Source organism: Amycolatopsis sp. WAC 01416, assembly GCF_003947485.1.
Taxonomy (GTDB): Bacteria; Actinomycetota; Actinomycetes; order Mycobacteriales; family Pseudonocardiaceae; genus Amycolatopsis.
Genome location: NZ_QHHX01000001.1, coordinates 56,646 through 113,976 on the forward strand (window position 1 = coordinate 56,646; position 57,331 = coordinate 113,976).

52 protein-coding genes and 1 tRNA gene (2 of these 53 only partly in view) are annotated in these 57,331 nt (G+C 69.3%); 14 read left to right on the forward strand and 39 right to left on the reverse strand.

Annotated elements, in window-relative coordinates:
• The 7 genes from DL990_RS00265 to dacB form a co-directional block, all read right to left on the reverse strand.
• Positions 1–204 carry the beginning of an ESX secretion-associated protein EspG gene (locus DL990_RS00265; protein WP_125786173.1) on the reverse strand. 591 nt of this gene lie to the left of the window's left edge, so the window shows 204 of its 795 coding nt (coding positions 1–204); the start codon lies at positions 202–204; its stop codon lies off the left edge, out of view.
• A 65-nt stretch (positions 205–269) separates the two neighbouring features.
• Positions 270–1,643 (reverse strand): WXG100 family type VII secretion target, encoded by a 1,374-nt coding sequence (locus tag DL990_RS00270; protein ID WP_125797575.1) that lies wholly within the window; start codon positions 1,641–1,643, stop codon positions 270–272.
• Between the two features lie 17 nt (positions 1,644–1,660).
• Positions 1,661–2,026, reverse strand: a complete 366-nt coding sequence (locus DL990_RS00275; protein WP_125786175.1) for a hypothetical protein — start codon at positions 2,024–2,026, stop codon at positions 1,661–1,663.
• Between the two features lie 145 nt (positions 2,027–2,171).
• The gene (hpt, locus tag DL990_RS00280) at positions 2,172–2,735 is read right to left on the reverse strand and encodes a hypoxanthine phosphoribosyltransferase (RefSeq protein ID WP_125786176.1); all 564 of its coding nucleotides are present in this window, start codon (positions 2,733–2,735) and stop codon (positions 2,172–2,174) included.
• Positions 2,736–2,748: 13 nt separating this feature from the next.
• Positions 2,749–3,723, reverse strand: coding sequence for a tRNA lysidine(34) synthetase TilS (tilS, locus tag DL990_RS00285; RefSeq protein ID WP_125797576.1), 975 nt, complete (start codon positions 3,721–3,723; stop codon positions 2,749–2,751).
• Positions 3,720–4,748 (reverse strand): zinc-dependent metalloprotease, encoded by a 1,029-nt coding sequence (locus tag DL990_RS00290; protein ID WP_125786256.1) that lies wholly within the window; start codon positions 4,746–4,748, stop codon positions 3,720–3,722. The genes tilS and DL990_RS00290 overlap by 4 nt, the downstream gene beginning before the upstream one ends.
• Before the next feature lie 100 nt (positions 4,749–4,848).
• Positions 4,849–6,936, reverse strand: coding sequence for a D-alanyl-D-alanine carboxypeptidase/D-alanyl-D-alanine-endopeptidase (dacB, locus tag DL990_RS00295; protein ID WP_199746166.1), 2,088 nt, complete (start codon positions 6,934–6,936; stop codon positions 4,849–4,851).
• Between the two features lie 167 nt (positions 6,937–7,103).
• On the opposite strand from dacB, the gene DL990_RS00300 reads away from it, so the two are divergent.
• On the forward strand, positions 7,104–7,622 hold the full coding sequence (locus tag DL990_RS00300) for an inorganic diphosphatase (protein WP_125786179.1): 519 nt from the start codon (positions 7,104–7,106) through the stop codon (positions 7,620–7,622).
• Between the two features lie 138 nt (positions 7,623–7,760).
• On the opposite strand, the gene glyA is transcribed toward DL990_RS00300, so the two are convergent.
• From glyA to DL990_RS00330, 6 genes are all read right to left on the reverse strand, one after another.
• Entirely contained in the window at positions 7,761–9,029 is a 1,269-nt protein-coding gene (glyA, locus tag DL990_RS00305) for a serine hydroxymethyltransferase (RefSeq protein ID WP_125786180.1), read from the reverse strand.
• Between the two features lie 111 nt (positions 9,030–9,140).
• Positions 9,141–9,554 (reverse strand): hypothetical protein, encoded by a 414-nt coding sequence (locus DL990_RS00310; RefSeq protein WP_125786181.1) that lies wholly within the window; start codon positions 9,552–9,554, stop codon positions 9,141–9,143.
• Positions 9,551–9,982 carry an uL11 family ribosomal protein gene (locus DL990_RS00315; RefSeq protein WP_125797578.1) on the reverse strand — a complete coding sequence of 144 codons (432 nt, stop codon included), beginning with the start codon at positions 9,980–9,982 and terminating at the stop codon, positions 9,551–9,553. Before DL990_RS00315 ends, DL990_RS00310 begins: the two co-directional genes overlap by 4 nt.
• A 34-nt stretch (positions 9,983–10,016) precedes the next feature.
• Positions 10,017–10,538: a gamma carbonic anhydrase family protein gene (locus DL990_RS00320; protein ID WP_125797579.1), complete on the reverse strand. Its 522-nt coding sequence runs from the start codon at positions 10,536–10,538 to the stop codon at positions 10,017–10,019.
• Between the two features lie 85 nt (positions 10,539–10,623).
• Entirely contained in the window at positions 10,624–11,850 is a 1,227-nt protein-coding gene (locus DL990_RS00325) for a M14 family metallopeptidase (RefSeq protein WP_125786257.1), read from the reverse strand.
• A 116-nt stretch (positions 11,851–11,966) separates the two neighbouring features.
• Positions 11,967–12,554, reverse strand: coding sequence for a TetR/AcrR family transcriptional regulator (locus tag DL990_RS00330; protein WP_125786184.1), 588 nt, complete (start codon positions 12,552–12,554; stop codon positions 11,967–11,969).
• 123 nt (positions 12,555–12,677) lie between these two features.
• Here DL990_RS00330 and DL990_RS00335 point away from each other — a divergent pair, with 123 nt between their 5' ends.
• Complete coding sequence (locus tag DL990_RS00335) at positions 12,678–13,142, forward strand: GreA/GreB family elongation factor (RefSeq protein ID WP_125786185.1); 465 nt, start codon at positions 12,678–12,680, stop codon at positions 13,140–13,142.
• 88 nt (positions 13,143–13,230) lie between these two features.
• On the opposite strand, the gene DL990_RS00340 is transcribed toward DL990_RS00335, so the two are convergent.
• From DL990_RS00340 to DL990_RS00365, 6 genes are all read right to left on the reverse strand, one after another.
• Positions 13,231–14,763, reverse strand: a complete 1,533-nt coding sequence (locus tag DL990_RS00340; RefSeq protein ID WP_125786186.1) for a PstS family phosphate ABC transporter substrate-binding protein — start codon at positions 14,761–14,763, stop codon at positions 13,231–13,233.
• Positions 14,764–14,835: 72 nt separating this feature from the next.
• Positions 14,836–16,323, reverse strand: a complete 1,488-nt coding sequence (locus DL990_RS00345; RefSeq protein ID WP_125797580.1) for an NAD(P)/FAD-dependent oxidoreductase — start codon at positions 16,321–16,323, stop codon at positions 14,836–14,838.
• Positions 16,320–16,805 carry an FAD-dependent oxidoreductase gene (locus DL990_RS00350; protein ID WP_125786188.1) on the reverse strand — a complete coding sequence of 162 codons (486 nt, stop codon included), beginning with the start codon at positions 16,803–16,805 and terminating at the stop codon, positions 16,320–16,322. The genes DL990_RS00345 and DL990_RS00350 overlap by 4 nt, the downstream gene beginning before the upstream one ends.
• A complete protein-coding gene (locus DL990_RS00355; protein WP_125786189.1) occupies positions 16,802–17,731 on the reverse strand; it encodes a ferritin-like domain-containing protein in 930 nt (309 codons plus the stop codon). Before DL990_RS00355 ends, DL990_RS00350 begins: the two co-directional genes overlap by 4 nt.
• Positions 17,731–18,543 (reverse strand): SDR family oxidoreductase, encoded by an 813-nt coding sequence (locus DL990_RS00360; protein ID WP_199746167.1) that lies wholly within the window; start codon positions 18,541–18,543, stop codon positions 17,731–17,733. The genes DL990_RS00355 and DL990_RS00360 overlap by 1 nt, the downstream gene beginning before the upstream one ends.
• Positions 18,543–19,469, reverse strand: coding sequence for an alpha/beta hydrolase (locus DL990_RS00365; RefSeq protein WP_199746168.1), 927 nt, complete (start codon positions 19,467–19,469; stop codon positions 18,543–18,545). The genes DL990_RS00360 and DL990_RS00365 overlap by 1 nt, the downstream gene beginning before the upstream one ends.
• Positions 19,470–19,513: 44 nt before the next feature.
• Here DL990_RS00365 and DL990_RS00370 point away from each other — a divergent pair, with 44 nt between their 5' ends.
• Positions 19,514–20,140, forward strand: coding sequence for a TetR/AcrR family transcriptional regulator (locus DL990_RS00370; protein ID WP_125786191.1), 627 nt, complete (start codon positions 19,514–19,516; stop codon positions 20,138–20,140).
• Between the two features lie 95 nt (positions 20,141–20,235).
• On the opposite strand, the gene DL990_RS00375 is transcribed toward DL990_RS00370, so the two are convergent.
• A tRNA-Thr gene (locus DL990_RS00375) sits at positions 20,236–20,309 on the reverse strand.
• 140 nt (positions 20,310–20,449) lie between these two features.
• Between DL990_RS00375 and DL990_RS00380 the strand changes: the two genes are divergently transcribed.
• Positions 20,450–22,180, forward strand: coding sequence for a hypothetical protein (locus DL990_RS00380; protein WP_125797582.1), 1,731 nt, complete (start codon positions 20,450–20,452; stop codon positions 22,178–22,180).
• A gap of 703 nt (positions 22,181–22,883) precedes the next feature.
• Here the strand turns inward: DL990_RS00380 and DL990_RS00385 are convergent.
• From DL990_RS00385 to DL990_RS00410, 6 genes are all read right to left on the reverse strand, one after another.
• Positions 22,884–24,092, reverse strand: a complete 1,209-nt coding sequence (locus DL990_RS00385) for a DNA polymerase III subunit delta' (protein WP_125786193.1) — start codon at positions 24,090–24,092, stop codon at positions 22,884–22,886.
• Entirely contained in the window at positions 24,089–26,143 is a 2,055-nt protein-coding gene (locus tag DL990_RS00390; RefSeq protein WP_125786194.1) for a dTMP kinase, read from the reverse strand. The genes DL990_RS00385 and DL990_RS00390 overlap by 4 nt, the downstream gene beginning before the upstream one ends.
• A 145-nt stretch (positions 26,144–26,288) precedes the next feature.
• Positions 26,289–26,903, reverse strand: a complete 615-nt coding sequence (locus DL990_RS00395; protein ID WP_125786195.1) for a hypothetical protein — start codon at positions 26,901–26,903, stop codon at positions 26,289–26,291.
• Positions 26,904–26,916: 13 nt separating this feature from the next.
• The gene (locus DL990_RS00400; RefSeq protein WP_125797583.1) at positions 26,917–28,137 is read right to left on the reverse strand and encodes a hypothetical protein; all 1,221 of its coding nucleotides are present in this window, start codon (positions 28,135–28,137) and stop codon (positions 26,917–26,919) included.
• A gap of 21 nt (positions 28,138–28,158) precedes the next feature.
• Entirely contained in the window at positions 28,159–28,932 is a 774-nt protein-coding gene (locus DL990_RS00405; protein WP_125786197.1) for an ESX secretion-associated protein EspG, read from the reverse strand.
• Complete coding sequence (locus tag DL990_RS00410) at positions 28,925–29,716, reverse strand: ESX secretion-associated protein EspG (protein WP_125786198.1); 792 nt, start codon at positions 29,714–29,716, stop codon at positions 28,925–28,927. Before DL990_RS00410 ends, DL990_RS00405 begins: the two co-directional genes overlap by 8 nt.
• Positions 29,717–29,828: 112 nt before the next feature.
• Here DL990_RS00410 and DL990_RS00415 point away from each other — a divergent pair, with 112 nt between their 5' ends.
• The 3 genes from DL990_RS00415 to DL990_RS00425 are packed head-to-tail and all read left to right on the forward strand — an operon-like array spanning position 29,829 to position 32,582.
• Positions 29,829–30,419 (forward strand): TetR/AcrR family transcriptional regulator, encoded by a 591-nt coding sequence (locus DL990_RS00415; RefSeq protein ID WP_233598932.1) that lies wholly within the window; start codon positions 29,829–29,831, stop codon positions 30,417–30,419.
• A gap of 4 nt (positions 30,420–30,423) precedes the next feature.
• Positions 30,424–31,050, forward strand: coding sequence for a VC0807 family protein (locus DL990_RS00420; RefSeq protein WP_125797584.1), 627 nt, complete (start codon positions 30,424–30,426; stop codon positions 31,048–31,050).
• Between the two features lie 11 nt (positions 31,051–31,061).
• Complete coding sequence (locus tag DL990_RS00425; protein ID WP_125797585.1) at positions 31,062–32,582, forward strand: carboxylesterase/lipase family protein; 1,521 nt, start codon at positions 31,062–31,064, stop codon at positions 32,580–32,582.
• Between the two features lie 83 nt (positions 32,583–32,665).
• Here DL990_RS00425 and topA read toward each other — a convergent pair whose 3' ends face one another.
• Entirely contained in the window at positions 32,666–35,563 is a 2,898-nt protein-coding gene (gene topA / locus DL990_RS00430; protein WP_199746170.1) for a type I DNA topoisomerase, read from the reverse strand.
• A 268-nt stretch (positions 35,564–35,831) separates the two neighbouring features.
• Between topA and DL990_RS00435 the strand changes: the two genes are divergently transcribed.
• Positions 35,832–36,644 (forward strand): serine protease, encoded by an 813-nt coding sequence (locus DL990_RS00435; RefSeq protein ID WP_125786201.1) that lies wholly within the window; start codon positions 35,832–35,834, stop codon positions 36,642–36,644.
• A gap of 125 nt (positions 36,645–36,769) precedes the next feature.
• Here DL990_RS00435 and DL990_RS00440 read toward each other — a convergent pair whose 3' ends face one another.
• From DL990_RS00440 to DL990_RS00455, 4 genes are all read right to left on the reverse strand, one after another.
• The gene (locus tag DL990_RS00440; RefSeq protein WP_125786202.1) at positions 36,770–37,381 is read right to left on the reverse strand and encodes a hypothetical protein; all 612 of its coding nucleotides are present in this window, start codon (positions 37,379–37,381) and stop codon (positions 36,770–36,772) included.
• 34 nt (positions 37,382–37,415) lie between these two features.
• Positions 37,416–38,000, reverse strand: a complete 585-nt coding sequence (locus tag DL990_RS00445; protein ID WP_125786203.1) for a hypothetical protein — start codon at positions 37,998–38,000, stop codon at positions 37,416–37,418.
• A 91-nt stretch (positions 38,001–38,091) separates the two neighbouring features.
• A complete protein-coding gene (locus DL990_RS00450) occupies positions 38,092–38,643 on the reverse strand; it encodes a hypothetical protein (RefSeq protein WP_233620354.1) in 552 nt (183 codons plus the stop codon).
• 115 nt (positions 38,644–38,758) lie between these two features.
• On the reverse strand, positions 38,759–41,020 hold the full coding sequence (locus tag DL990_RS00455) for a sodium-translocating pyrophosphatase (RefSeq protein WP_125786204.1): 2,262 nt from the start codon (positions 41,018–41,020) through the stop codon (positions 38,759–38,761).
• Between the two features lie 319 nt (positions 41,021–41,339).
• On the opposite strand from DL990_RS00455, the gene DL990_RS00460 reads away from it, so the two are divergent.
• A complete protein-coding gene (locus DL990_RS00460) occupies positions 41,340–43,805 on the forward strand; it encodes a DEAD/DEAH box helicase (RefSeq protein WP_125797586.1) in 2,466 nt (821 codons plus the stop codon).
• A gap of 13 nt (positions 43,806–43,818) precedes the next feature.
• Here the strand turns inward: DL990_RS00460 and DL990_RS00465 are convergent, their stop codons facing one another.
• The 8 genes from DL990_RS00465 to ssd all read right to left on the reverse strand — a co-directional run bounded on the left by DL990_RS00465 (position 43,819) and on the right by ssd (position 49,384).
• A complete protein-coding gene (locus DL990_RS00465; RefSeq protein WP_125786206.1) occupies positions 43,819–44,445 on the reverse strand; it encodes a bifunctional DNA primase/polymerase in 627 nt (208 codons plus the stop codon).
• A gap of 419 nt (positions 44,446–44,864) precedes the next feature.
• Positions 44,865–45,221 carry an Rv3654c family TadE-like protein gene (locus DL990_RS00470; protein ID WP_125797587.1) on the reverse strand — a complete coding sequence of 119 codons (357 nt, stop codon included), beginning with the start codon at positions 45,219–45,221 and terminating at the stop codon, positions 44,865–44,867.
• Positions 45,218–45,556 carry a TadE family type IV pilus minor pilin gene (locus DL990_RS00475; protein ID WP_125797588.1) on the reverse strand — a complete coding sequence of 113 codons (339 nt, stop codon included), beginning with the start codon at positions 45,554–45,556 and terminating at the stop codon, positions 45,218–45,220. Before DL990_RS00475 ends, DL990_RS00470 begins: the two co-directional genes overlap by 4 nt.
• On the reverse strand, positions 45,556–45,729 hold the full coding sequence (locus tag DL990_RS00480) for a DUF4244 domain-containing protein (protein WP_125797589.1): 174 nt from the start codon (positions 45,727–45,729) through the stop codon (positions 45,556–45,558). Before DL990_RS00480 ends, DL990_RS00475 begins: the two co-directional genes overlap by 1 nt.
• Before the next feature lie 133 nt (positions 45,730–45,862).
• Positions 45,863–46,441 carry a type II secretion system F family protein gene (locus DL990_RS00485; RefSeq protein ID WP_125797590.1) on the reverse strand — a complete coding sequence of 193 codons (579 nt, stop codon included), beginning with the start codon at positions 46,439–46,441 and terminating at the stop codon, positions 45,863–45,865.
• The gene (locus tag DL990_RS00490) at positions 46,435–47,175 is read right to left on the reverse strand and encodes a type II secretion system F family protein (RefSeq protein ID WP_125797591.1); all 741 of its coding nucleotides are present in this window, start codon (positions 47,173–47,175) and stop codon (positions 46,435–46,437) included. The genes DL990_RS00485 and DL990_RS00490 overlap by 7 nt, the downstream gene beginning before the upstream one ends.
• Positions 47,172–48,314: a TadA family conjugal transfer-associated ATPase gene (locus DL990_RS00495; protein ID WP_125786212.1), complete on the reverse strand. Its 1,143-nt coding sequence runs from the start codon at positions 48,312–48,314 to the stop codon at positions 47,172–47,174. The genes DL990_RS00490 and DL990_RS00495 overlap by 4 nt, the downstream gene beginning before the upstream one ends.
• On the reverse strand, positions 48,311–49,384 hold the full coding sequence (ssd, locus tag DL990_RS00500) for a septum site-determining protein Ssd (RefSeq protein ID WP_125786213.1): 1,074 nt from the start codon (positions 49,382–49,384) through the stop codon (positions 48,311–48,313). Before ssd ends, DL990_RS00495 begins: the two co-directional genes overlap by 4 nt.
• A gap of 582 nt (positions 49,385–49,966) precedes the next feature.
• Here ssd and DL990_RS00505 point away from each other — a divergent pair.
• The 5 genes from DL990_RS00505 to DL990_RS00525 form a co-directional block, all read left to right on the forward strand.
• Entirely contained in the window at positions 49,967–50,764 is a 798-nt protein-coding gene (locus DL990_RS00505; RefSeq protein WP_125797592.1) for an HAD family phosphatase, read from the forward strand.
• 576 nt (positions 50,765–51,340) lie between these two features.
• Positions 51,341–53,146: a glycoside hydrolase family 3 protein gene (locus tag DL990_RS00510; RefSeq protein WP_125786215.1), complete on the forward strand. Its 1,806-nt coding sequence runs from the start codon at positions 51,341–51,343 to the stop codon at positions 53,144–53,146.
• A complete protein-coding gene (locus DL990_RS00515) occupies positions 53,143–54,411 on the forward strand; it encodes an exo-beta-N-acetylmuramidase NamZ domain-containing protein (RefSeq protein ID WP_125797593.1) in 1,269 nt (422 codons plus the stop codon). Before DL990_RS00510 ends, DL990_RS00515 begins: the two co-directional genes overlap by 4 nt.
• Before the next feature lie 186 nt (positions 54,412–54,597).
• A complete protein-coding gene (locus DL990_RS00520) occupies positions 54,598–56,373 on the forward strand; it encodes a serine hydrolase (protein ID WP_125797594.1) in 1,776 nt (591 codons plus the stop codon).
• 210 nt (positions 56,374–56,583) lie between these two features.
• Positions 56,584–57,331, forward strand: the 5' portion of a protein-coding gene (locus DL990_RS00525; RefSeq protein ID WP_370307155.1) for a MurR/RpiR family transcriptional regulator. 251 nt of this gene lie beyond the right edge of the window; 748 of the gene's 999 nt are visible here — the first part of the coding sequence; its start codon is at positions 56,584–56,586; the stop codon falls past the right edge of the window.

Sequence of the window (57,331 nt, forward strand, 5' to 3'; positions counted from 1 at the left end):
CTCGATATGCGGCTCGGGGCGGCCGCGTTCGTCGGCGAGACGACGCTGGTTCAGCGACTGGAGCGTCTGCGTCCGCAGCGCGCCGCGTTCGTCCATGGTCGCCCCGTGCGAGCGGAGTCGCAGCGGGTACGGCAGCTCACCGGCGTTCGCGCTCTCCCACAGGAAGTCCAGCTCGACCGGGGTGAGCAGGTCACCGTTCGCCATCTTCCGCCCCCAAACAAGTCAGCGGGCGCGCGGCCGGATCGGCCGCGCGCCCGGTGAAAACCGCTCTAGCGTTCGTCGTCTTCGGTCCAGGCGCCGATGACCGGCGGCGGGGTCGCCTCGTTGGCGCCGAAGGCGTCGTCCGGGTCCGGCTCGATGAGGAACGACGCGTGCGTGTGCTCCTCTTCCTGCTCGGCCTGCGCGCCGGGGGCGCCCATGCCCATGCCGCCGCCCATGCCCTGCATCGGCGGCGGGGTGGCGCCGATGGTGCCGCTGGAGGACACGATGCCCTGCTGCGGCACGGCCTGGGACGCGGCGCTCTGCGCGGGGGCCTTCTCGGTGGCCGACGCGTCGGTGCTGTCGGTGTCCTTGGCGCCGGACTTGTTGCCCTGTCCGAGCGCCTTGGCGCCGGCGAAGCCGAGGCCGCCGCCGAGCGCGGCCGCGGTGAGGGCCTGGCCGAGTCCGTTGCCACCGCTCGCCGGGGCGTGCGGGGTCGCCATCGGGGCACCCGCGCCGGAGGCGACGCCGGCACCCGGCGCGACACCGGAAACCGGCAGGTTCCCCGCGGCGGGGGTGTAGCCGGCCTGCGAGAACGAACCCGCGTCCGGACCGGCCTGGAGCGGGGCCCCGACGGCGCCGTGCGCGCCGCCGTAGCCGTGCGTGCCGGCGAGGACCGGCGTACCGGAGACCGCACCCGAGTTGAGGCCCGCGCCGCCGACATTGCCGACACCGCTGAACGAAGCGCTGTTGTGCGTGGCGGTCGGCTTCATGCCGAGGGATTCGGGGCCGAAGCTCGGGGTCGAGCTGTCGACCTCGCTCATCTCCTTGGTGTAGGCCTCGAGGAACCTGGCCTGCTCCGCCCGCACTTCCTTGTCCTGGTCGGCGAGGGGCTTCTGGTCGGTGATCATGCCGACCGGGCCGGCCGCGAGGGCCTGCGCCATCGCCTTCTCCGGGCTGTAGTCGGTCGGCTTCGGCATGAGCTTGACCTTGGTGGCCGCGTCTGCCTGCTTCTGCAGCCTGTCCGACATCGTGTGCGCGGCCTCGGAGGCCTGCGAACCCGAGTTCGCGATGGCGACCAGCGAACCCTGCGCGGCGGCCGCGCCCTGTCCGATCCAGGCGGCGCCGAGTTCGGAGATCGCGTTGTAGAGGTCGTTCGAGGCCTGGCTCAGCTTGCTGCCGTGCGAACCCCAGGACTGGCTGATGCCGGTCGCGGTGCTCGGGTCGTTGCCGAGGTTGGCCTGGTTCCACAGGTCCTGGCTGCTCGCGGCGCTTTCCCAGTTCGGCGGGTTGGTGATGGCGCGGTCGGCGCCGATGTCGAACCCGTCGGAACGGCCGCGGGCGGACGACACGATGCCCTCGGCGTGCGAGTTGTCGCCGAGCTGGACCGGCGTGGTGCTGCTGCTGCTCTCGCCGTAAGAGTCGGCGCTGTGCTTCGGTGGCATGGCTTTCTGACTCCCCCTCAGACGTTACGGAACGGCTCGGCGGCGGCCTGGTCGATCTCGTGGTACCGGGCCATCGCGGTCACGATGCCGGACTCCGCGGCCTCGTACTGCTGGTACAGGTTCTGGAGTGCCGCGGAGTAGGAGTCGCCGCCGCCGTCGGCGCGGTTCGCCACCTTCGCGGCGATCGCGTTGCCGACCGGGTTGTTGCCCAGCTTCGGCGCCTGCCCGAGGTCGCCCGCGCGCTGCAGCAGGGCCTCGACGGCGTCCTTGCCGGTGCGGATCTTGTTCAGGGCGGTCTGGGCCGCGTCCGGGTCGATCCCGACCTGGCCCTGGGCCGCGGCGTTCTTGAACGCGTTCGCGTCCGCCAAGCTGCTGTTCCCCATCTGAGCTCTCTCCGTTTCCCCCGGGCCAGGCCACGACGGCTTCGTCGGCATTGGTCTTCGCATAGGTTAACGCACTTGATCGCAGCCTATGACGCGTTCTCGGTGCTCAGGGTTCCGCATTTCCCCGGACGCGGGCAAGCGGTTCTCAAGACGTGTAAACGTGCGGATCCAGGGTGCCGATGTAGGGCAGGTCCCGGTAACGCTCCGCGTAGTCCAGGCCGTATCCGACTACGAATTCGTTGGGAATGTCGAACCCGATGTACTTGACCGGTACGTCGACCTTGACCGCCTCGGGCTTGCGCAGGAGCGAGACGACCTCGAGCGAGGCCGGGTTGCGGCTGGCGAGGTTCTTCAACAGCCAGGACAGCGTGAGCCCGGAGTCGACGATGTCCTCGACGATGAGCACGTCGCGGCCGGCGATGTCGCGGTCGAGGTCCTTGAGGATCCGCACCACGCCGGACGACGACGTCGCCGAGCCGTAGGAGGAGACCGCCATGAACTCGAGCTGCGAAGGAAGAGGGAGTGCCCTGGCGAAGTCGGTCATGAACATCACCGCGCCCTTGAGCACGCCGACGAGCAGGAGGTCTCCCCGCCCCGCGCCGGGGCCGTCGGCCGGATAGTCCGCGGCGACCTGCGCGGCCAGTTCGGCGATCTTGTCGTTGATCTGCTGCTCGGTGACGAGCACGGAGGCGATCTCGCCTTCGTACACGGGACGATCCCCTCTAGGTGGTGGAATGGGGTGCTTCGAGCAAGAGCCTGCCATGCGCCCGCTTGGCCACCAACTCGCCGGGTAGCCAGACCCCGCCTTGACCCCGCCAGTTCCCCACCAGCGCGTCGACGGAACGCAGGTGGGCGTCGGTGAGTTCGCGGACCCCGGAGTCCAGCAGCCACCTGCGGAGGACGCGCCGCCGCAGCGCGGGCGGTTCGGTGGCGAGCACCGCGGCGTCGAGCCCTTCCCCGGTGAAGGCACGCAGGTGGACCCCGTCCGCGAGTGTGTCCAACGCCTCGGTGTCCTCGCGCAGCTGCGCCGCCGTGCGGGCCAGCGAGGCCGCGACACCACCGGAAAGCACATCCTCCAGAAGGGGCAGTACTTCCGTCCGTAACCGGACACGGGTGAACCGCGGGTCGTCGTTGTGCGGGTCCTGCCACGGGTCGACGCCGAGCGCCCGGCACGCCTGCCGGGTGGTGGCGCGGGTGACGCCGAGCAGCGGCCGCCCCCATGGCGGGTCGTGCGGCCGCATCCCGGCCACCGATCGCGGTCCGGAGCCCCGGCCGAGGCCGAGCAGGACGGTTTCGGCCTGGTCGTCGAGGGTGTGGCCGAGCAGGACGAGGCCGTGTCCGCCGGGCAGCGCCGAACGCAAGGCGCCGTAGCGGGCCCGGCGGGCCGCGGCTTCCGGCCCGCCCGCGCCCTCGACCCGCACTTTCAGGACCTCGGCGGTGTCGGCGCCCAGTTCTCGCGCCGTGCTCGCGGCTTGGGCGGCGGTCTCGGCGGAACCGGTCTGGAGGCCGTGGTCGACGACGATTGCCCGCACCTTCAGCCCGGCGCGGGAGCCGGCGAACGCCGCCGCTTCGGCCAAGGCCAGGGAGTCCGCGCCACCGGAGACGGCGACACACACCTCGTCGGCGACGGTCGCCGACGCCAGGAAATCCCGTACGGCCGACCGCACGGCCGCGATCGCCGGATCCGGTCCGCTCACCCGTGCAGGCGCCGCACCCAGGCCGCCGGATCGGTGATCTCGGCCCTGGTCGGCAACGTGTTCGGCGAAGTCCACACCGCGTTGAAGCCGTCCATGCCGACGGCGTCGACGACGTGCTTGGTGAACTTCGCGCCCTGTTCGTACTGGCGCAGCTTCGCGTCCACGCCGAGCAGGCTGCGCAGCACGCGGTCGATCAGCCCGCCGCCCTTGCGCCGCGCGGTAAACCGCGAACGGATCAGCTCGACACTCGGCACGACCTGCGGCCCGACGGCGTCCATCACGAAATCGGCGTGCCCCTCCAGCAGCGTGGAGAGGGCGAGGAGCCGGTCGAACACCGCGCGTTCGCTCGGCGACTGCAGGAGTTCGGCGAGTCCGGCGCCGCCCGTCTTGCCCTTGCCGATCTGCTTGATGGTGTCCGGCAGACGGCCGACCAGGTCGCTCAGCCCGTCCGCGTCACGGCCGGCGAGCCCGCCGATCAGGCGCTCGACCTCGTCGGCGAAGTAGTCGCGCAGCCAGGTGACCGCGGTGAACTGCAACCGGTGGGTGCATTCGTGCAGGCAGACCCACAGCCGGAAATCGTGCCCCGGCACGTCCATCGCCTGCTGGGCGGCGACCACGTTCGGCGCGACGAGCACCAGCTGCCCACGGCGTTCCGGCCCGCCGAACGGGTCGTACTGGCCGAGCACACGGGAGGCCAGGAAGGCGAGCACCAGACCGGTCTGGACACCGGCGCCACCGGCGAGCACGGGCGCCAGCGGGCCACCTTGGGCCTCCGGCAGCGCGCGCCCGGTGAGGGCGTCGAGCCCCGCGGCCGCCGAACGGACCCAGCCGGGCCTGTCGACGACTTCGGCGGGCAGCAGCGGCAGGTCGAGGCCGAGCCCGGTTAGCTCGCGGACGTGCCCCTCCGCCTCACTGGTCAGCTCACGCAGATCAGCGACGGCTTCTTCGGCCACTTCGCGGTCGACCACCGGACCGCCACGCACCAGGAGGGCGCCCGTCGAGGCGGCCAGGGACCAGTCGACCATCGAACGTGTCTTGGTCGGCGTTTCCTCAGTCACTCTTATGACGCTACCCGCTGAAAGACCGGTTTCCGTCCCGACTTCCTCACGCTCCGATTCCGGTCGCTCACCGGCAGCCGCACTTGTGCAGCGTCGCCGCGACGACGTCGAGCGCGGCCCTGCCCTTGTTCTGGTCCGAACCGGACGACATCAGCGCGAAGACCAGCATCCGGCCATCGGTGTCCAGCACCACGCCCGCCAGGGTGTTCACCCCGGACAGCGTGCCGGTCTTGCCGCGCACCCAGCCGCGGCCCGCGGCCGACGCGGGATCGCCGTAGCGCTTCTCGAGCGTCCCGCTGCCGCCCGCGACGGGAAGGCCCGCCAGCAGGGGCCGCAGTTTGGCCGTCCGCGGATCCTTGCCGTCCGGCGCCGCCGCGACCGCGAGGATCTCGCTGAGCGCCTTGGCCGGGATCTTGTTCTGGTCGGACAGTCCGCTGCCGTCGTTGATCTGGACGCCGGTGAGGTCGAATCCGGCCTGCTTGAGCACGTCCATCGTCGCGGCCGCGCCGCCGGTGAACGACGGCTCGGCGCCCTTCGTGAGCGCGAGCTGGCGGGCGAGGACGTCGGCCATCAGGTTGTCCGAAAGCTGCAGCAGCGAGTTGGCGAACTCCGCGAGCGGCTGCGACTTGACCTCGCCGAGCACCTTCGCGTCCTTCGGCGCCGTCGTCGTACCGCCGGGTTGGGCTTCGAGCTTCCCCGCGATCTTCTGGGTCAGCGCGGCCGCCGGGTTCGCGATACGGGGCGAATGGTCGTTCTTGGGATCGGTGCGGCCGCCGTCGGCCATCACGGGGAGGACCGGCGCCATGTAGGTGTTCCCGGCGGCGGTGTCCTCCGGGTCCCAGCCCTTCGCCGACGTCGGCCCCTTGAACAGGCTGATGTCCAGCTGGACCTTGGAGATCTTGCCGCCGCCTGCCTTCTTGACCTGGGCGACGAGGTCGTCGACGTGCGCGGCGCCCGGGTACAGCGGCGAGTCGGTGCCCAGCGGCAGCGACGTCAGCGAGGGGTCGCCGCCCGCGACGAGGATCACCGTGCCCGGCTCGGCGCCCTGGACGATCTTCGTCGAGAACTGCGTCCCGTGGTCCATCGACAGCAGCGCGGCCGCCACGACGAGGATCTTCGTGGTCGACGCCGGGGTCAGCGGGGTGCCGGAGTTCTTGTCCCAGAGGACGTCACCGGTCGCCGCGTCCACGACGGTGCCGGTGAGCGTGCCGAGGTCGGCGGCGCCGGCGGGGCCGGCCAGCGCGGCCGCGAGAGCTTCCTTCGTCGGCGCGACGCCGTTGACGTCCGGCCCGTGCAGGACCCGGGTGACACCGGCGGGCTTCGGGATCTCACCCTTCGGCGCGTTCGGCGCCCAGGGCAGGCCGAGCCGGTTCGACACCTTCGGCATCGCGGCGGCGCCGCCCATCCCGGCGAGCAACAGCACGACGACCAGGGTCGTGATCAGCAGGGCCTTGCGCTTGCGCTTCGGCTTCGGCGCGGGCGCGGCCTCGGTTTCGGCTGCCGGGGGTTCCTGGGACGGCGGCTCGGGCCGCTGGATCCCGACGGTGGCTTCGGAGTCGAAGCGCTCTTCGGACGGCTCGATGCGGACCGGGCGCGCGTGCATGGTCGCGGACGGGACCGGCGCGGGAAGCGGCGGCTCGACCCGGCTCTGCTCGGGACGGCGCGGCGGCTCCTGACGCGGCTGTTCCTGCCTCGGGGGTTCCTGGCTCTGGGGTTCCTGGCTCTGGGGTTCCTGTCTCGGCTCGGGTCTCGAGGGTTCGGCGTCACGCGGCGGGGTGGCGGCGCCCCGGTCGAACTGGTCCCAGTCCGGTTCGTCCTTGTGCTGCGGCTGGATCGGCTTGACGAACAGCGTCTTCGGCTCTTCGTGCTGCTCCGGCTCGACCGGCGTCACCGGCTCGAAGGCGGACCACTGCGGTGTCGGGGTCTCCGGAACGTCCGGTTCCTCGTCGATGTCGCTGACCTCGACCACGGGCTGGAACCACGAGCCACTTTCGGGTGTGACCTTCGGCACTGACAACTCTTCTGTCTTGCCGTTCGCCAAGCCCGACATGGGCAGCCAGACGGTGACCTCACCCTCCCTCTTGGCACCCTTGGGCTCGGCGGATGAGGTGTCCTTGTCGTCCGACGGCCACATCGGGACATCGTTTTCCGGCACGCAACGCTCCTTCATCCACCGTCCGGGGAAGGGGCCAAGCTCACATACGACCACATCGATGCGACCGCCCGAGCCCCCGTGGTCCACACTAGTGAAGACAAGACCATGAACTCGGTGAGCCGTCCGCGACGGCGGGGCGTACCAAAGACGAGAGCAGCGAGGCCGGCGTGGAATTCGACGTCACTATCGAAATCCCCAAGGGGGAGCGCAACAAGTACGAGGTGGACCACAAGACCGGTCGGATCAAACTCGACCGGACGCTGTTCACCGCCACGCAGTACCCCGCCGACTACGGGTTCATCGACGACACCCTCGGCCAGGACGGCGACCCGCTCGACGTGCTGGTGCTCGTCCAGGAGCCGACCTTCCCCGGCTGCCTGATCCGCTGCCGCGCGATCGGCATGTTCCGGATGACCGACGAGAAGGGCCCGGACGACAAGGTCCTCGCGGTCCCGACGAACGACCCGCGCCTGGAGCACCTGCGCGACATCCACCACCTCAACGAGTTCCACAAGCTCGAGATCCAGCACTTCTTCGAGGTGTACAAGGACCTGGAGCCGGGCAAGAGCGTCGAGGGTTCGAGCTGGGTCGGGCGGTCCGAGGCCGAGGCCGAGATCCAGCGTTCGTTCGAGCGCGAGACCGACCGGCTGGCCAAGGAGGCCGTCGACGGTCCGGCGGCTCACTAGTCGCTTAAGCACCGAAGGGGCCCTTCACCGCATCGCGTGCGGTGAAGGGCCCCTTCGCGTCTTGCTCGAAGTCCGTGAAGGCCTCCTTGAGGGACTCTGGGTCCCTCAAGGAGGCCTTCACGGACAGGGCAGAACCTTCTACGCCGAGTAGCCCGGGATCGGGAACGGCGCCAGGAACTCGCGGATCTCGGCGGCGATGGTGTCCAAAGCGGACTGTTCCTCGCCCGCCGCCGCGGTGATCGTGCGGTCGATCCAGTTCGCGACCTGCGTCTGGTGCTCCGGTTTGAGCCCGCGCGTGGTGATCGCGGAGGTGCCGAGCCGGATGCCGGACGGGTCGAACGGTTTGCGCGGGTCGAACGGCACGGTGTTGTAGTTCAGTTCGATCCCGGCGCGGTCCAGCGCCTGCGCGGCCGGTTTGCCCGGCACGTTCTTGTTCGTCAGGTCGATGAGCAGCAGGTGGTTGTCGGTGCCGCCGGACACGAGGTCGTAGCCGCGTTCCACCAGCGCTTCCGCCAGCGCGCGGGCGTTGGCGACGATCGTGTGCGCGTACTCGGCGAACTCCGGCTTCTGCGCCTCGCCCAGCGCGACGGCGATCGCGGCGGTCGTGTGGTTGTGCGGGCCGCCTTGCAGACCGGGGAACACCGCCTTGTCGACGGCCTTCGCGTGGTCGGCGTCGGAGAGGATCATCGCGCCGCGCGGACCGCGCAGGGTCTTGTGCGTGGTCGTGGTGATGACCTGAGCGTGCCCGACCGGCGACGGGTGCGCGCCGCCGGCGACGAGCCCGGCGATATGCGCGATGTCGGCGACCAGGACGGCGTCGACCTCGCGGGCGATCTCCGCGAACGCCGGGAAGTCGATGGTGCGCGGGATCGCGGTGCCGCCCGCGAAGATCAGCTTCGGCCGATGCTTCAACGCGAGTTCGCGGACCTGGTCGAGGTCGACGCGGCCGGTCTCCTTGCGGACGCCGTAGCGGACCGGGGTGAACCACTTGCCGGTCGCGGACACACTCCAGCCGTGCGTGAGGTGGCCGCCGTCCGGCAGCGCCATGCCGAGGATGGTGTCGCCCGGCTGCGCGAAAGCGAGGTACACCGCCAAGTTCGCCGGGGAGCCGGAGTAGGGCTGGACGTTCGCGTGGTCGGTGCCGAAGACGGCCTTCGCACGCTCGATGGCGAGTTTCTCGACCTGGTCGATGAGTTGCTGGCCTTCGTAGTACCGCTTGCCGGCGTAGCCCTCGGAGTACTTGTTGGTGAGGACGGTGCCCGTCGCCTCCAGTACGGCCTGGGAGACGTAGTTCTCGGACGCGATCAGGCGGATCTTCTCGTGCTGGCGTTTCGCCTCGTCCTCGACGAGCCCCGCGATCTGCGGGTCGGCGGCGGCGAGCGCGGAAAGTTCGGGCTGGTGTGTCATCGGACGTACTCCTGCCAGAGACGGCCGGACCCAGGCGCGCGGTACCGGCCTTGTCGTCGCTTCCCGGTGGTGCTCCACCTCAAATGGCGCCAGTCGCTGGTGCGGACAAGCCTAGAGCACGGGCCGGGGCTCGGCGTGCGGACGATGTCCGGCGCACCACCGGCGGCTGCATCCGGCCGTGCGATCACAGAACGCCTGTGCGCAGACGGCACAGCGTTTGATCCGCCGCCAGCCGCCGAACGCGACGAGTTCCGCCAGCCCGGAGGCACCCGCGACCAGGTCACCACAGCCCGGCCACGACGTCACCTGCACGACACGCCAGCCGTTTCCGGCCTCGACCAACCGGGGCGCGGCACCGGTCCCGGCGAGGATCCGGTTGAGCCGGTTCGCGGCCGCGTATTCGTCGGGCAGCGCCGAGACGACTCCGGCGAGCCACGGATTCCCTTGCGCCAAAAGCCTTTCCGCGACCTCGAGGGCCGGGTCGAGGTCGCGGAAAGGCGGGACGATCACGTGCTTGCGCGTCACGGTTCTTCGATCGCGACGCCCATCGAGCGGGCTGTGCCCGCGATCGTGCGCATGGCCGCCTCGATGTCGCCGGTGTTGAGGTCGGGCAGCTTCCGCTCCGCGATGCCGCGCAGCTGTTCCTGGGTCAGCTTCCCGGCCACCTCATGCCCTGGACGGCCGGATCCCTTGCCGCCCAACGCTTTCTTGATGAGGAACGACGCGGGCGGGGTCTTCAGCCGGAGTTCGAAGGAGCGGTCCTCGAACACCGACACGACCACCGGGACGATGTCTCCGCGCTGGGCGGCGGTCGCCGCGTCGTAGGCCTTCTTGACCTCGACGAGGTTCACGCCGGTCTGCCCGAGCGTCTTCCCGAGGTCGACCACCGGCGCGTTGCCGGCGGTCAACTCGAGCGTCGCCTGGTGGGTCTTCTTCTTCGACTTCGGTGCCATACGGCCGAAGCTATGGTCTCCAGTTACTGGAGAGTCAATCGATCGGCTTGATGCCTTCCGCGTGACGGCGCGCCAGCTCCTGGTAGATCGCCGCGTTGTGCTCGACCCAGCCGCGGGCGGTGCCGTCGAGCGGGACGTGCTTCTTCGCCGGGCTGCCCATGGCGACCGTCTCCGGCGGGATGATCATCCCGGGTGTCACCGTGGCACCGGCCGCGACCAGTGCCTTCGCCCCGATCTGCGCCTTGTCGAGCACGGTGGAGCCGTTCCCGATCAGCGCCTGCTCGCCGATCGTGCAGTCGTGCACGAGGCACTGGTGCCCGACGGTGACGTTCTTGCCGACCTCGGTCACGCCGCCGTTGACGTGGATGACCGAGTTGTCCTGGATGTTGGCGCCCTCACGGATGAGGATCCTCCCGAAGTCGGCGCGCAGCACGGCGCCGTACCAGACGGAAGCGCCCTTCTCGACGACGACGTCACCGATCAAGGTGGCGGTGGGGGCGATCCACGCTTCGGGATCCACCTGGGGACGGAGCCCCTCGAATTCGAACATCGGCATGCCCCGCACCCTATGCGCCCTAGCGCGTGAAGGCCCCCTTCCCTCGGCTGAGCCGAGGGAAGGGGGCCTTCACGCGCTACAGAGATCAGCCGATGGCGGTGTTCAGCAGGAGGTCCACGGCGCGGTCGTTACGCGTGGTCTCCCGGACGATCACCTCGTCGGGCGGGTAGAAACCGGGGTTGGAGCCCCGCGGGTACATCTCGAAGGTGAAGCTCAGGATCTTGTGGGTGCCCCACATCCAGTCGTCGATCGTCCCGTCCGTGATGTACAGGTCGCTCGACTGCTGCGGCGTGTAGCCGTTGGTCGCCGCCAGCTGCCTGCCCAGCGTCTGGAAACGCTGCGCCTCGGCAGCGGTCATCCCCGGCGCGGTGTCGTTGTAGGTGAAGCCGAACGGCCACAGCACGAGCTCCGAATAGGTGTGGAAGTCGATGCTCGCCTTGATCTGCTGGACGCCGCCGATCTTGCGCGAGTTCACGAAGTTGGACACGGCCCTGGTCTCCGGCGCGGAGAACGCCGACGGGCCGCGGTAGGTCTCGCTGGTCGTCGAGCCGGACGAACCGCCGCAGCAGCCCCAGTTGTAGGCCCAGTTGCGGTTGGGGTCGGTGCCGTTGCCCTGGCGGTTCTTGCGCCAGTACTTGTAGCTGCCGCCGGAGATGTCGTACTCCGAGCCGTCCGGGTTGACGTTCGGGATCACGTAGATCTCGGTGCTGTCGACGAAGCGTTTGATCGCCGGGTCGGAGGCGTAGCCCTGGGTGAACCGGTTCACGATCCGCAGGCACATCTCGGTGGTGAGGTGCTCGCGGGCGTGCTGGTTGCAGGTGAAGAGGACTTCGGGCTCGTTCTCGTCCGTGGCGACGTTGTCGCTGATCTTGAGCATGTTCAGCGCGCGGCCCTGGTACGAGTTGCCGACGCTGCTCAGCCGCGCGATCGAGCCGAAGTTCGACTGGGCGTTGCGCAGTTCGGTCGTGACCTCGGCGTAGTTGTGGTAGCCGGAGTCCGACGGCGGGAAGTCGTTGATCGCGTTGGTGCCGAGGGTCTCCGACCTGTCGACGACGCCGCGCTGCTCGACACGGAAGCCGAGCGAGCGGATCTTCGCCGCGTCACGCGCTTCGCCGATCACCGTGGTCGTGGAGCCGGAGGTGCCGAGGACGTCGATGCCCAGCCGCGAGAGCTGGGTGCGCTGCTGCGCGGTGGCGGTGCCGAAGACCTCGTAGATCTGGACCTGCGCGTCTTCGGCCTGCTGGTCGGCGGTCGCCGGACTCGCGGCGACCGGGATGGTGAACGCCGCGACGGCCGCGATCGCCACGGCCATGCACCGTCTTATGCGCATCGTCGTCTCCTAGCTCTGGGCAAGGGAAGGGGAACCTCACCATGGCCGGAGCCGGAAGAAGAGAACAATCCGTAACGGTACGGATCTAATGCGTATTTCTACCCGTAGTTCGCGAAACAGAGCGCTTCGATGTCGCCGCGCAGTGCGGCGAACGGCCGCCGCCGGACGCGCTGCTGGACGATCGCGCCGAGCAGGTAGGACAGCAGGGCCCGTGCCCGCGCCCGCGGGTCTTCGACGTCGAGCGGGGCGAGCAGTTCCGCGAGCAGTTCGGTGATCGACGTCAGCATGACGTCGATGGCCTGCGGATGCTGCGCGCGGCCCGCCGCGATCCAGTATTCGAACCAGAGGAAGGCCGCGTTCGGGCGGCCGGAGAACTCGGCGAGGAAGGCTTCGAGCGCCGCGAAGAGCCGCTCATCCGGGTGATCGTGCTTCGCCGAAATTTTGCGCAAATCGGCCGTGAACGTTGTGATGTGCGCCGCCATCGCGCGGTCGATCAGGACGTCGATGTCCGCGAAGTAGTAATGAATCGCACTCTTCGTGAGCGGCCCGGCCTCCGCGATCGCGCGGACGGTGCAACCCGCGAGCCCGTCCCTCGCGAGCACGACACGCGCCGCTTCGACGATCTGTTCCTGTTTCTGCAGCTGATTGGGGGAGAGCCGCGCGCTGCGGCCGGGAACGGCGGTCACGAAGTTCCTTACACCAAGTAGTCAGGACACGAGCCCTGAAGCTTAGGGCAACCGTCCTGGCCGGTCACAGCGGGTGAAAAATCTAGGTGGCTAGCGGCCGATCCGTAGCGGACAATGCGCGGCATGGTGACCTCAGGGGACAACGGGTTCAGCCCGGCCGCACGACGGCAGCTGGAGAAGGAACTCGCCGATCTGCGTGCGCAGCGCGACGCGATGGCGCCGCTCGTCGGCGAGCAGGAACGAACCGGCGACGCCGCCGATCAGGCGGAAGTACTGGACCGCGCGGAGGCCGCCGCCTACCTCGACCGGCGCATCGCCGACGTCGCGGCGAAGCTCGAGCACGGCGGCCGGAACAGCAAGGGCCTGCTCCCCGACGGCACCACCGTCACCCTCAAGTTCTCCGACGGCGACGAAGACGAGCTCCACATCGTCACGATCCCCGGCGAGGACGCCGACGCCTCCACGGTCACTTCGGACAGCCCGCTCGGCCTGGCGCTCGTGGGTGCCAAGGAGGGCGACGAGATCAAGTACCGGACGCCGCGCGGCGAGACCAGCGCCACCGTCGTCACCCTGAAGCCGCCTGCCTGACCTCGGTCCAGGTGGTCGTGAGTGGCGATTCGGGTTCTAACCCGAAACGCCACTCACGACCAACGTGCCCCACTCGCCACCGCGGCCCTCACGCGCCAGGACGGCACAGCACCGGATTCGCCAGTTCGGCGCACGGCCGGTGCCCGTGGGACCGCACGATGTCCTTGCCGACCTGGTTGGTCAGGTACCGCAGGAAGCTCGCGACGAGCGAGTCCGCCTTCGGCTCGCCGAACGTGTACGCGTACTCCGTCTCCCAGAACGGGTACGCCGCGTGGATCGCGCCCTCCAGGGTCGCCTGGTGGCCGTCGATGCGGACCGGCAGCACGTCCTCGCGTTTCGTCGCAGCGCCGAGTTCGCTGTAGCCGAGCGCGCCCGGCACGCGTGACACGGCGTCGAGGACGTCGTTCGTGGACGGCTTCGCGCAGCGCACCACTCCCGGCTGGGCGCCCGGCGCCGGTTTGAGGCAGTCGTCGGAGTTGTCGCCGGGCTCCCGCTTGCCCGCCAGGATCTGCCCCTCGAACGTCCGCCGCGTGCCGGAGTCGGAATGCCGGTCGACGAGCCGGACCGGCCGGTCCTTGCCGCCGATCTCCTTCCAGTTCGCGATCTTGCCGTCGTAGACGTCGCGGATCTGCGCGAGCGACAGGTCCTGGACGCCCGCTTCGGCGTTGATCACGAGCGTGAACAGCGAGAACGCGACCGGTCGCGGCAGCAGTCGCGGGTAGCCCTCGCCCTTGGCGCCGTCGGAGAACGCCAGCGTGCCGTCGTTCCCGGCCTGGTTCAGGCTGCCGAGCCCTTCCGCGCTCCCCCTGCTGTCGAAGGCGAACGACGCGCCCGGGCACGTCTTCGTGTACGAAGCCGTCGCCTCCTTCAGCACCGGCGCGAAAGCCGTCGATCCGGTGATCGTGAGCTTCCCGGACGCGCAGTCCAGCGGAGGCGGCTTCTCGTCGAAGACCAGCGAGCGGGTCAGCTGGACGATGCTGAGCACCACGAGGAAGCAGATCAGCGCGAGCACCGAGGTCGTCGGCCCGGTGCGGCTCTTGGTCTCGCGGAGGCTGCCGCCCTTGATCTCGCCGACGACCTGCGGTTCGTCGAAGGCGTCGGGCGAGCCGTTGGGGATGCGGTCGAGTACGGCGAGGATCTTGTAGTGCGCGCCGCGGTTCAGCGGCACCCTCGGCAGGTCGATCACCCCGGCCGGCCGTTCGGGATTCTCGTCACGCGCGCCGAAACCGGAGTCGTCGCCGAAACATTCGTGCAGATGCGGCGAGCTGAGCTCGGTCACCACCATCCCGGCCACGGTGCGGCCGGGGAACTTCACGCGGACGCCGACCCGGTCGTTCTCGTTGACCGCGTAGTCGTCGGTGTCGATGTCGGTGGTGCCGTTGTTCTCGATGCGCAGCAGCACGAACGACGGGTCGACGAGCCGCTCGCCGTTCTCGTGCTGGAGTTGCGCCAGCGCGTCGGCCGAGGGCGCGAACCCGCGTCCGGACGCCGTCGGAGTGTCCATCTGCACGCGGTAGCCGAGCCGTTTGCGGCCGACGAGCGCGAACTCCCACAGGAACGCGACGGCCGGGACGGCGATCCCGACCACCGCGAGCAGGACGTCCCAGGGAAAGCCTTCCAAGACCAGCCTCCAGGTTCGGGGAATCGAACCTAAGGCTCATCCCGGCCGGGGACGGCGGACTTCAGCCAGTGTTCACCGGCCGTCCGCGAAGGCGTAGTCGTCGAGGTCGAAGAACCGGCTCGTCACCATCGTTTCCAGCGTGGGCGAGGCACGGAAGGGCACGTCCCCGTTCGCGTCGAAGTAGTAGCTGTTGGCCAGTGCGCAGCTGTCCTGGAAGAACACCTGATGCTTGCGCCGCTCCAGCATGCTCCGGAAGTACCGGTCGTTGGCCTCGTTCGTGACCTCCACGCGGGTCGCGCCGGTCTTACGCGCGTTGCGCAGGCACCGGACGATGTGCGCGGTCTGCGTCTCGATGAGGTTGAAGTACGAGGAACCGTTGTAGCCGTAGGGCCCGAGAATGGTGAACAGGTTCGGGAAGCCGGGCACGCTGACGCCCTGGTAGGCCTGGAACCGGTTCTCCTCCCAGAACTTCTCCAGGTCGGCGCCGCCGGATCCGCGCACGGTGAAGGCGGGCATGTTGCCCTTCTCGAACACCTTGAACCCGGTCGCCAGCACCAGGACGTCGACCGGATGCTCGGTGCCGTCGACGGTGCGCACCCCGGATCCGGTGATCGCGTCGATGCTCGTGGTCTCCAGCGTGACGTTGTCCCGGTCGAAGGTCTGCAGGTAGTCGTTGGAGAAGCTCGGCCGCTTGCAGCCCAGGGCATAACGCGGGGTGAGCTTCTCGCGGGTCACCGGGTCTTTCACGGCGCGGCGCAGATGCGCGCGCCCGATCCGCTCCCCCGCGCCCGCGGTCGGCAGGAGACGGTGGAAATGCGCGGCCAGCGGGAAGGTCACTTCGACCAGCGCCTGGCTGGCCAGCCGGGACACCAGTTTCGCGCCGGGCAGCCGCCGCAGCGCGAGCCGCGCCGCCCGCGGCAGGACGGCGTCGGGTTTGGGCAGGCACCAGATCGGCGTGCGCTGGAACACCGTCAGCCTGCCTGCTTCCGGCGCGATGGACGGGATGACCTGCACGGCCGAGGCCCCGGTCCCGACGACGGCGACGCGTTTGCCGCGCAGATCGACGCCGTGGTCCCAGCGGGCGGTGTGCATGACCGTGCCCCGGAAGGCGTCGAGCCCGTCGATGTCCGGCGGCTTCGGCTGGGTGAGCACGCCGGTGGCGCCGACGACGAACCGGGCCGTCATCGACCAGCCGTCGGCGGTTTCGAGGCACCACAGGTGCGTTTCGTCGTCGAAGGTCGCGGAGACGACCTTGCTGCCGAGGCGGGTGCGGCGGCGGATGTCGTACTTGTCGACGCAGTAGTCGGCGTACGCCTTCAGTTCGCGGCCCGGCGCGTAGACCCGCGACCAGCCGGAGATCTGCTCGAACGAGAACTGGTAGCTGAACGACGGGATGTCGACGGCGACGCCGGGATAGGTGTTCCAGTGCCAGGCGCCGCCGACGCCGTCGCCCTCCTCCAGCATCAGGAAGTCCTCGAAGCCGGCTTTTCGAAGCAGGATCGCGGCACCGATCCCGGAGAAACCGCCGCCGATGATCGCGATCTCGTGGTCCGGCGTCATGCGGGAAGTCCTTCCTTGGCGAAAAGCGAACTGGCGCCGAGCACGACGACGTCGACCTGGTGCTCGATACCTTCGGCGGTACGGATTCCGTGGGGTACGAAGGCGTAGACCGGCCAGGTGACGAGTTTGCAGCCGGGCCTTTCGAGCGCGCCGTAGTAGCCGAGACCGGGCGCCGTCCGCCGCGACCCGAAGCGGCGGTCGGGGGTCAGCAGCCTGCGGATCCACGGGTCTTTCACCTGCCAGCGCAGGAAGACCCTGGCGACGGCGATGCCGAGGAGGTCCGGCCCGGGGACCGGCATCGGCACCACCCAGTCGGGTTCTTCCTGGAACACCTTCACCACCCGCGCGGTGGCCGCCACCTCGGGCACGATCTGCGCCGCCTCACGGCCGGGAGCGACCACGGCGACACGCTGCCCGGCGAAGTCGCGCCCGAACCACTCGGTGCCGCGCAGCACCTCGCCCCGGAATTCGCCGAGGCTCATGACGCGACCGGTTCGTGGGTGATCTCCTCGGTCCACGACTGCGGCTTTCCCAGCAGCCGCGCGGGGATCAGGCGGGTCATCCTCACCATCGGGTCGGCGAGCAGCCGGTGGTAGACGTGCGAGCGGTCGACGATCATCGCCGCCTGCGCCTTGAGCACGTGATACGCCGGGATGCGTTTCGTGAACTCGCCGCGGCCGCCGATCGTGGAGAACCGCTTCACGGCGTTGTACAGCTTCTTCTCCGGCAGGCCCATCGCGACGATGTTGTCCCGCATCTTGTTGATCAGCGGGACGAACACCACGATCAGGCCGAGGACGATCTGGGGTTTGAGCGAGCCGACGGATTCGGTGAGCAGCTTGGTCGTGGAGCCGGCGCCGATCAGCTCCAAGACCTCGAAGTCGGCCGTGATGTGCCGGGACTCGTCGGAGTTGATATGCCGGAACACCTGGTGGCACACCGGATCGGAGACCTCTTCCAGCAGGAACTTCACCAGTGCCCCGTCCAGCGCGCATTCCAGCAGCGGGATGAGCGTGGCCAGCGCCGTCAGCGGCAACGTGTCGCCGTAGTCGTCGAGGACCTTGATGGCGAGCTTGACGTTGATGTTCGGCTCGGGCATCGAACCGTCCTGGTCGAGCATGCCCCAGCGCTTCATCAACGCCAGTTCGGCGTTGGCGTGCTTCTGTTCCTCGGCGTGGAAGTAGCGGTAGATCTCCTGGATGACCGGTGTCGGCGCCTTCTTGGCCAGCGAGGCGAACCCGCGGGCGCCGACGTGCTCGATCCATACGAGATCGGCCATGAACGGCCGCATCTTTGCGCGGAGTTCGTCGGTCATCGTCTCCGCGCCGGGCGCGTCCCAGTCGATGTCGGCCAGCGACCACTGCTTGTCCTTGATGGTCCGGAGCATCGCGTCGAAGTCGTAGGCCATCACTTCTCCTTTTCGGCGGGCAGGAACCGGCCGAGCAGACCGGCGATCCGCGTGTACGGGACGGGCACGAAACGCTTGGCGTGCCAGAGAAGCTGAGCGTCGGGTTGCGGCACCACGTACAGGCGGCCGCGATCGTGGGCGTCGAGGGTCATCCGGGCGACGCGTTCCGGCGAGAACCCGACCAGATCGGAAACCCGCTGCGCGAGGCCGCGTGCTTCGTCGTCGATGAGCTCCCCACCGAAGATGTTGGTACGCACGAAAGTCGGGCACAGCACGGTGACCGCGACACCTGTGCCGGACAGCTCCGCGGCCAGCGTCTCCGAAAGACTGACGACCCCGGCCTTGCTCACGTTGTAGGCGGCCATCCTCGGCGCGGCGGTGAAGCCGGCGGCCGAAGCGACATTGATGACGCCGCCCGCCTTCGCCGCCCGCATGGCGGGGACGAAGGTGTGGCAGCCGTGGATCACGCCCCAGAGATTCACGCCGAGGGTGCGCTGCCAATCGGACAGCGGGCTCTCCCCGACGGGTTTGCCGCCGGCGCCGATCCCGGCGTTGTTGATGACGAGGTCCGGCTCGCGGCCGAGCCAGGACCGCGCCTGCTTCGCGAGTTCGACGACCTCGTCCACACTGGACACGTCGCAGGCGATGGCGACCGCGTTCTCTAGCTTCGCGGCGGTTTCCTCGGCCGCTTCGAGGTCGATGTCCGCGCACACGACCCGTCCGCCGCGCCGGACGAGCTCGGTCGCGATCGCCCTCCCGATCCCGCTGCCCGCCCCGGTGACGACGGCGTGCGCTCCGTGGGTCCGTTTCACTAGGCCGCCTTTTCGATCGCTGTCAGATTTTCGGTCAGGAACCGGCAGGCACGCTCCATCGCGGGCCGCGCCTCCGGGACGAAGCGGGTCAATGCCTGGAACACGTGCATCTGACCGGGGACCACCTCGAGTTCACAGTCCGCGCCCGCGCGGCGCAGCGCCCTGGCCAGCTCGATGGCGTCCGCGGCGAGCATTTCGAGCCCACCGGCCTGGATGATCGTCGGCGGGAAGCCCTTGATGTCGTCGAAGGCGAACCGCAGCCGCGCCGAAGCCAGGTCGGCGTCCACTGTGTACAGACCGACGAGCCGGGCGGCCGCGGCGGCGGAGATCATCGGGTCCGGGCTCATGCGTTCTCTCTGGGCGGCCAACGAGAACGTGACGTCGAACAACGGCGAGAAGAGGGCCAGCGCGGCAGGCGGATCCTTGCGTTCCCGGATCAGCTGCGCGGCGAGATCGACCGCGAGATGCCCGCCCGCCGAGTCGCCCGCGACGAGGATCCGCCGATATCCCTGGCCGAGGAGCCGTTCGTAGGCCGCGCGGACGTCGTCGGCGGCGCTCGGGAAGCGATGCCGGGGCGCGAGCCGGTACTCGCAGGCGAAGACCGGCAACCCGGTGCCGTCGGAAACCCGCGTGGTCAGCCCGCGATGCGTGCGCGCCGAGCAGAGCGCGTAGCCGCTGCCATGGATGTAGAGGACGACCGCGTCGCCTTCGGTCACTTCGGGACCGCGGACCCACTCGCCGCCGACGCCGGGCTCGACGCGGCTTCCCTTCAAGGGCGGCGAAGCCAGCCACAAACTGCTCGCGATGAAAGCGCGGGAGAACGCGACGCCCGCCCGGCCGGCCGGGATCGCGTTGGCGATCGGCCGCACGAAGGCGGACGTCAGCGCGGCGGCCAAACCGGGTCGCAGGCCATTCTGCGGTCGCATGCCCTCAGAATGAATCTGCGGGCACCTGCTGTCAAGATGGACGGGTGACCGCGTCCCGCCGCTACAGCGGCAAGACCGCCGACGAACGCCGCGCCGAACGACGGCTCGCGCTGCTCGGCGCCGCATTGGACATCTGGCAGGAACAAGGCTGGGCGGCGGTCACCATGCGCGGCGTCTGCGCGCGGGCGAACCTGACGGACCGGTACTTCTACGAGAACTTCGCGAACCGCGACGCCTTGCTCGCCACCGCCTGGGAACAGGTCCGCGACGAGACCCTGCGGATGGTCCTCGACGCCGTCGCCGCCCGGATCGAGCAACCCGCCCTCGACCAGCTCCGCGCCGCCGTCGACGTCGTCGTGCACCACGTGCGGGAAGAGCCGTCCCGCGCGCAGATCCTGTTCGGCGACCACGCGGGCAGCGCGGTGCTGGAGCAACTGCGGCGGCAGACCGTCCAGGAGACCACCGGCCTGCTGATCGAACTCGCGCGGCCACATCTGAAGCCGGACGTCGACGGACTGGAGTTCCGCGTCAACGTCCTGCTGGGCATCGGCGGCTTCGTCGAGATCATGCTCGCTTGGCGCTCCGGCCTGCTCGACGCGGACGCGGACACGCTCGTCGACCACCTCACGGGAGTGGGCACTTCGCTGTCGCGGATGTTCCTCAAAGGGTGACACCAACGGGTGAATTTCGGGGCGGGCCTCACCGCCTGCCCCGGAAACGGGTCAGGGCCCCATCCGGAGTGTCCGAATGGGGCCCTGACCTGCGGAGCCGCCTAGGGGAATCGAACCCCTGACCTATTCATTACGAGTGAATCGCTCTGGCCGACTGAGCTAAGGCGGCGGACATCGGGCTCGCACCCGATGACGGGGACAAGTGTAGCGGAGGCTTGAACGTCACCTTCCGGGGCCACCGTCGTTAAGGTCCTATGACGCCGGTCTCAGTCCCCCAAGATCGGCCCATCCCCACTGGAGGACCTGTTCATGCGGCAACGACTGCCCCGTGTGCTGGCGCTTCCGGCCGCCGCGGCCCTGCTTCTGCTGACCGCGGCCCCGGCGACCGCCCAGACGATTCCGACGACGCCGATCCCCGATCCGGCGAATCCGGGGCAGCCGCCGATGTCGGCGCCGATCGGGCCGCAGCCGCTGGGCAAGGCCGTCGGTGACGCGGGAGCGGCCCTCGGCGTGCTGCGGCTGCTGCCGAACGCGGTGCCGACGAGCGCCATCCTCCCCGGGGCGGGCGAGATGCTGCCGAAGCAGTCCGCGCTCGAAGCCGGGATGGGGCTTTCCAGCGCGCAGGCCAACTCCGAGGCCTACCTGAACTACGAAAAGTCGATCGCGCAGTCGTCGCCGTTCGGCCTGTCCGCCGCGGGCAACGCGCCGCAGACGCCGGGCAGCCTCGTGCAGACGGCGTTGCCGGACAACCCGAAGCCGATCAGCGGCGGCCTCAACGCGCCGAAGAACCCGCTGTTCAACCTCGGCCTGCTCAACGGTGAGGCGCATGCGCGCTGGAGCCCGACGCTCGGTCCGTGCGTCGGCACGATCGCCGACTCGAGCACGTCGATCGCGAACCTCGCGCTGCTGCCGACCATCCCGAACATCCCGGGCGCCGACCAGCTCACCCAGGCTTCGGAACAGCTCAAGTCGGGTCTGTCCGCACTCGGCCCGCTGGCGAACCTCGGCGGCCTGCTTTCGGGCACCAGCACCAACGCCGACGGCAAGGGCGCCGTGCTGAGCCTGCCGAACACGCTGTCGTCGCGGTCGGTCGTGCGGCTGGTCGACATCCCCGGCTCGAAGAACAAGGCCGTCGAATCGACGTCGACCCTGCAAGCGGCCAACATCGAACTGCTGAAGGGCACACCGCTCGGCCTGACGATCAAGGTCGCCAGCCAGCCGACACTGCGGGTCACCTCGACCGGCGACAAGAAGACGTCGAAGGTCGAGTACACCGCGCCGGTGCTGCAGATCGTCCGCGGCGACAAGGTCCTGTTCACTCTCGATGCGAACAACCCGACCAAGGACATCCCGATCGGCATCCCGCTGCCGTCACTCAAGCAGGCCCCCGGCTTCGAGCAGCTGAAGAACGTGCCGGTCGTCGGCGGGCTCGCCGAGATGATGAACGGTGCCACCAAACAGCTTCCCGGTGGCGAGGCCGGGAACGGGCTCACCCTCGACCTCGGCGTGCTGAAGCTGTCGATCGCCGGGCTGAACCAGAAGTCGAGCGACATGACCTCGCCGTTCAAGGGCTTCCAGATGGGTGCCTCGGCGCGGCTGCTGGACCTGCAGATCCTGCCGACGACGGCACTGCAGAAGGCACTCCCGCCGGACGCCGCGAAGAAGCTGCCTTCGTCACTGGCCCAGGTCTCACTCGGCGAGCAGATCGCCCGCGCGTACGCGCCGGCCGGCGGTGTCGAATGCGGCACCGTGACCCCGCCGCCCGCGGGCAACAACGGCGGCGCGGCACCGAAGGGGCCGGTCAAGAACCTGGCCTACACCAACGCGGCCTACGACACGGTGCCGATGTTCTGGTCGGGTACCGCGATGCTGCTGATCGGTGTCGTCCTGGTGGCCGCCATGCCAGGACGCCGCCGGCTCGCGGTGGTCACCGTCTCGGGAGACTCGCCGGATACGCCTGGCTCGGGGCCGGGGTCGGGGTCGCCGGGGTTGGGATCGCCGGGATTCAAGCCTTCGCCGCGGCCGCGCTCGGGGGACTAGACGGGGCGAGGAGGGTGATGAACGGTCCTTTCACGCCTTGCCCCCGCGTGAGAGGTCCGTTCGTACCTCCCTCTTAGCCGCCTTTCGGTAGTCAGGGGCCTTCGCCGCTTTGATGCGGTGAAGGCCCCTTTCGCTTCCCCGTGACCGTGTGGATTTCGGTGCGTTGGATGACCAGAAATCCACACAGTCACCGGTTCACCGCCCCGCTCCGGCCGCCTTCGCCCACTTCACCACTTCGCTGCGTTTCGCGGCTTCGTGCGCCTTCGCTCACTTCGCCGCTCGCCCCGCCTTCCCCGCCTCCGCTCACATCCCGCTTCCCCGCCTTCGCCGCTTCCCCGCCTCCGCCCACGTCCTGCTTCGCGCGCTTCCCCGCCTTCGCGCGCTTGCCCGCCTTCGCGCACGTCCCGCTTCGCTCACTTCGCCGCCTTCGCGCACTTCCCCATCCGCGAGCGATGCCCCCAATGCCACATTGGGGTCACTGAGCGTCTCCAATGCCACATTGGGGGCATCACGGAACCAGCGCCGGCACCGCCCCGAACCCGAAGCCCCTTCACTTACCCACAGCACTTGTCCACAACCATCCCCACCTGTGGACAACTCCCACGACCAGCCCTTTTCCCCCTCCACCCCCGGTAAACTGGACTCGGGGACGCCCCCCTGGGACGGGCGGGGGGCTGGGGTAGGCGCGAGAGGAAGAGCCGGGTCAGCCTTGGCGCAGGGTGGTGACCATGGCTTCGACGGCGATTCGTGGTTTCACGTTCAGGTCGATGGCCTCGCGGCATTCCAGGACGGCTTCGAGCCGGCGCAGGATCGAGTCCGGCGCCCAGGCGGAAGCGGCCTGCGTGATTTCCGAGGCGTGGTCGGGATGGTTCAGCGTCGCGCCCGCGCCGCTCGCGGTCACGAGCACGTCCCGGTAGAACGCGGCGAGATCCACCAGCGCGAGATCGAGGGTGTCCCGCTGCGTACGGGTCGCGCGTGACTTCTGGCGCTTCTCGAGTTGTTTCACAGCGGCTTCGGCGGCTCGTTTCGCCCCGCCGACGCCCTTCCCGATGCCGTCGCCGCCCATCGCGGTGCGAAGTTCGGAACGTTCGGCCTCGTCGCGGACCTTGCTCTCTTCGCCCGCGTCGGCCTCGGCCGCGCTGATCAGCTGATCGGCGCAGGTGAACACATCGGACGGACGGCGCAGGCCGAGCGGGATCCGCAGCACGGTCGCCCGTCGCTGCCGGGCGGCCTCGTCGGTGGCGAGCCGTCGCGCGCGGCCGACATGCCCACTCGAGACGGACGCGGCCCACCGCGCACGTTCGGGGTCGATACCGTCCCGCTCGATCAGCACCTGCGCGATCGCCTCGGGCGGCGGCGTCCGCAACGTGACCAGACGGCACCGCGAGCGGATCGTCACCGACACGTCGTCCGGGTGATCGGAGGGCGCGCACAGCAGGAACACCGTGCGATCCGGTGGCTCCTCGACGGCCTTCAGCAACGCGTTCGACGCGCCTTCGGTCAGCCTGTCGGCGTCCTCGATGACCACCACCTGCCATCGCCCGGTGGTCGGACGGCGAGCGGCGGACTGGACCAGTGAACGCATTTCGGCGACGGAGATCGAAAGGCCTTCCGGCGCGACGAGCTTGACGTCGGCGTGCGTGCCGGCGAGCACGGTGCGGCAGCCAGGGCATTCTCCGCATCCGGTGCCGGTGCTGCACTGCAACGCCGCCGCGAAAACCCGCGCGGCGGTCGAGCGCCCCGAACCGGGCGGACCGGTGACCAGCCAGGCGTGCGTCATCGCGCCGGGCGCGACAGGCTGGTTCTCGACGATCCGCGCGGCCGCCGTCGACGCCGAAGAAAGCGTGCGCGCGGCGGGCTCCTGGCCGACGAGCTGCTTCCAGACACCGATCAGCGCAGGGGCTTCCGTCATCTCACCTCGACCTTTTCCTCCGACGGCGCGAGCCCGGCGAGCCTGCCGACGAGCACCGCGCGGATCGCGGTCCGCACGCGGTCACTCACCTCGTCCTCGGTGCCCTCCGCGTCGACCACGACGTACCGGTCCGGGTCGGCGGCGGCCATCTCCGTGAGCAGATGCTGCACCCGCCACTGCGCGTCCAGCGAGTCCGACTTCCGCATGACCGTGCCGGGATCGGCGTCGAGCAGGACCGTGATGTCCGGCCGCAGCCGGTTGGTCGCCCAGTCGGCGAGCCCTTCGAGTTCCTGGCTGTCCAGCCCGGCGACCGCGGACAGATGCGCCAGCGGCGAGTCCACGAACCGTTCCATCACCACGACCGAACCGGCGTCGAGCGCGGGCTGGATGTCCCGTTCGACGATGTCCGCCCGCACCGCGGCGGCGGCCAGCGCCTGCGCCCGCGCGCCGGACAGCGAAGCACCGGCGAGGAGCTTCGCGAGCCGTTGGTCGTCCAGCGCCGGGTCGGCCGCCAGTACGACCGGACGCGTGCCTCCGCGCAGCCATTCGGCCAGCCGCTCGGCCTGCGTTTCGGTGTTGATCGCCCGCGTCCCCTCGAGCGCGATCAGCAGCCCGTTCACCCGGCGCGGGCTGCGGCGCAAGGCGTTGCGGAGGTCGGCGAGGATCGGCTCGGCGCGCCTGTCGTCCATCTGCCGGTAGGCGACGATGCCGGCGATCAGCGCGAGGACACCGCCGCCGATCATCACCGGCCGGGTGCCGTCGATCGTGATCGTGCCGCCCCACAGTTCGACCTCGGTCGTCTGGACCGCGCTGATCAGCACCGGCACCAGGATCGTCGAGCCGAACAGCACGATCTTCATCAGCGACTGGTAGATCGCGTTGATCCGGCCGCGGATGGAGTCCTCGATCCGCGAACCGATGATCGTGACACCGGTCAGGAACGCCGTCCCGGCCCACACCCCGACGGCGGCGACGGCGACCAGCGAAACGGCGAGATGCGGCGACAGCGCGACGACGACGAGGCACAGGCCCGCGGCGACGATCGAGATCCCGAACAGCCGGTCGTGCGCGAGCCGCCGAGCGAGCTTCGGGGCCACCGCCATCCCGGTGGCGAGCCCGAGGAAGACGGCCAGCACGAGGAGGTTGAACGCCGCGTCACCGGCGAGCAGGCTCGACGAGTACGGCTTGGCCGAACCGATCACCGCGCCACCGGCGGCGAACGCGCCGAACGCGCCGATCATCAACCCGCGCACCAACGGCGTCGTCCGCACGAACCGGGCACCGTCGGAGATCATCTGACGGAAGCCGAATTTCTCCTCGTCCGCGGCCTTGACCTTGGGTTTCTCGACCGCGTGGACGTTGCGCAGCGAGAGCTCGGGGATCCGGGTGGCGATCACGATCGCGCTGGTCAGGTACAGCAGGCCGGTGATGACGACGGCGACCTTCGCGATGCCGAGCTGGGCGTCGCCCTGGAAGAAGTGGAACGTGGTGTTGCTACCGGTGAGCACGGCGTTCGCCCCGGCCGCGGTGATCACCGCGAGGCCGTAGGTCATCACCATGCCGAGCTGGTTGGCCGTCTCGACCTGGTCCGGGCGGCGCAGCAGGTTCGGCACCGCCGCGTCCTTCGACGGGATCCACATCATCGCGCAGCAGCCGACCAGGAAGTTCCCGACGAACACCCACCACGGCGTGCCGACGAACGCGATCGACAACAGGAACCCGCACCGGCCGAGGTCGCAGAGCACCATCACCTTGCGCCGGTCGAACCGGTCGGCGAGCAGCCCGCCGAGCGGGGCGAACAGCAGCCCCGGCAGCAGCGACGTCAGCACGACACCGACGAACGCGAAGTTCTGCGCGGCGTAGTTGTCGGTCAGTTTGGTGACCAGGCCGGTCAGCGTCAGCAGGTTCAGCCAGTCCGCGACGCTGCACAGGTACGAGACACCCCAGATCCGGCGGAACGGCTTGATCGCCAGCACCCGCCGCACGCGGTGCATCGTGGAAGCGTCACGCCCCGCCGAAGAACCAGTGCCCGCTTCGGGCACCGACTGCACGCCCTCGCTGATACGCCCACCCCACTAGTCACGCGGCGCCGAGGTGCGACCCGGGTCAACGCCGGGTCCCCCGACCGTATGGCCAGGGTATCCCGATGGGTGAGGTCCGTCCGGACGGCCCCGTCCGGCGCGAGCGCCGGGCGGGTCAGCCGAAGATCCCCGTGATGCTGTTGAACAGGCTGGCCAGCAGCTGGATGGCGAGGATCGCGAAGACGATCATGAGGGCGACCGCGATCATCACGCCGGCGGTGTTCGACGACGGCTTGCCGAGCCTCGGCATCTGCATGGAACGCTTGGCACGCCGTACTTCGACCTCGGCCTCTTCGTCGACCTCGACCGGCTCTTCCTGCTTCAACCGGCGCGGTGGACGGATCAGCTGAGACGGCCTCGACGGCCAGGTTCGCTGTTGGGGCAGGATCCCGATCGGCGCAGCGCCCTGCTCACCGACCGTGCTGACGATCTCGGTGGACGGACGGACGGCGGTGTGTTCGCCGCCGGGGCTTCCGGCGGGCTGCTCGTCCGCGAGCATGGCCGCGTTGACCATCCGGCTCACGACTTCGGGGTCGTGCTGGACCGGTCCCGGCACCTGCACGTGGATGTCGTCGGCCCCGGCCGACGGATTCGCTTGGGCCGCGGTGCCGGTCGTGACCAGCCCGGACAGGGGGTCGGCGAACGTGTCGCCCGGAGGATCTGCCTGAGTGCCATCGCCTTTCACGAAGTCGGGGGCATCGAAGAAGGGAGTTCCGCCCTTCCCGCTCATGGTGACCACCTCACTACGGAATGTCCTCTGCTTCCAGGGTAACCACCTCGGCTCGTCGCACATCCGCCCAATGGGCCAGATAAATGTCACGCGCCGCGAGGCTGATCTTCACATCCTCCAACAACGGTTCGAAGAAAGAACGCCGGTACCGGGCATCTGTCGCGGTTGATGCGGCGAAGTACAGACCGGAGAAAACGGCGAGGAAGACGGAGACGTTGACGAGCGCGGAACTCACCGGAAGGGGGACACCCAGGAGTGTGCCGGGCGCCGATTCGCGGCCCGCGAACTCGGTCACCACCTCCGGCCGGAGGATCAGCACCCCGAACACGACGAAGAACGCGAACACCAGCACCCCGAAGGCCACGATCTGCACCGCTTGGGCGAAGAACAGCACCAAGGCGATGTTCAAGCGCTCGACCTTCGTCAGCGCGCGCCGATCGGGCGGGGGTGTGTCGTCGTCGAACGGCGTGCCGCGCAGGGCGGGCGCCCCGGGTTCCACGGTCCAGGACTTCAGCTCCTTGATCTCGTCGGACAGCATCGACGCGAGGAACACCGCGCCGATCAGCACGAGGAAGCCGACCACCAGCCACAACCGGCCGGGGGTCAGCCGTTCCACGGCCTGCCACAGCTCGGCGGTGAAGAAGCTGAACATCACCACCAGCAGAAGCAGCGGCAACGCCCGCGACGCCAGCGTGCCGATGGCCCTGACCTGCGCGACCGCGCTCCGCGCCGCCCAGGTCAGGATCGAGCCGACGCCGATGCGGACCAGCAGCATCAGCACGGCCAGCGCGACGAGATTGGCGAGGACGGCCGCCCAGAGCGGGTGCTCCCACGACACCAGCCCGGTGAGCCGTTCGCCGAGCGGCAGTACGAGCAGCCAAAAGCCGATCGTCGCCGCCATGACGGCCAGCCGGACCCGGGTGCGGTGCAGCGCCCGGAGCAGCTTCGCCATCAGGCGACCGGCGATCACCGGCACGACGACCACGGCGAACGTCAGCGCCAGCACACCGAGGACGTACGCGACACCGCTCTCGCGCATCCGGGCCGCGAGCACGTCCTCGGGGACGTCGAGCAGCTTCAGCAGCCCGGCCAGCAACAGGTCGAGCAGGCTCAGGAACACCAGTCCGGGCGTCGAACGGCGCAACATGCCCGCTCCACGCCTCCGCCGGTGGATGACCATCGGCAGCCCTCGCCGCCGGAACCACGCGTCGGCCGCCCGCCGGTCCAGGTCCATACCCGCCCCCCTCGTCCATGGCTACGTCCGGCTCAAGTCCACCGCCTCGTGCAGCCAGCCCGCCAGTGCCCGGCGGTCCATTCCACCGAACATCAGCCACCCTTCGGAAGGGGCGGCGTACAACACGAACCTCCCCAGATCGTTGTCGATGATCACGAAGCCGTAGTCCGGGTACTCGGCGTTCAGCCCGCCGAAGGCGACCAGATCGAGGATCGCCGTCCCGGTCCGCGGCCGGTTCAGCGTGTCTCCGACCAGGCCGACCTCCTCGTCCTGGCCGGGCAGCGGCACGCCGTGCTCGTCGATCCTGATGCGCATGAGCTCGGTGTCGCCGGCGGGGACGTGCGGGAGCCCGCCGAACACCCGGGCTCCCAGCTCGCCGAAATCGCTCAGGCTGAACGTGGTCCGCCGTTCCGACCGCATCCGCCAGACGACCGCCTGATGCCCGTCGCCGTAGCAGTCGACCCGCACCGAGCGGGGCGCGGACGCGAAGACGCCGGTGAGGACGCCTCGTACCGAACCCCGCAGCATCACGCCGTGCATCTGGACCGCGGCCGGATGGATCTCGCCGTTCTCCATCAGCCCGGCCTCTTCGAGCATCGCCGCCTTGGCCGCGTACCGCTCGGCCTGGGTGACGAGATCCGCCGGCCCGTCGTAGGACGGGCACAGGCGGCGGATCTCGTCGTCGGTGATCTCCGGGTCGTAGCCCAGGTACACGCTCCGTCGCTCGGGCACCGCGCGCAGCACCGGCTCGGCGGCACGCTTCATCAGTTCCTTCACGGTCGCCGGTTCACGCATGGTTCTGCACCGCCTTCACGATCCATTGCTCGGCCGTCGACCGGCTGGCCGGGCCCCAGGTGAGCGTCCAGCGGCCGTCACCGTCCATCGCCGCGCTGAACTGGTATCGGCCGAGGTCGTTGTCCACCAGGCCGAACGCGCCGTGCGGGTACTCGGCGAGGATGGAGTTCCGCACAGCGAGATCGACGAGGACCGTGCCGTGCCGCGGCCGCGAAGCACCCGCACGGATCACCTCGACGGCCTCGCGGGCCCGCAGCGGGATCAGCCCGCCCGCGTCCGTTTCGATGCGCACGGTCTCGCCGGTGCCCGGCGGATGGTCGGGCAGCCCGTCGAACACCCAGCCGGGCAGCGCGCTGAGGAAACCGGACCGCAGCCGCGCTCGCCTGCCGAGCTTGTTCAGCACCGTGGTGTAGTCCTCGTCGCCGAAGAACCGGACCTCCCACGGCTCCGCGCGGGACGGGAACACCCCGGTCACCACGCCGCGGATGAACCCGCCGCGCAGCGCCCGGTACAGCCCGACGGCCTCGGGCGTGACCTCACCGCCGGGGGCCAGCCCGATGGTCGCCATCCCGCTCACGAACCGGGTGTACTGCTCCACCTCCTCGGCCAGGGTGAGCCCTGGAGTCGGCTCCTCGTCGGCCAGCACCGGCGGCACGGCGAGCTCGGGGTCGTAGAACTCCATCACCGAGGGACGCTCCGGAACCTCGGCGGACAGCGGGGCGATGACCTCGTCGATGACGTCGAAGACAGCGGTCGTTGAAGTGCTCACCTGACCATTGAACACCCTGGTACCGACAATTTTTAGAACTTTTGTTCGAACGGGTGAGGTCGGTCGGCGAGCGGTCGGTGAGCGGTTTCCGGTCGACAGATTTGCTCATCTGAGCTATTTTTTGCTCATGCAAGCAAAAGCGAAGACGTTCACCGAGAGTGCGAGACGAGCACAGATCGTGGCCGCGGCCATCGAGACGATCGCCGAGCTCGGCTACACCCGCGCGTCGTTCGCCCGCATCGCGAAACAGGCGAATCTGTCGAGCACCGGGCTCATCTCGTACCACTTCGCGAACAAGGAGGAACTCGTCCGCACGGTCCTCGAAGACGTCTTCCGCGAGATCGGCGCGTTCATGGCCGAGCGGATGGCCGATCCGCCGTCCGCGACCGCCGCGCTGCGGACGTATCTGGAGGCGAATCTCGAGTTCGCCGCCGCGCGGCCGACCCGGATGCGGGCGTTGCTGAACATCTTCCTCGGCGGCGCCCTCGACTACGACCCGGCGAACGAGCGGGCGGCGCTGGAACCGGTCGAACGCATCCTGCGGTGGGGCCAGGAGTCGGGCGAGTTCCGCGAGTTCGACGTCCACGTGATGGCGACGACGATCCGGCGTTCGGTGGAGGGTCCGGTGTTCCTGCTCGCCGGCACGACGGAGCCGGACCTCACCGCCTACGCGGCCGAGCTCGTGACCCTCTTCGATCTCGCGACCCGGAAGCAGTGATCCCGTGCTCAGGCAGTGGGGTGTGGTGCTGCTCGAGGTCGTCGTGCCCGTCGTGGGCTACTACGTGCTTCGCGGCTTCGGCGTCAGCGCGCTGTTCGCGCTCGCCCTCTGCGCCCTGCCGACCGTTCTCTTCGTCCTCTACCGGGCGATCCGGTGGCGGAAGATCGACACGCTCGCGATCTTCGTCCTGACGATCTTCGCGATCAGCGCCGCCGCCTCGTTCGTCACCGGCAGTCCCCGGTTCATGCTGGCGAAGGCGGGCTGGGTGACCGGGGCGATCGGCGCCGGTTTCCTGGTCTCGTTGCTGTTCGCCAGGCCGCTCGTGTTCGGCATGGCCCGCTCGATGGTCGCGAAGAGCCGCTTCGCGGACACCCTGCGCGCGGCCGAATGGGACGAGCTGTGGCCGCGGCACGCGTGGTTCCGGCGGGCGTGGCGGGTCGCGACCGTCCTGTGGGGTGTCGGCCTGCTCGCCGACGCCGCCGGGCGGGTCCTGCTGGCGTACACGCTGCCGGTGGACGCCGTTCCCGCCCTCGGCACCGCGCTGTACGGCGTCACGTTCGTCGCCGTGCAGGTTCTGCAACACCGCTATTTCCGCCGCGTGGGGCTGTGGCGCCGTCTCGCGGACTCCTGAAAGGACCTGTCATGCATCTCCTGCTGGCCATCGTCACCGGCCTTCTCACGATCGTCGCCCCCGCGGATCCGCTGGTCGTGCGCACCGACGCCGGCCCGGTCCGCGGTATGGACTCCGGACCGACCCGGACGTTCAACGGAATCAGGTTCGCCGCACCACCCGTCGGCGAGGATCGCTGGAAGCCTCCGCGACCGCCCGAACCCTGGAAGGGCGTCGCCGATGCGACGAAACCGGGTGCCGCCTGCACCCAGTACCTGCCGGGCAGCGCCGAGGACTGCCTCTTCCTGAACGTCACCGTGCCGCGCGACGCGGGGAGCCGTCGCCTGCCGGTGCTGGTCTGGCTGCACGGCGGCGGTTACACCATGGACGCGGGAAGCCTTTACGGCGCGCGGCGCCTGGCGGACCAGGGCGACGTCGTCGTGGTGACGACGAACTACCGGCTCGGCGTCTTCGGCTACTTCGGTCTTCCCGGCCTCCATGGTTCCGGCGATTTCGGGCTCATGGACCAGCTTTCGGCGCTGCGCTGGACCCAGCGCAACATCTCCGCGTTCGGCGGCGACCCACGGAACGTGACACTGGCCGGGCAGTCCTCGGGAGGGATGAGCACCTGCGCGCTGCTCACTTCGCCCGCCGCGGCCGGGCTGTTCGACAAGGCCGCGATCATGTCCGGCTCTTGCCTGCTGGACTGGCCGCGCGGGGGCCTGATCCCGAATCAGGAAGCACAAACGCCGTATTCGCCGCTCTCCAGGACCGAAGCCGACGGTGCGGCGGTGGCCGCGAGCCACGGCTGCACGGGTCCGGACACGATCGGCTGCCTGCGTCGGCTCCCTGCCGCGGATCTGCTGAAGGACAACCAGTCGTTCAGCAATCACCTGACCTACGGGACCCCGCTGCTCCCGTTCGACCCCGCGAAAGCTTTGCGGCAGGGCGCTTTCCACCGGGTACCGATGCTTTCGGGCGGCACGCACGACGAAATGCGCGCGTTCATCGCCGGTGTCGAAAAGCTCAAGCCGATCACCGAGGAGCGCTATCGGGAGTTCCTGCGCAAGACGTTCGGCGAGCACGCGGACGAGGTCGCGGCCGAATACCCGTCGCGGGACTACCTTTCGCCCGCCCTGGCCTGGGCGACGGTCACCACGGACCGGTCATGGGCCTGCCCGACGGCTGAGGGAAACCGGCTGCTGTCCCGGCGGACGTCCGTGCACGCCTACGAATTCGACGACAAGAACGCGCCGAACGTCAACGGCAACGACGTGCCCACCGTGCCGCACGGCGCGGCGCACGCCCTCGACCTGGTCTATCTGTTCGAGCTCAGCGGAGTCGAACAGTCGCTGGACGAGGCGCAGAAACGCCTTTCGGAGCAGATGATCGCGTACTGGACCACCTTCATGCGCACGGGTGATCCGAACGCGGCCGGCTCACCCCGGTGGGACCCGTCCGGGCCGGTGCTTTCGCTCGTGCCGGACGCGATCCGTCCTGTCGCGCACGACGCCGATCACCGGTGCGGCTTCTGGGCGGGCCTTCGCTCCTGATGCACCCTGTCTCCAAGCGCTATGAAAGGACCTTTCCTTGCAAATTTTGCAAGGAAAGGTCCTTTCATAGCGCGCTAAGGGAGCTACTTCGTCTTCGCGGCCGTCGAGCGCGTCGAAGGCTTCTTCGCCGTAGTCGTCTTCGCCGCCGTCGACTTGGTCGCGGTGGTCTTCTTGGCCGTGGTCGTCTTGGAGGCCGCAGTCTTGGAGGCCGCCGGCTTCCGTGCCGGAGCCTTGCGCTTGGGCGCGGGGCCCTTCGCGCGCTTCTCCGCCAGCAGTTCGGCGCCGCGCTCGGCGGTCAGCTCCTCGATGCTGTCCGACTTCCGCAGCGTCGCGTTGAACTCGCCGTCGGTCACGTACGGGCCGAAGCGGCCGTCCTTGACCACCATCGGCTTACCCGACACCGGGTCGTCGCCCAGTTCCTTGAGCGGCGGCTTCGCGGTCGCGGACCGGCCACGCTGCTTCGGCTCCGAGTAGATCTTCAGCGCCTCTTCGAGTGTGATCGAGAACAGCTGGTCCTCGGTCGTGAGCGAACGCGAGTCCGTGCCCTTCTTCAGGTACGGCCCGTAGCGCCCGTTCTGCGCGGTGATCTCGTCACCGGATTCCGGGTCCTTGCCGACCACGCGCGGCAGCGAGAGCAGCTTCAGCGCGTCTTCGAGGGTCATCGCCTCGATCGACATCGACTTGAACAGCGAACCCGTCCGCGGCTTCGGCTGCTTCGCCTTCGCGGCCTTCTTCTGCGCGGCTGTCGCGCCCTCGGGCAGCGGCTCCGGCTCGGGCAGGAGCTCGGTGACGTACGGGCCGAAGCGGCCTTCCTTCGCCACGATCTCGTGTCCGCTGACCGGGTCCGTGCCGAGCACGCGGCCTTCCTGCGGCGTCGCGAACAGCTTCTCGGCGAGTTCCAGGGTCAGCTCGTCCGGCGGCAGGTCCTCGGGCAGGTTCGCCCGCTGCGACGTGCCGTCGACCTCACGCTCGAGGTACGGGCCGTAGCGGCCGACGCGCACGACGACGGTGTGGCCGTCGGGGTCGCTGAACAGCGGGATCGAGTTGATCTCGCGGGCGTCGATGTCCTCGACGCCGGAGCCGACCAGCTTCTTCAGCCCGCCGAGGCGGCCGACGGAACCGTCGACGCCCATGTCGCCGCCGAAGTAGAACTTCGACAGCCACTGCGTGCGGTGCTCGTCACCGGCGGCGATGCGGTCGAGTTCGTCCTCCATGCCGGCGGTGAAGTCGTAGTCGACCAGCCGCTCGAAATGCCGCTCCATCAGCCCGATCACGGCGAACGCGACCCAGGAGGGCACCAGCGCGGAACCCTTCTTCCACACGTAGCCGCGGTCCTGGATGGTCTTGATGATCGACGCGTACGTCGACGGGCGGCCGATGCCCAGCTCTTCGAGCTTGCTGACCAGGCTCGGCTCCGAGTACCGCGCCGGCGGCGACGTGGTGTGCCCGTCCGGGCTCAGGTCGGTCGCGGTCAGCGCCTGGTCCTTGACCAGCCGCGGGAGACGGCTCTGCTTGTCGTCCGCCTCGCCACCGCTCTCGGTGTCGACGGCCTCGACGTACGCCTTGAGGAACCCGGCGAAGGTGATCGTGCGGCCCGATGAGGCGAACGTGACCTCTTCGCCGCTGGTGGCGGTGCCGACGATGCGCACCGACATCGTGGTGCCCTTCGCGTCCGCCATCTGCGACGCGATCGTGCGCTGCCAGATCATCTCGTAAAGGCGGTACTCGTCGGTGTCCAGATCCTTCGCGACCTGGCCCGGCGTGCGGAAGACCTCGCCCGAGGGACGGATCGCCTCGTGGGCTTCCTGCGCGTTCTTCACCTTGCGGGTGTACTGGCGCGGCGACGGCGAGACGTATTCCTTGCCGTACAGCTGCGTCGCCTGGCTGCGCGCCGCCGAGATCGCCGACTCCGACAACGTCGTGGAGTCGGTACGCATATAAGTGATGTAACCGTTCTCGTACAGCTTCTGCGCGATCCGCATGGTGCGCTCGGAGGTGAACCGCAGCTTGCGGCCCGCCTCCTGCTGCAGGGTCGAGGTCATGAAGGGCGCGTACGGCTTCCGCGTGTACGGCTTCTCCTCGACGCTCGCGACCTTGAAGTCACGGTTCTTCAGCGCCTCGGCCAGCCGGACCGCGTCGGCCTCGGCCAGCACGCGGATCTCGTTGTTCGAAGCCTTGAGCTGCCCGTCCGAGCCGAAGTCGCGGCCGGTGGCCAGACGCGCGCCGTCGACGGCGATCATCCTGGCCGGGAAGTTGCGCGGAGACGCGTCGGCGCCCGCGTCCATCGTGGCGGAGATGTCCCAGTACGACGCCGACGTGAAGCGCATGCGCTCACGTTCCCGCTCGACCACGATCCTGGTCGCCACGGACTGCACACGGCCCGCCGAAAGCTTCGGCATGACCTTCTTCCACAGCACGGGCGAGACTTCGTAGCCGTAGAGCCGGTCCAGGATGCGGCGGGTCTCCTGTGCGTCGACGAGGTCGCCGTCGAGCTCACGGGTGCTGTCGGCCGCGGCGCGGATCGCCTGCTCGGTGACCTCGTGGAAGACCATCCGGCGGACCGGGACCTTCGGCTTGAGGGTCTCCAGCAGATGCCACGCGATGGCCTCGCCCTCGCGGTCGGGGTCCGTGGCGAGGTAGAGCTCGTCGACGTCCTTCAGCAGGCTCTTCAGCTCGGTGACCTTGGACTTCTTGTCCGGCGTGACGACGTAGAGCGCCTTGAAGTCGTTGTCTACGTCGACACCCAGCCGTGCCCACGACTCGCCCTTGTACTGGGCGGGCACGTCGGCCGCGCCGCGGGGAAGGTCACGGATGTGTCCGACGGAGGACTCCACGACATAGTTCGCGCCGAGGTACGGGGCGATCTTGCGGGCCTTGGTCGGCGACTCGACGATCACCAGCCGACGACGGCCCGCGCCGTCGTCCGACGCCGAGGTCTTCTTCGTCCGTGCTCCTGCCACGCTGTCCTGCTCTCCGCTCATCTTCGGCGCCTTCGCGCCGCCTCTCGACCCGTCAGTGTGCACGCTCGCACCGCCCGGACCACGGCTAGGTGGTGCAACACGCCGCCGATCGTGTGTCCAGCGCATCGCCGCTGACCTCGTCGATGTTTCCTTTCAACACCTAGCACGTGATGTCCGACACGTCGGCCCGGGGGCCCGCGTGATGGCGCGAACACCCTCCGTTCGACGGTGGTGGCTCACTCCCGCCAACGCTTCACTTGATGTCCACGCCGACCCGAAAGGACTCCACGTGACCCGACGACTCCTCGGCACACTGTTCGCCATGCTGACCGCGTCCGCGCTGGTCGGGACCGCACAGGCCGAAGCAGCCACGACCACTTTCGCCGGAACCGTGGCGTTGTCGAACTGCTCCGGGTCGGTGGTCAAACCGCCCGAGGCGAGCCTCGACGACCCCGCCCTCGTCCTTTCCAACGGGCATTGCCTGCAAGAAGGTTTCCCGGACCCCGGAGAAGTAATCGTCAATCAGCCGTCGTCGAGGACCTTCAGCCTGCTGTCCAAGGACGGCCGTTCGTCGCTGGGCACCCTCAAGGCGAAGAAGCTGCTCTACGCGACGATGACCGACACCGACGTCTCGCTCTACCAGCTCAACACCAGCTACGCCAAGATCAAGGCGACCTACGGTATCGCCCCGCTGACACTTTCGCCGACTCGTCCGGCGGCGGGCATCGCGATGGACGTGGTGTCGGGATACTGGAAGAAGATCTACTCCTGCAACATCGACGGCTTCGTCCACGAGCTGCACGAGGCGGACTGGGTCTGGAAGGACTCGATCAGGTACACCTCGGCGTGCAAGACGATCGGCGGGACCTCGGGGTCGCCGATCATCGAGACCTCGACCGGGAAGGTCGTCGGCGTCAACAACACCGGCAACGAAAGCGGCCAGCGGTGCACGATGAACAACCCGTGCGAGGTCGACGCCGCCGGGAACGTGACCGTGCGGAAGGGCATCAACTACGGGGAGCAGACCTATCAGCTGACCTCCTGTCTTTCGCGCAGTGAACTGGACCTGTCGAACCCGAACTGCCGGGCTCCGAAACCCTGACCTACCCCGTCACCAAGTGCAATGAAAGGCCCTTCATAGCGAAATTTGCAATGAAGGGGCCTTTCATTGCACTCGGGTCACTGGACTCGGGTCACTGCACTTGAGTCATCGCACTTGGGCGAGGATCAACCAGCGCGGACCACGGGCACCAGGCTCGGCCAAGCGGGTTCCGCCCCGGCGGGCGCGTCCCCGATCAGCTCCAGCACATGCGCGAGCCGCCTCCGCCCGGTGACCCGCAACAACGCCTCCTCGCCACGCTGCGCCTTCGCCGGCACGCCCAGCTGGGCCAGCGCCGCGATCAGCCGCTCGTGCGTCTCCGGCGCCTCCGGGTCGAGCGCGAGCAGGTAGCCGTTGCCCTGGGGGCTGCCCGCCGCCAATGCCCACATCCTCAACATCGCACCGTCGAGCCGGAACCCGTCCGGCAAGACCTTCTCTTCACCCCGGCTCCAGCCACGCTCCAGCGGCAGCAGGTCGACCCGGAACGGCGTTCTCACCAGCGGCCGCCCGCATTCGGCGGCCGAGACCTGCGCTTCGGCGCCGCGCCGACGGCACTCCCTGGCGAGGGCACCCGCCCGCCACGGCTCGTCGACCACGGCGGACAGCCGCGCGGCCGTTCGCCCGAAACCCGTCATCCGCCCGGGCCCGCACAGCACCCCGGCGAGGTCGGCGAGCCCCGGCCCGCTCGCCTCCGCCGAGAAGAGCGAGATCGTCCCGTCCACTCGCACAGAATAGAACACAAGTTCGAGTCATGGCCAGTGATGAGGCGGTGACTCAACGAGGTTGTTTGACCAATTCCTGGCAAATCGGGATCCGGCTGCTCGCCGCGGCGAGCTGAGGGACGTCGCTAAGGCCCCTGAGAAGGTCGAGGCGGTCTAGTTCGTCGAGCGACGTCCTCGCGTCGCGAAGCGCGGTTTTCGTCGCTTCGGGGTCGGCTGAGGAGTCGAGACGGTGGCGGACGTCGTCGGCGCGGGCGCGGATGCCTTCGAGCTGGACGACGGCGGCCGTTCGCGAGGTGTCGCCGCCGGCGACCGGGGCCGGGCCGAGGTGCTCGAGCGCTGCGGTGGTGCGGTCCAGCCCTCGGACCACCGAGGCCATCAGCTCGCTGGAGGTACGCGAAGCCTGCTGCGGCGAGCTCGGATCGACGCTGGGCAACGTCGCCAGCGTCCGGACGAGTCCGCCCGCCGCGCCGCAGTATCCCTCCGCCCAAGCGGAGGCGGGGTCGGCCTCCGACGCGCTGACCGTCGCGAGACCTTCTTGTCTGGCGTGGGAAGTCACCGCGGGCTGCTGCCCGCACCCGGCGAGGCCGAGCCCGATACCTGTTGCTAGCGCGGCAAGGACGGTGAACCGCGGCCGCACGAAAACACCTCCCGACCTGACGACTTCCCGATTGGCCCCCGACGGTACCGATACCGGTGGGCAATGCAAATCAACGTGGCGGCAAGAAGGGTCAGGAAGGCAGCTTCTTGCAGTTCGGCGCCTGTGCGGCCAGCGCTTTCAGCGACGCGTTCGTTTCCAGCTGCTGGAACGGGTCGGGCATGTCGTTGATGTCGGAGCCGATCTGCCGGAAAGCGGCCGCGGCGGCCGCCACGGCCCTCTTGTCGTCCTTCGGCGCGGCGTCCAGCGCGGCCTTCGCGGCGAGGACCTCGTCCCGGATCGGCGTCAACGCGTCGACGATGCTCTTTCGTGCCGCGTCCGCTTCCGCGCTCGGTGCCTGGCCGAGCTTCCGCAGGCCCGTGACCGCGTTGTCGAAACCGGGCGCGAACACCCCGAAGGCCTCGTCCATCACCCTCCGCGCGCTGGCGACGTCGTCCTGCTCGAAGTCGGGCATGGTGAAGTCACCGATCTTGGCGAAGTCGATCAGCGAACCGCAGAAACCGTCCATCCACGAACCCCCGGCCACGGGGCCGGGAGAAGAAGGAGAAGGGGCGGCCGCCTGCTCGGCGCCACCGCAGCCCGCCAGCAGGAGAACAGCGGCGAACAGGACGATCGAACGCCTCATGGCAGGGACTCCCCCGGATCGGTTCGGCGTGACGCGCAGAGATTAGCCTGCGCCGGAAAGCCGCCGGGCCCGCCACGGAAATCGTGGCGGGCCCGGCGGAGCAGAACTTTCGGCGTTACGCCTTCGCTTCCGCGGGCGTGTCGGAAAGGACCGACTCGCGGCGCTTGGAGACGACGATCGCGGCGACGATGATCGCGACGGCGACCAGCGAGATCCCGATCCGGACGCCGATGTTGGCGTCCGGGCCGATCGAGAACTGCACGACCGCCGGGGCGATCAGCACCGACACCAGGTTCATCACCTTGATCAGCGGGTTGATCGCCGGACCGGCGGTGTCCTTGAACGGGTCGCCGACGGTGTCACCGATGATGGTGGCCTCGTGCGCGTCCGAACCCTTGCCGCCGTGACTTCCGTCCTCCACGAGCTTCTTCGCGTTGTCCCAGGCACCACCGGAGTTGGCGAGGAAGATCGCCATCAGGGTGCCGGTCGCGATCGCACCGCCAAGGTAACCGGCGAGCGCGCCGGTGCCGAGGCCGAAACCGACCGCGATCGGGGCGAAGACCGCGAGCAGACCGGGAGTGGTCAGCTCACGCAGCGAGTCGCGCGTGACGATGTCGACGACACGGCCGTACTCGGGCCGCGTGGTGCCCTCCATGATCCCCGGGATGTCGCGGAACTGGCGGCGCACTTCGTAGACGACCGCGCCGGCGGCACGGGACACCGCGTTGACCGCGAGACCGGAGAACAGGAACACGACCGCGGCGCCGATGATCACACCGACGAGCGTCTCCGGGCCGACGATGTTCGCGACGAATTCCTTGCCATCGCCGATCGCCTTGGTGATCGCGTCCTGATAGGACCCGAACAGCGCCGTCGCCGCGAGGACCGCCGTGGCGATCGCGATGCCCTTGGTGATGGCCTTGGTGGTGTTGCCGACCGCGTCGAGCTCGGTCAGGATCTGCGCGGCGTCCTCGTCGACGTCACCCGACATCTCGGCGATGCCCTGCGCGTTGTCCGAAATCGGGCCGAAGGTGTCCATGGCGACGATGACACCGACGGTGGTGAGCAGACCGGTACCGGCCAGCGCCACGGCGAACAGCGCGACGCCGCCACCGACGAGGAAGGCTCCGAAAACGGCCGCGCCGATGACCAGCGCGGTGTACACGGCGGATTCGAAACCGACCGAGATACCGGCCAGGATCACCGTCGCCGCACCGGTTTCCGACGACTTGCCGACCTCCTTGACCGGCTTGTACTCGGTGCCGGTGTAGTAGCCAGTGAGCTTGAGGATGATCGCGGCGAGCACGATGCCGATGATCACCGAGAGGGTCGCGATCAGCGCCGGGTTGCCGGACTTGCCCGCGAACGCCTGGCCGAACTCGGAGAACGAACCGGGCAGGTAGACGAACGCCGCGATCGTCGAAAGCACCGCGGAAATCCCCGCGGAGATGTAGAACGAGCGGTTGATCGTGACCAGACCGCCTTCGCCCGCCTTGGCCTTGGTGATGTAGACACCGATGACCGCGGTGATCACGCCGATGGCGGGAACGATGAGCGGGAAGATCAGGCCGTGCACGCCGAAGGCGGTGCTACCCAGGATCAGCGCCGCCACGAGCATGACCGCGTACGACTCGAAGAGGTCCGCCGCCATCCCGGCGCAGTCGCCCACGTTGTCACCGACGTTGTCGGCGATGGTGGCCGCGTTGCGCGGGTCGTCCTCGGGGATGCCCTGCTCGACCTTGCCGACCAGGTCGGCGCCGACGTCGGCGGCCTTCGTGAAGATGCCGCCGCCGACACGCATGAACATCGCGATCAGCGCGGCACCGAAACCGAAGCCCTCCAACACCTTCGGAGCCTGTCCGGTGTAGACCAGGACGACCACCGCGGCGCCGAAGAGGCCGAGACCGACGGTGATCATGCCGACGACGCCGCCGGTGCGGAACGCCAGTCGCATCGCCTTTTCGCGACCGCCGGGCTCACGCGAAGCGGCCGCGACACGCAGGTTCGCCTGCGTCGCCAGCCACATGCCGAGGTAGCCGATCGCGAAGGAGAACCCCGCGCCGACCAGGAAGAAGAGGGACCTGCCGATCTTCTCGTTCCAGTCTTCGGCCGGCAAAGCGAAGAGCAACACGAACACGATTCCCCCGAAGATCACGAGGGTGTTGCGCTGCCGTTTGAGATAGGCAGCCGCGCCTTCCTGCACTGCCTTCGCGATGTCCTGCATCTTGGAGGTGCCCTGGCCAGCGGCCAGAACCTCCTTGAGCAGAACGTAGCCGATGACCAGTGCGGCAAGGGCGACCACGGCGATCACACCGACGATGGTGTAACCACCTCCGGAGAGCGTGAGGTCGCCCTCCGCGAGGAACTGCCGGGACATTCGTCCTCCTGGAGACGTCGCCGTTGGCCAACGACGATCCGCCGATGGAACCGGCGGCTCGTGCGCTGGCATGGGGATCCGAGCCGAACGTCACGCTAGTCGCACTGCAAGGCACGTCTCACATGACGCTCGCCACAGACGGTGTGGATTGCGGGAGTGTATTGGTAGTGGGATGGAGGGCGGCAAGGCGTCCCCGCCACCGCACGTTCCGTAATCTTGTGAGGCTGGTCACTGTATCGATCATCGGCGGCCCGTTCCAGTGCTCGTTTCGTCCGGCGGCGGTCCGTTTCCGTCGGTGCGCTGTGCGAAGCTTCCGAAGGTGAACGGCACGGCGGAATCCGGTAAGGGTCGGCGGCTTCTCGACCGCGCGACGGCGGGAATCCCGGCTTCGCTGTACCCGGTCACCCATGTGGCCGAACTGCCGTCACGCCCGGCGGATTCGGTGGACTGGCCGGAGTGGGCGGCGGCTCCGGTCGTCGAGGCCCTGAGGGCGAACGGCGTCAAGGCGCCGTGGCGGCATCAGGCGGAAGCCGCGTCGCTGGCTCGCGACGGCGAACACGTCGTGATCTCCACTGGCACCGCGTCGGGCAAGTCGCTCGCGTACCAGTTGCCGGTGCTCTCGGCACTGGTCGAGGACGAGCGGGCCACGGCGCTGTACCTGTCCCCGACCAAGGCACTCGGCGCCGATCAGTTGCGCGCCGTGTCCTCTTTGGACATCAAGAAGGCACGGGCGGCGTCGTTCGACGGCGACACCCCACTGGAAGAGCGGGACTGGGTCCGCGCGCACGCGAACTGGGTGTTCACGAACCCGGACATGCTGCACCGCGGGATCCTCTCGTCGCACGCGCGCTGGTCACGGTTCTTCCGGCGGCTCTCGTTCGTCGTCGTCGACGAATGCCACAGCTACCGCGGCGTCTTCGGTTCCCATGTCGCGCTGCTGCTGCGCAGGCTGCGAAGGGTCGCGGCGTACTACGGCGCCTCGCCGGTCTTCGTCCTCGCGTCCGCGACCACGGCGGATCCGGCGGCGTTCGCCGCGAAGCTCTCCGGACAGGACTGTGTCCCGGTCACCGAGGACGGTTCGCCGCGCGGCGCCCGCACGGTCGCGTTGTGGGAACCCCCGCTGCTGTCGGAACTTTCGGGTGAGAACGGGGCGCCGGTGCGGCGCTCGGCCGGCGCCGAGGCGTCCCGAATCCTGGCCGAACTGGTCATCGAGGGCGCCCGCTCGCTGGCGTTCGTCCGGTCGCGGCGAGGAGCGGAGCTGACCGCTCTCGGCGCCCGGCGGATTCTGTCCGAAGTGGACGGTTCTTTGGCGGAATCCGTCGCCGCGTACCGCTCCGGGTACCTGCCGGAGGAGCGGCGTGCCCTCGAAGCGGCGTTGCTCTCCGGGCGGCTGCTCGGTGTCGCGACGACGAACGCGCTCGAACTCGGCGTCGACATCGCCGGGCTGGACGCGGTGGTGCTGGCCGGTTACCCGGGGACGCTCGCGTCTTTCTGGCAGCAGGCCGGCCGGGCCGGGCGAGCGGGTGACGCGGCACTTGTCGTGTTCGTGGCCCGCGACGATCCGCTGGACACCTATCTCGTGCACCATCCGGCCGCGATCCTGGACCGGCCGGTGGAGGCCGCCGTCCTCGACCCGTCGAATCCGTATGTGCTGGGGCCGCAACTGGCCTGCGCCATCGCCGAACTCCCGCTGACGGAACCGGAGGTCGCGGCCTTCGGCGGTGACGCGGCGCGTGCCGTGCTCGCCGATCTGGTCAAGGAGAAGATCATCCGGCGCCGCACGAGCGGCTGGTACTGGACTTCGCGCGACCGGCCGCATTCCGAGGTCGGCATCCGCGGTTCCGGCGGCGAGCAGATCGCCGTGGTGGAAGCCGATTCCGGCCGGATGCTGGGCACGGTCGACCCGGGTTCCGCCTGCTACGCGGTGCATCCCGGCGCGGTGTACCTGCACCAGGGTTCGTCCTATGTGGTCGACGAACTGGATCTGGAGACGGGTCTCGCATTGGTGCACGCGGAGGATCCGGACTGGACCACGTCACCGCGCGAGATCGTCGACATCAGCGTGCTGCGCACCGAGGAGACGCGGACGCACGGCGGGATCACGGTGAACCTCGGCGAGGTGTCGGTGAGTTCGCAAGTGGTCGGCTACTTGCGGAGACGTCCGTCGGGCGAGGTGCTGGACCAGACCCCGCTCGACCTGCCGGAGCAGAGCCTGCACACCCGCGCCGTCTGGTACACGATCTCGGCGGAACTGCTCGGTCTGTCCGATGGCGTGGCGGGGACCGGGGGCCATCGGCCGGGGGCCGGGGTTCTGGAGCCGGTGGGGACCGGAGGCTCCAGGGTGGGGACCGGGGAACTTGGCGGAGCACCGGGGACGGGCGCCGGATTGGATCCGGCGCGCGTCCCCGGTGCCCTGCATGCCGCCGAGCACGCGGCGATCGGCCTGCTACCGCTGTTCGCTACGTGCGACCGCTGGGACATCGGCGGGGTGTCGACCGCGTGGCACGAAGACACCGGGGAGGCGACGGTGTTCGTGCACGATGGCCATCCCGGGGGTGCGGGATTCGCCGATCGCGGGTTTGCCGCAATTGTCCCTTGGCTGGCCGCAACGCGGGAGGCGATCGTTTCCTGCGAGTGCCCGGCCGGCTGCCCGTCCTGCGTCCAGTCGCCGAAGTGCGGGAACGGCAACGATCCGCTGGACAAGGCGGGGGCGGTGGCTGTTCTGGACACCGTGCTCGGGGCGTTGCGTCAGCACGGGTCCCGGTCCGGCCACCTGTTGGCTTGAAATTGTGGGTTGATCAGGCGGCGGTGCTCAGGGTCGCCACGGGGGTGGCGGCCTTGTCACCGGCCAGCGCACGGACGAGCACGTCGTGCACCTCGGTGGCCTCGGGCAGCTGCCAGCCCCAGACCTCGGGTTTGACCCGCCAGTGCACGACACCGTGCTGGAACGGCGACGGGGGCAGCGGGATGTAGTCGTTCGCGCCGTGCCACTGGATCGAAGCGTCGTCGGCCAGTTCCCGCGGGATGGTCGTGGCGACGGTGGTGAGGAACAGCCAGCGACCGTTCGGCATCGCGACGATCGGCGCCGGGTGACCGGTGGCGCGCAGCAGGCGGGCAGCGGCCTTGCCGAGCTCGTCGTCGACCTCGATGGCGTCCAGCACCGTGCCGGTGGCCACGAGCAGGCTGTGCGTTTCGTCGCCGAACCAGGTGGCGGCCTCGTGCGGGTGGGTCTCGGTCAGTTCGCGCCAGTTGTCCTGGGCCGGGACGGGACGCCGCCAGGTGAGGTCGTCACCGTCGGCGTTGAGCGCCGCGGGCTCGGCACCCGGGAGCACCGGCCAGCCACGCCAGGCGAGACCGATCGCCTCCGCACGCATTTCGATGCGGAAGGCGCCCCGCCAGCTGTCCGGCCAATTCGCGTCCAACATTACTGTCCCTGCCTCAGGTCAACTCTGTCCTGTGTCTGTCTCTGTCGCACCGGCCTCGGCGAACTTTTCGAAGTGGCGCACATCTCAATAAACGGCAAGTTGCACATCGGGAGAAGACCTCACGCGGCAACCGGCGGTTACGCAGCGATGAACGCGCGGTAGTGCGACCGGACGGACCGAACGCCGGACGTCCGGTTAACCGCCGTCTCCGACCGGGCCTGGGCCGTTCGTCGCAGCCGACCTGGGCTTCCAGCCCTCGTGACGGCGCTCACGGTGAGCGGCGGACGACCGTTCGGCGGAGCGCTGATCATGGTTTCGACCGCTCGCCGTGCGTCAACGACCGCTGCCCGCGCCCAGCGGTTACTCGCGCGTACTACCGGCCGGTCACCGCCCGGCGACCGTTCACCGTGCGACGCCCGTCACGGTGGCCGGTCGACCGGACCGGCCCTGGCGCGTGCCTCGGCCCGTCCGATGGCCGCCAGATGTCCCGACGGCTCGGATCGCACCTCGACCAGGGCGTCGCCGCGTTCCCACCGACAGGTCAGGAGCGTGACCGACATCCGGACGGCGACCTGCAGCGCCCGTTCGCAGGCCACGCCGGGGCCGTCCGTCGCGTGCGAGGCCGCCGCTAGCGCCGCCAGATCGGCGGCGGCCTCGGCGCGTTGCCGGGTCGTGACGGCGGCGCCGATCCAGAAGACGAACGCCGCCGCGCCGATCAGGACGGCGACGATCGAGGCGGTCCACGCGGTCGCGACGCCGCGATCGTCCGCGGTCACGGCCCGCTCCCCGGCTCGGCGATGGCGAAGGCACGGGAGTTCAGCCGGATTCCCGGCAGGAGTCCGGCCACCGGTTCGGCCTCGACACCGGCGGAGATGGCGTCGCCTTCGCGGACGATGTCCAGCCGCGCGCCGGGTGGCGCGATCTCCCGCACCGCCTGCTCGGCACGAGCGGGTTGCCCGCGGGCGAGGAGCCGGGCCGCCTCGCGAGCCGCGTCGGTGCAGCGAAGCTGGTCGGCGGCGACCCCGATCCCGGCGAACAGCAGCGCCGAGACGAAGGTCAGCGCGCCGATACCGAGCGCGGCCTCCACCGTGACGGATCCGCGGTCGGGCATCAGAACTTCACCGACAAGGCCCGCTCGATGAGCCCGGTGAGCCCGGAGACGACGGCCTCGCTGCTGACGACCAGGTAGAGGACGGCGGCCAGCGCGGCGGCGGCCAAGGTGGCGATGGCGTATTCGATCGTCGCCATGCCGTCGTCGTCTCGGAAGATGGGGAGCTTGTACATGGAATCGCCTTTCGGTTCAGTGTGTCGGTGAACCCGCGACCGCGATCGACGTCGGCAGGACGCTGCCTGGTCTTCCGACGTCACGTTGATCGACAGGGCGTCGTGCCACCGCGATAACGGGGGCCTTCGGTTGTCAGAGGAGGCCGCCGAGACGACCGGCGAGGCCGAGCGCGACGGGCAGGACGCCGAGGCAGAGGAACGCCGGGAGGAAGCAGAGGCCGATCGGGGCCGCGAGCAGCACTCCGGCCCGTTCGGCGCGTTCCTCGGCCTCGGCGGAGAGCGACTCGCGCAGTCTTCGCGCGAGGTCCTTCGCGTGGGTCGCGAGCGCGGTGCCCGCTCTCGCCGTGCGGACGGCGGCGACGGACAGTTCGGTCAGGCCGGGCCGATCGCGGATCGGCGCCCAGGCTTCCGCCGGTCCGATACCCACGGCGAGGTGCGCCGTCACCGAACGCAGCGCCGCCGCTGTCTTCGGTGACGCGGCCGGTACGACGGCCTCGAGCGCGACGGGCACCGGCAGCCCACCCGCCAGGCAGGCGGCCAGCAGGTCGAGTGTGGCGGCGGACCGGAGGAGTTCGGAGACGCCTTTGTCCTGGGATGACCGTTCCCGGAGCCAGGTGAGGAGGCGTCCCGGCCGCGCGACGGTCCGGGCGGCGACATACGGCCAGGAGAAGACGGCACCGCCCAGCAGGATCAACGCCGCTCCGGTCAGCACGGCGCCACCCGCCCGGTGAGTGCCCGGCACCAGGCCGTGCCCGCCCAGATGAGCCCGCTGCCGACGACGAGCAGGAACTGACCGGCACCCGTCCCCGTGAGGACGCCGACCGGGCCCGCCCCCATCGCCTCGCCGAGTGGCAGGCACACCAGCGGGAGGACGGCGAGCACGGCGGCGCTCGCCCGCGGACCGGCCATCTTGGCTTTGAGACGGCGCCGGAAGCCGATCTCCGCCTCGGCGTCCCGTCGCGCGGCGTCGAGCACGCCGGCCATCGGAAGCCCGAACCGGTTCGCGAGGGTCCAGGCGTTCACCAGCGCCGGTGGCGCGTCCGGATCGGCGATCTCGCCGCCGAGCCGGGCGGCCGCGCTGAGCCCGCGCAGCCGTTCGGACGCCGCGGGCACCGCCGCGGAGGTGGCTTCGAGAGCCGCCACCGGATGGGCACCCGCCCGGAGCTCGCCGATCATCGTCCGCAGCACGGAGGCGGTGAGTTCGGCTTCGGCCAGCGCCGCCTTCGCCCGTGCCCGCCATCGGTGCTCCTGGCGGACGGTCAAGGTCACCACGAGCGTCGCCACCGCCCAGCCGATCCCGAGGACCGGCAGGACGAGCAACGCGGGCAGCGGCCACCAGCCCGCGCGGACGGCTCGGGGCGGCTGCCAGACGAACGGTGTGCCCGCCACGGGTCTCGGCCAGCAGGCCACTCCCAAGCCGCAGGAGAGGAGGAACCAGGGGGTCATGCCGCCATCTCCTCGAACGGAGTCTCGTCGCCGATCCAGTTGCCCTTGCTCCAGATCGGGACGACCTTGGCCTCGCCACGGAACGACCGGAGGACGCCGACCTCGTCCAGCCGCCGGATCCCGCCCGGCAGGCGGCGCATGTGGAGCACCACCCGCACCGCAGCGGTCAGCTGGCTGTGCAGGGCGTCCCGTTTGAGCCCGCCGAGCGAGGCGAGCGCCTCCATCCGGGCCGGGACCTCCATCGGTGAATTGGCGTGCAAGGTGCAGCCCCCGCCCTCGTGCCCGGTGTTCATCGCGTTGAGCAGCGCGCAGACCTCCGCGCCACGCACCTCGCCGACGACCAGGCGGTCCGGGCGCATGCGCAACGCCTGCCGGACCAGCTCACCGAGGCCGACCTCTCCCGCGCCTTCGACGTTGGCAGGGCGGGCGACCAGGCTGACGAACTGCGGATGATCCGGTTGCAGTTCGCCGGCGTCCTCGACGCAGACGATGCGTTCGCCCGGCGGCACCGCGCCGAGCAGCGCGGAGAGCAGGGTCGTCTTGCCCGCCCCCGTCCCGCCGGACACCAGGAACGCGAGCCGTCGCCGGATGACCGAATCGAGCAGATCCGCACCGCTGGTGCCGAACACCCCGCGCAACCGGAGTTCGGCGAGATCATGACTGGCGGGCCGGAGAACGCGGAGCGAAAGGGAAGTCCCGGCGGGCGCGATCGGCGGGAGGATCGCGTGCATCCTGATCCGGCGTCGCGGTCCCGCCCCCGGCAGCCAGCAGTCGGCGAACGGTTGCGCGTCGTCCAGCCGCCGTCCACCGGCGAGGGCGAGCCGCTGGGCCAGCCGGCGGACCGCTTCCTCGTCGGCGAAGCGAACTTCCGTCTCTTTGGGACCTTCACCGTTGTCGGCCCAGACCTCATCGGGGGCGGTGACGAGAATGTCGGTGACGCCAGGCTTTTCGAGAAGCGGCGCGAGCGGGCCGACGCCGACGAACTCGTCACGCGCTAACCGGACCGCGCCGAGGACGGCGTCCTGACCGAGCGCCCCGCCTGCTTCGGCGCGGACCGCCCGCGCGACGCTCACCGGATCCGCCGGGACGGCCGATCCGGCCAGCCGCCGCCGGACCCGCTCGACCAGATCGTCGGTCATCGCGAGGCACCGGCCAGGTTTCCGCGTGCGGCCGCGAGGACTTCGGTGGCGGCCGTTGCCAGGTGTCCGCGAGGCTTCAGAAGGAACTCGCCGCGATCGAGGGCCGCCGAAAGGGATCGCTCGCGACCCATCGACGTGATGAGCGGGACGCCGACGGCGTCGGCGATCTCTTGCGGGATCAGCCCGGCGGGCGACGGACCGCGGACCGCGACCCCGATCCGGGTCGCGTGGGGTTCGAGCCTGGCGATGACCTGTTTCGCCGCCGCGCAGGCACGGAGTTCCGCGGGGACGACGACCACGACCAGATCGGCCAGCCCGATCACGGCGGACGTTTCGGTGCCGAAATACCTCGGCAGATCGCAGACGACCGTCCGGCCGGCTCGCCGCCCGGCGCACAACACGCCCTCGATCGCGTCGGGCCCGGGGCCGCGTCCTTCCCTGCCGTAGGACACAAAGGACAGTGAGCCGGTCGCGTATTTCTTTCGCGGCAAGGCTTCGCTCAGCGCGGTCATCGACACCCTGCCGCCGAGGTCGAGCTCCGGCCAGCGCGGCCCGCGATCGCGTTCGGCGGCGAGGAGGACGTCGACCCCGCCGCCGAGCGGGTCGCAGTCGACGAGCAGGCCGCCGCTCCCGGACTTCTCCGCCCGGTACGCGACGGCGGCCGCCAGTACGGAAGCACCCGCTCCGCCCCGTCCGCCGATGACCCCGATGACGACGCCGTCGTCCCGAGCGGGCCCGTCGACGACGTCGGCGAACTCGCCGATGAGGTCGCTTTCCTCGTCCGGCAGCGAAAGGACCTTCTCCGAACCGGTGTTGAAGGCACGCTCCCACGTCACCGGGGTCGGCGCGCCCTTGCAGACGAGCAGGACCTTGTTCCGTCGCAGCAGGCGATTCGGTGTGCTCGCGGCCTCCTCGTCGAGCACCACTAGCGGCGCGCGGGCCCATCTCCCGCGTGCGGCGTCCAGATCCGGTGCTCGTTCGACCTCGCAGCCCGCGGCCGCCGCCACGCGCAGGATCTCGTCGAGCAGGATTTCGTCTCCGGCGACGACGAGTGGATGTTCTTCGGTCATGGCTCCCCCAGTGATCGGTCGGATTCGGGTTGTGACTCCACGGTCGCGCCACTTCCGGCCGCGCACAACGCCGTTCCGTCCCGCCTGTGGACAACCGGGGTGTTGTGGACAACTCCGCGGCGGGAGATCGGTTTCCCGGCGGTTTTGTCGGTCCCTTCCGGCACACTTCCCGGCTTTCCGCCCGCCCTGTTCCTCGACGAAACCGCGCACGGAAACCCTTGAGAGAAAAGAAAGTTAACGAACTCCGACCGATTCAGCCTTGCCCTGAAGGGATTTTCGCGACCGACAAGGTCTGAACCATTGGCAAGACGGGAAGTTAGAGGGCGGCCCTCGCCAGGGGGGAGGGACGAGGGCCGCCTGGGGTTCAGCCCCGGGGGGTCGGACTGAACCAGGGCCCGGTGCTACACCGGACAATCTCACTGTAACTCCGATACCGGCCCGTTGCGGGCGACGCCGGTACCCACAATTCGATAACGGCACGACGCGCCGGATCCGGTGCGCGGTCGTGAATTTTCCACCGCGATATCCCGGCCGTGGTCGACCAACGGGCGGGCCGATGTCCGGCTCTCCTATCCTTGGCGGGTGGACCGACCCAGCACGACGCCCAGCACGGTCGCGGCGTTCTTCGATCTCGACAAGACGATCATCGCCTCCTCGAGCGCGCTGGCCTTCAGCAAGCCTCTTCTGCGCGAAGGCCTGATCAACCGCCGAGCCGCGCTTCGCAGCGCGTACGCCCAGCTCGTCTTCTCCCTCGCGGGCGCGGACGCGGCGAAGACCGAGCGGATGCGGGCCGAGGTTTCCGCGCTGTGCGCCGGATGGGATGTCGCCCAGGTGTCCGCGGTCGTCCGCGAGACGCTGCACGACGTCGTCGACCCGCTCGTCTACGCGGAAGCCGCGGAACTGATCTCCTCGCATCGCGCGGACGGGCACGACGTCGTCGTGTTGTCGGCGACCGGCGAGGAGGTCGTCGCCCCGGTCGCCGAAATGCTCGGCGCGACGCGCAGCGTGGCCACACGGATGCAGATCGTGGACGGTCGTTACTCGGGCGAAGTCGATTTCTACTGCTACGGCGAGAACAAGGCCGTCGCCGCGAAGCAACTCGCGGCGACGTACGGCTACGACCTCACCCGGTGCCACGCGTACACGGACTCGAGCACCGACATCCCGCTACTCGAAGTCGTCGGACGGCCGCACGCGGTCAACCCCGACCGCGTCCTGCGCAAGCACGCGACCGAGCAGGGCTGGGAGATCCTCGCCTTCGAGCACCCGATGTCGCTGCGGACCCGGATCCCGGCGCGATCGGCGGGGCTGGTGGCGCTCGGCGCCTTCGCCGCGGGGGCCACCTGGTACGGCTACAACCGGCGCAAACGCACCCGCTGAGCGCACACCCACACGGCGGCACCGAACCGGTTTTCGCAGCCAGGGTCGCGAATTGTCCGTCGCGGAGGGTGCCCGTGTCACTAGATCGAGCCTCTGTACCGGTGCACCCGTCTGCGCACTTGAAGTGACCCGGCTCACGGCGTAGAAAGTAGGTGCGGACGTTCGGTCGGCCAGGGAACAGGTAGAAGAGAAGCCTGTTCCACCCCGGCGAATCTCCGTGTGCGGACACCGGGTACCCACGCGCAGCGCGCCGCGGGAGGCTCGTCGTCTAGGGACTGCGTACCGGGACGCCGGACGCCGAGTCCATGAAGGTACGACCAGAGTTGCACGCTTGGTCGCCCGAGTTGCCCGCACTGACTGGCGGCGCCCGCCGGCTTCGGCCGACGGGCGCCGCCAGTGTTTTACCCCTGTTTTCAAGCGTGACAGGCCCGTTCGCGTCCCTTTGTGTATGAACGGACCGATCGCGGGGGTGGCCGATGGACAAGCAAAGTGCTCGTGGGTAGCTTCCGGATATCAGTGCTTCCAGGTGGACTTCTTTCCACCTGAGAGTCAGGCACGAATCTGGGAGGCTTTGAGGTGACGACCCGAACCGCGCACGCCCGTCATCGGAGGATCCATGCGCTCGCCGTGCCCCTCGCGGGTCTGCTCACCCTCGCCGTCACGGCCGTTCCGGCGACCGCGCAGCCGGTGACGGCGGACGTGGAGGCGCAGCGGACGCTGCGCGGATTGACCCTGGAGCAGAAGGTCGGGCAGCTGTTCGTCACCTGGGTGAACGGGAAGTCCGCCGACGAGGTCAACGCCAAGAACAAGGCCGACTTCGGCGTGGACACCCCCGCGCAGGTGATCGAGAAGTACCACCTGGGCGGCGTCATCTACTTCAACAACGACAGCCGCGACAACTTCGACGATCCGGTGCAGGTCGCCAAGCTGTCGAACGGGCTCCAGCGGGCCGCCCTCCGCAGCGGCGCCCACATCCCGCTGCAGATCGCGACCGACCAGGAAGGCGGCACGGTCACCCGGATGGGTGCCCCCGCCACCGAGCTGCCGAACGCGATGGCGATCTCGGCCGGCCGTGACACCAAGGCCGCGCAGGAGGCCGCCCGGATCCTCGGGCACGAACTGCGCGCCGTCGGCATCAACCAGGACTTCGCCCCCGACGCCGACGTGAACTCGAACCCGGCGAACCCGGTGATCGGCGTCCGTTCCTTCTCCGGCCGTCCGGAGCTGGCGAGCGAGTTCGTCGCGGCACAGGTCAAGGGCTTCCAGAACTCCGGGCGGCGCTCCGAGACGGTGTCCGCCGCCGCGAAGCACTTCCCCGGTCACGGCGACGCCGCCACCGACAGTCACCACGAGCTGCCCAGGATCGACCGGAGCGAGGCCAGCTGGCGCGAGACCGACGTGCCGCCGTTCAAGGCCGCGATCAAGGCAGGCATCGACTCGATCATGAGCGCGCACATCCAGTTCCCCAGCCTCGACCCGTCGGGCGAGCCCGCGACGCTGTCGAAGCCGATCCTCACCGGCAAGCTGCGCGAGGAGCTCGGTTACCGCGGTGTCGTCGTCACCGACTCGCTCTCGATGGACGCCGTGCGCGAGATGCACAGCGACGCGGAGATCCCGGTGCTGGCGCTGAAGGCGGGCATCGACCAGCTGCTCATGCCGGTGAACCTCGAAGTCGCGATCAACTCGGTGCTCGACGCCGTCCGCAAGGGTGAGCTGACCGAACAGCGCATCGACGAGAGCGTCCTCCGGGTGCTCAAGCTCAAGCTGAACCGGGGCATCCTGACCTCGCCGTTCGTCGACCCGGCCAAGGTGATGTCGAAGGTCGGCACCCCGGCCAACCTCGCGACCGCGCAGGGCATCGCCGACCGGTCGGTCACCGCGATCCGCAACGACGGCGGCGTCCTGCCGCTCAAGCAGCAGCCCGCGAAGACGCTCGTGACCGGCTGGGGCGTGAGCACGACGACGTCACTGGCCGCGAAGCTCACCGCGCACGGCACGCAGGCGACGGCGTTGCAGACCGGCCAGACACCGACCGACGCGCAGATCGCGCAGGCCGTCGCGGCGGCGAAGAACGTCGACCTCGTCGTCGTGCTGACCAACAACGTCGGCACGTATCCCTTGCAGGGCAAGCTGTTGCAGGCGCTGGCCGACACCGGGAAACCCGTCGTCGCGGTCGCCGCCCAGATCCCCTACGACGCCGGTTACGAGAACCCGATCAAGACGTGGCTCGCCACGTACGGCTACATCTCGCCTTCGCTCGAAGCGCTGGCGAAGGTGATCCTCGGGAAGGTGAAGCCGCAGGGCAAGCTGCCGGTGGACGTCCCCGCAGGCAAGGACGTCGGCACGGTGAAGTACCCCTTCGGCCATGGGCTGACCTGGTGAACCTCAACCGCCGCCACTTCCTCGCCACCGGTGCGCTCGCGGTCCCCGCGCTGACGGCCGGGTCCTCGGTCGCGCGGGCGCAGCCGGAAAGCGAGAGCAAAGGTCCCCCGCTCACCCGCACCGGAGCGGACGTGCTGGCCGCCAAGGGCTGGGCACCGCTGTCCGGCCGGAAGCTCGGAGTGCTGTCGAATCCGACGGGTGTCCTGGCGAGCGGCGACCACATCGTCGACTCGATGGTCGCCGCCGGCGTCCGGCCGCTCGCCGCGTTCGGGCCGGAGCACGGTTTCCGCGGCAGCGCGCAGGCTGGCGGTTCGGAGGGCGACTACACCGATCCGCGCACCGGCGTGCCGGTGTACGACGCGTACGGCGCCGACGCGACGAAGCTCGCCGGGATGTTCACGAAGGCGGGTGTGGACACCGTCGTCTTCGACATCGCCGATGTCGGCGCGCGGTTCTACACCTACATCTGGTCCCTGTACACGGCGATGGTCGCGGCGGCGAAGGTCGGCGCGGCGGTCGTCGTGCTGGACCGGCCGAATCCGCTGGGCGGCAGGGCCGCCGGACCGATGCTGAACCCGGCGTTCGCCTCGGGTGTCGGCCGGAAGCCGATCGTGCAGCAGCACGGCATGACCGTCGGCGAACTCGCGCGGTTCTTCGCGGCCGAGTTCCTGCCTGCCGAGGGCGTCACGCCGGGCAAGCTCGAGATCGTCGAAGTGCGTGACTGGCGGCGTGATCAGCTCTTCGACCGCACCGGGCTGGCGTGGGTCCCCCCGAGCCCGAACATGCCGACGCCGGACACCGCGCTCGTCTATCCTGGCACCGGGATGTTCGAAGGCACCGTGTTCTCCGAAGGCCGCGGCACCACCAGGCCGTTCGAGATCATCGGCGCGCCCGGCCTCGACTGGCGCTGGCGTGAAAAGCTCGGCGAACTGCGGCTTCCCGGGGTGAAGTTCCGTGAGGCGTACTTCGTGCCGACGTTCGGCAAGTTCGTCAACGAGCCTTGCGGCGGCGTGCAGGTGACCATCACGGACCCGCGCGCGTTCGACGCCATCCGTACCGCGGTCACCATGTTCGTCACCGCGAAACAGGTGCACCCGGACAAGTTCAAGTGGCGGCCCGACAACTTCCTCGACAAGCTCTCGGGTTCCGACAGGCTGCGCGCGATGATCGACAAGGGCGCCACGCCGGACGAGATCGTCGGGTCCTGGCAGGCCGAACTGGCCGAGTTCGACCGGAAACGCCGTCGCCATCTCATCTATCGCTGAGGGGAACGGCGGAGCCGAAGATGCATCCGAAAAGCAACCGAACGTGTGAACCCGCCCCGGCCGAAGGCCCCGCTATCGCGGTGCCACGGCGCCTTATCCGCCACCTTGACCTGAAAGACCAGGTCCGCGCCGTGGCGACGTCGATCGCGGTGGCGGGTTCCTCGACAAGCGCTGAGGGGAACGACCTTGCGTGTTAGGAAGATCCTGATCGCGGCTGTTTCCGTCCTGGTCGCGGCGACCACGCTGTCGACGGCGGGAGCACAGGCGATTCCGGGTACCGGAGAACAGGGAGACCGCGCGGCGGGCCGGTTCGACAAGCCGCGTGAGGGCTTCGCGCCCGCGTCCACCGTCCTGCGCGACGGCGCGCCCTCCGAGGTCGGCCTCGACCCGGCGCCGATCAAGGCGGCCGAGCAGTTCATCGAGAGCTGGACGAAGCCGGACGCCACCGGGCATCCCCACTTCTCCGGAGCGGTCGGCCTGCTCGCGCACGACGGCGTGGTCGTCGAGCGCCAGGCCGTCGGCGGCGCTGTCCGCTACGCCGACGCGAAGGGCACAGAGCTGCCACCGGAGCAGCAGGTGCCGATGCGCGCGGACACCATCTTCGACATGGCCTCGATCTCGAAGCTGTTCACCTCCATCGCGGTGATGCAGCTGGCCGAGACGGGCAAGCTGGACATCTCGGCCCCGGTGGTGCGGTACCTGCCGGAGTTCGGGGTGAACGGCAAGGAGGCCGTCACCGTCCAGCAGCTGCTCACGCACGTCTCGGGCTTCGCCGCGACACCGCTCCCGTCGCTGTGGGAGGGCTACCCGGACATCCCGTCGCGACGGAAGGCCGTCCTCGACAGCCCGCTGAAGAACGCGCCCGGCAGTACGTACCTGTACTCCGACATCAACCTGCTGACGCTCGGCTTCCTGGTCGAAAAGCTGGCCGGGGCACCGTTGGACAAGGTGGTCCAGGACCGCATCGCCGGCCCGCTGGGCCTGGCCGACACCGGATACAACCCGCCGCTGTCGAAACTCGCCAGGGTCGCGGCGACCGAGTACGCCGCGAAGCCGCCTCGGGGGCTCGTGCGCGGCGAAGTCCACGACGAGAACGCCTGGTCGCTGGGCGGCGTCGCCGGGCACGCGGGCGTCTTCTCCACCGCGCCGGACATGGCCGTGCTGGCGCAGACGATCCTCAACGGCGGCGCGTACCGCGGTCAGCGGATCCTGCGTCCGGAGACCGTCCAGTCGATGCTGACGAACTACAACCACAAGTTCCCCGACAACTCCCACGGGCTCGGCTTCGAACTCGACCAGCCCTGGTACATGGGCGCGCTGTCGGCGCCCTCGACGGCGGGCCACACCGGGTTCACCGGGACCTCGCTGGTGATCGACCCGCTGTCGAGGTCGTTCGCGATCCTGCTCACCAACCGCGTGCACCCGACGCGGAGCTGGGGCTCGATCAACCTCGCCAGGGAGGCGTGGGCGAGCTCGCTCGCGAAGGCGATGGCCGTCCGCCCGGCGCACGGCCGTGAGGCGTGGTTCAGCGGCGCCGGGGACGTCTCCACGGCCACGCTCACGACTCCGCCGCTACAGACGCGCGGCGGGCCGCTGAAGGTCTCCTTCGCCACCTTCGTGGACACCGAAGGTCCCTCGGACTCGCTCTTCTTGGAAACAAGTACCGACGGCGGAGCCACCTGGAAAACGATTACTCTGCGTGCAAACGGACCAGGCGCTCCCGCCGGGGACCAACCCGGACTCGGCGGGCACGGCCATCGGGCTTGGTGGCGGGTCGCCGCCGAGGTGTCGCAAAGCTCACAAATCACCCTCCGCTGGCGTTACACGACCGATGCCCGTTACACCGGCCGGGGAATTTCTTTGGACGGTGTGAAAGTCACCGAACGCGGCCGCACACTGCTGGACAGTGAGCATAATCCGCCTACTTTCGTCGCTACCGGCTGGAAATTGAGCCCTAGGTAACCAGCCGGTTCCGATGCGGTGACCTGACCGCCCCGTTGACCGGGACACAGCCCCTTGCGTCGCGACACTAAGTTGCCAAGTCGTTAGCTCGACCTCGTTAACGGCCTCGACCTGGTTAGCGACTTTCTGGTCAACGATTAATCGCAAATCGAATCCGCAGACACGGATAGGTTGCGATCTTCCCGAAGGGTGTGGGTAGCCTTGTCGCAGATGCCAACGGTTAGTAACTTTCCCACGGTGGGCGATACCGATTCCGTAATCGCGGCCGCACCGTCCGAGGCCGTGCCGGCGCAGCCGACACGGGACGCTGACGCGAGCCCGCTTGTCCGGATTCGCTCCCTCCTGCCCGGGCTCGCCCGGGCTGAACAGCGTGTCGCGAAGGTCGTCCTCGAGGACCCCGCGACGGTCGCACGACGCAGCATCACCGAGGTCGCGCTCGCGGCCAACACGAGCGAAACCACCGTCACGCGGTTCTGCAAGGCCGTCGGCGTCGGCGGATATCCGCAGCTCAGGATCGCCTTGGCGGCCGACACCGCCCGCACGGAGGCCCGGTCGAGCCGGAACCTCGGCGGCGAGATCGGTCCGGAGGACGACCTGGCCGCGGTGATCGGCAAGGTGAGCTTCGCGGACGCCCGTGCCGTGGAGGAGACCGCCGACCAGCTCGACGTCCCGTCGCTACAGCGGGTGATCGACGTTTTGGCGGGCGCCGGCCGGGTCGACGTCTACGGCGTGGGCGCGAGCGCGTTCGTGGCCGCGGACCTGCAGCAGAAGCTGCACCGCATCGGGCGGGTCAGCTTCGCCTGGTCGGACACGCACATCATGCTCACCTCGGCCGCCGTGCTGAGCCCGGGAGACGTCGCGATCGGTATCTCCCACACGGGCGCGACCACGGACACCGTCGAGGCGCTGCGCGTGGCCCGCGAGCACGGCGCGATCACCGTCGCCGTGACGAACTTCC

What these genes read in the sequence shown, in the direction of transcription:
- DL990_RS00290 (WP_125786256.1), bottom strand. Translation starts at nt 4,748, where the DNA reads ATGGTCGACTGGTCCCTGGCCGCCTCGACGGGCGCCCTCCTGGTGCGT.
- glyA (WP_125786180.1), bottom strand. Translation starts at nt 9,029, where the DNA reads ATGACACACCAGCCCGAACTTTCCGCGCTCGCCGCCGCCGACCCGCAG.
- DL990_RS00380 (WP_125797582.1), top strand. Translation starts at nt 20,450, where the DNA reads ATGCGGCAACGACTGCCCCGTGTGCTGGCGCTTCCGGCCGCCGCGGCC.
- DL990_RS00275 (WP_125786175.1), bottom strand. Translation starts at nt 2,026, where the DNA reads ATGGGGAACAGCAGCTTGGCGGACGCGAACGCGTTCAAGAACGCCGCG.
- ssd (WP_125786213.1), bottom strand. Translation starts at nt 49,384, where the DNA reads ATGACCGAAGAACATCCACTCGTCGTCGCCGGAGACGAAATCCTGCTC.
- DL990_RS00450 (WP_233620354.1), bottom strand. Translation starts at nt 38,643, where the DNA reads ATGAGGCGTTCGATCGTCCTGTTCGCCGCTGTTCTCCTGCTGGCGGGC.
- DL990_RS00415 (WP_233598932.1), top strand. Translation starts at nt 29,829, where the DNA reads ATGCAAGCAAAAGCGAAGACGTTCACCGAGAGTGCGAGACGAGCACAG.
- DL990_RS00320 (WP_125797579.1), bottom strand. Translation starts at nt 10,538, where the DNA reads ATGCCGATGTTCGAATTCGAGGGGCTCCGTCCCCAGGTGGATCCCGAA.
- DL990_RS00465 (WP_125786206.1), bottom strand. Translation starts at nt 44,445, where the DNA reads ATGTTGGACGCGAATTGGCCGGACAGCTGGCGGGGCGCCTTCCGCATC.
- DL990_RS00315 (WP_125797578.1), bottom strand. Translation starts at nt 9,982, where the DNA reads ATGGCACCGAAGTCGAAGAAGAAGACCCACCAGGCGACGCTCGAGTTG.
- DL990_RS00425 (WP_125797585.1), top strand. Translation starts at nt 31,062, where the DNA reads ATGCATCTCCTGCTGGCCATCGTCACCGGCCTTCTCACGATCGTCGCC.
- DL990_RS00355 (WP_125786189.1), bottom strand. Translation starts at nt 17,731, where the DNA reads ATGGCCTACGACTTCGACGCGATGCTCCGGACCATCAAGGACAAGCAG.
- DL990_RS00405 (WP_125786197.1), bottom strand. Translation starts at nt 28,932, where the DNA reads ATGCGTGAACCGGCGACCGTGAAGGAACTGATGAAGCGTGCCGCCGAG.
- DL990_RS00335 (WP_125786185.1), top strand. Translation starts at nt 12,678, where the DNA reads ATGGTGACCTCAGGGGACAACGGGTTCAGCCCGGCCGCACGACGGCAG.
- DL990_RS00350 (WP_125786188.1), bottom strand. Translation starts at nt 16,805, where the DNA reads ATGAGCCTCGGCGAATTCCGGGGCGAGGTGCTGCGCGGCACCGAGTGG.
- DL990_RS00400 (WP_125797583.1), bottom strand. Translation starts at nt 28,137, where the DNA reads ATGGACCTGGACCGGCGGGCGGCCGACGCGTGGTTCCGGCGGCGAGGG.
- DL990_RS00495 (WP_125786212.1), bottom strand. Translation starts at nt 48,314, where the DNA reads ATGACCGACGATCTGGTCGAGCGGGTCCGGCGGCGGCTGGCCGGATCG.
- DL990_RS00345 (WP_125797580.1), bottom strand. Translation starts at nt 16,323, where the DNA reads ATGACGCCGGACCACGAGATCGCGATCATCGGCGGCGGTTTCTCCGGG.
- DL990_RS00475 (WP_125797588.1), bottom strand. Translation starts at nt 45,556, where the DNA reads ATGCCCGACCGCGGATCCGTCACGGTGGAGGCCGCGCTCGGTATCGGC.
- DL990_RS00490 (WP_125797591.1), bottom strand. Translation starts at nt 47,175, where the DNA reads ATGACCCCCTGGTTCCTCCTCTCCTGCGGCTTGGGAGTGGCCTGCTGG.
- DL990_RS00365 (WP_199746168.1), bottom strand. Translation starts at nt 19,469, where the DNA reads ATGCGACCGCAGAATGGCCTGCGACCCGGTTTGGCCGCCGCGCTGACG.
- DL990_RS00455 (WP_125786204.1), bottom strand. Translation starts at nt 41,020, where the DNA reads ATGTCCCGGCAGTTCCTCGCGGAGGGCGACCTCACGCTCTCCGGAGGT.
- DL990_RS00325 (WP_125786257.1), bottom strand. Translation starts at nt 11,850, where the DNA reads ATGGCCGTGGCGATCGCGGCCGTCGCGGCGTTCACCATCCCGGTCGCC.
- topA (WP_199746170.1), bottom strand. Translation starts at nt 35,563, where the DNA reads ATGAGCGGAGAGCAGGACAGCGTGGCAGGAGCACGGACGAAGAAGACC.
- DL990_RS00395 (WP_125786195.1), bottom strand. Translation starts at nt 26,903, where the DNA reads ATGAGCGGGAAGGGCGGAACTCCCTTCTTCGATGCCCCCGACTTCGTG.
- DL990_RS00385 (WP_125786193.1), bottom strand. Translation starts at nt 24,092, where the DNA reads ATGACGGAAGCCCCTGCGCTGATCGGTGTCTGGAAGCAGCTCGTCGGC.
- DL990_RS00480 (WP_125797589.1), bottom strand. Translation starts at nt 45,729, where the DNA reads ATGTACAAGCTCCCCATCTTCCGAGACGACGACGGCATGGCGACGATC.
- DL990_RS00270 (WP_125797575.1), bottom strand. Translation starts at nt 1,643, where the DNA reads ATGCCACCGAAGCACAGCGCCGACTCTTACGGCGAGAGCAGCAGCAGC.